Source organism: Bacteroides fragilis NCTC 9343 (assembly GCF_000025985.1).
In the GTDB taxonomy this organism is placed as follows: domain Bacteria; phylum Bacteroidota; class Bacteroidia; order Bacteroidales; family Bacteroidaceae; genus Bacteroides; species Bacteroides fragilis.
This window is the reverse complement of record NC_003228.3, coordinates 1,038,086-1,095,756: the sequence shown is the minus strand read 5'-3', so window position 1 is coordinate 1,095,756 and position 57,671 is coordinate 1,038,086. Positions and strand designations below refer to the sequence as shown.

The window sequence follows — 57,671 nt, the reverse complement described above, 5'->3', positions numbered from 1 at the left end:
ACTTATTGGGTGACATGAATACTACCTTGATACAAACAGTGAAGGGCAAAAGTATCATGATTCAGTATAACGTAGTAACTCCACGTCCTTACAGCCGCCTGCATACAGTTTGTGGAACAAAAGGATTCGCGCAGAAATATCCCGTTCCCAGCATTGCTCTCGAACCCGACGCCGGCTCTCCTCTTGAGGGGAAAGCACTCGAGGAAATAATGGAGCGTTACAAACATCCTTTCACAGCCACTTTCGGTACAGAGGCTCATCGCAGAAATCTGCCCAATGAAATGAACTATGTAATGGACTGCCGGCTAATTTATTGTTTGCGCAACGGATTACCATTGGATATGGATGTATATGACGCTGCCGAATGGTCGTGCATCACAGAACTGAGCGAACAATCGGTATTAAACGGCAGTATACCGGTAGAGATTCCGGACTTTACGAGAGGAGCATGGAAGAAATGCCATATAAGCAGAACATCAGATCTCTACTAACCCCAATCTCTTCTTATTGAATTATCAATAACCACTTTATCATATAAGGCGGACTATTAATTTATCACTGGTCCGCCTTTATATTCACCTTACAAATTATTCAAATTGGGGATAGTTATTCACAATTACCACTTTTTTAGTTCCGGCAGTACCAAGTATTTTTACATCTGTAGCAGGATCATGCACATATTGGACCTTATAATTCCGGGATATAGAGATATTGTGTACTTTGCCCTTATAGTTATAAGCTATATTAACTGTAACCACAGCTACTTCATCACCCTTTATATTAGTTCCCCAATCAAAAAAATACATATTTTGATTTCCTCCATCCCCTATATTATAATCTGAAACAGATATCGATTGATTACAAATCTCACCTCCCGATCCAGAAAAAGCAGACTTACGAATTGCCAAATCTTTATCTTCATATATGGGGTCTTCCGACATAAAATCTGAAATGGCATAACCATTGAAATATTTCTCGCCATTTAACTTCGCGCAAGACACCACATCTACCATAGTTTGCATAGAAGTAACGTATTGACTCAAATAAGGATTCAAAATAACAGAAGCCTTTTTATTTACATTCGAATCTAAGTAAGGTAACAATACAGAGGCAACAGTAAATACTCCACCAGATATATTATAATTCAATACACGTCCATAACGGGTCATTCGGATGACAGGAGACTCTTTCAAAGTCCAAACTCCTGCATAGCGTTCTCCTCCCGACCGTGTAGTAACATCTACAGGCAATACAAGAGAATTAAAAGAAGGAGACTTTTTTAATGCAGCTAAATTACCATTCATCAAATCATACAAATTAATTGAAAATAGTGGTTCCACATTATCATGCGAACCAGATTGCGAAGTTCCCCCCATCGTTACAACCCCTGTCGTAGTCAAACTCACTTTAGATACTTCAGGTCGGGTAGTAGTAGATCCAAAAATAAACTTCAGCCCTTTCGCTATTGCTGAAAAATAGTTTCCAGAAGTTAATGCATCAACGATCTTCTTACCCAACTTCACATCACCTGCTATATTAGAGGGTTGCCCATTCGCTTTTTTCTTCAACTCATCCATATACTTCTTTGCTCCCGAACTGGCCAAAGTAGCAGCCGTTTTTGTCGTACCTCCTCCGTTAGCTACATTTTTTGTAATAGTACCTTCTGTTTTCAGCTCGGTTGTACCTGAAAAATTGAAATCAGTTATCACCTGATTATAACTGTTTATTGATAAACTGATATTGCGGTAATCCGTAGTATAAGGAACTTCAAACTCAAATCCATTCCATCCCGGTGTCAATCCATTAATTGGTGTTTGTGCAAAAGTAGACAGATTCATACAATTGGGTTTGTCAGAACTGTTATCCAAAGGAGAAATATAACTGTTCAAAGCCAATAAACTACTCCCTACCCCATTGGCAGTGCTGATTCTCCACTGAAATCCGTTATTTCCCTGAGCATTTTTTATATAATAAAACACCTTAATAACTCCTGTCAATTCATTATAGAAGCAGAGATAATTGCTGTTGGGAGACTCATTTAATGCCTTAAAAGTATGAAAAAGCATAGTCCATCCATCTTCTTTTTTGATATCCGATACAGTTTCTTCTGACATAGAGTGAGATGCACCGGGCGTCCATGGAGTATTAATCCGTTCACCAGTAGAAAGGGTAAGCAAAGATTGATGTTCCCAATCACTAATCAGATCCGGATTTGAAGTAGAAACTCCTTCCGGAGATACAATTGTACGTGTCTGTACAGATAAATCAGACGAATCGGCAATATGGTCTGAACATGACCAACCGCACATAGCCCCAATAAGGCAAACTACGTAAATTAAAGCTCTCATAATAAAAGATTTTAGTATTAAACAATGAGTAAATATAAACTTTAAAAACGACATTAATCCCAAAATATTCTACAAATAAACAGATGCATGCTATTAAACATAGATTCTACAATATAAACTAAGATTATCAAAAATCCAACTAAGTATTTTCTACACAAAAGCTTATACTTTCCCTGGAATTGGCCTCCTGCCACCCAAAGCTTTCCTTTTTAAACATACAATTTAAGCTTTACTATCAGGCTCAACTGAATATTGTTCTATTTATGCTCAGAGAAAGATACCTGAAAATCATTCCATACAACGACTATATAATAGTATTAATAATCTGTATATAAATACTTTAATCGCTATTTATAAAAGATGATAGCTTTTCATTATAAACCATGTACGCTTCCGAAAGTCGTACCTTATATCTACACGAAAGATTTATACTCTTGTGACACTTTAGTAGATATAGGCTAATATAGAATATACTGATAGCAGCAAGATTAAATCGACAAGAAATAGAAATAAAAAGAACAGACGTATAAAAAGACACACATTCAAGCAAATAGATTGATAGAGATAATGATAAAAGAAAGATTTACAGAAAAGGGGGTGTCGGTCTGATAACCGACACCCCCTTTTTCAACCTTTAATTAAGAGATATCTGTGTTAAATTAATATCCCGGATTCTGATCGCCAGCCAATAACGGATTTAAGTCAATAGCTGTTTGCGGAATTGGTTTCAGACGCATACGAGAGCTCCATTTCATTGTAAGTTCCGTATCACCGTCAGGAGTCATGATAGGTACATTGTTCATGTGCTCTTTCCAGTAATCATCGCTATAACGAGTCATATCGTCACCACGGAAACCTTCACCGGCCAATTCAATACGACGTTCGTTCTGAATCAGTTTCAGACCTTCTTCTTTACTCAAGCCAGAAGGCACATCCGGCATACCGCAACGATCACGTAACTGATTCAAAGCAGCTTCAGTTGCAGCATCATAACCAGTAGTCTGTGTATGAGCTTCAGCATAAATCAATAAAATTTCTGCATAACGGATACAAGGATAATCACCGGTCGCCTGTCCATCGCCATTAGCATCATTTTCCAATGAAAGCATCTTACGGAAGTTAAATCCGGTCTTTGATTCGTTATTACCATTCTTTATCCATTCATACACAAACTTATCACCATAATTAGATTCATACCAACTCTTGAATGGCATCAAGATAGAAACATACATACGGCTATCACGGTTACGGAACTCTTGAATATATTTATAATCTTTCAATGTTCCATTCTTTATCTTTTCCTGGCAGAAAGCAATAAACTTAGCTTCTCCTTCAGGCTTTTGATAAGCATCCAAGTCAGCCTTAATCTGGTTATACGCTTTAGCACGTTCTTCCGGAGTAGGCAATTGCGGTACACTGTGGCCATCAACTCCCCAATAAGCATCTACCAGATTCTGTGTCGGAGTTACAGAAGACCAGCCACCCAACTGATTCGGGCGCATACTTGTATAACGAGTCATATCTTGATAATTCCAACTGGAAGCAGCATATTGACGAGTCATAATGTATTCGGGATTATCCGGATTAGCATTTTCTGTATGCCACAAAGCTTCATAATTAAACATACCCTTAACGAATTCGTCTTTATCGATTCCTTTTTCTGCAAAATCAATATACAAACTCATTTCTTCTGCCTCTTTCTTCTGTGCATCCGACAAAGAAGATATTTTAAACAAAGAGAAGCCTCCCTTATCCATCACTTCCTTCGCAGTAGATTCTGCTAAAGCATAGTCCCCAAAATACAGGGCCGCTCTTGCTTTCAATGACAAACAAGCATATTTTGTGATACGTCCCTTTTCATTTGGATAACCACCAGCGTATTTCTCAGGCAATATTGCAGCAGCCTCAGTAAGTTCTTTCATAATAAAATCACGAATTACACTTACCTCGTCACGCGGAATATTAGGAGAGTTATAATCCAGAACTTCAGTAATCAAAGGCACTTTACCGAACGTCATAGTCATGCCCAAATAAGTCCAGGCACGCATTGCACGAACTTCTGCCTTGAACCTTTCTCTTAAAGATTCATCCATCTCACAATTTCCAACTTTCTGCAAAAACAAGTTTTCCTTACGAATTGTCTCAAAGTTCCAACCTTCATCATAAAGAGGGCTGAAACCATCTTGCTGGAATATTTTTGCCTTAGATTCATGTGCATATTGGCAATATACATCATCCGAATAAGCATCTCCGTAAATTCCAATACCCGGAATCGCATCAGAATAAATTGAATTCAGATTATACCAGGCATCTTTTTCAGATGTCCAATATGTTTCGGCCGCAATATTAGCAGGCGGCTCCACTTCCAAGTCGCAACTACTAACACTTACACTAACTAAAGTGCAAAAGAATATACCCTTGAATAATTTATTTATAGTTTTCATCTTTTATAATCAATAATGTTAGAATGTTAGATTTACACCAAAAGCAATCGAAGACGTACCACGAGTATTAACGCCGCGTCCTGAAGCCGTTTCAGGGTCGAAATCTTCCATACGGTGATCAGCACGAATAGTAAACGGATTTTCAGCCGCAACATAGAGTTTCAATGCCTCCAGACTCAACTTCTGTAATACCGGCTTTTGGAAAGAATATCCAAAAGTTATATTCTTGATGCGGAAATAATCGGCATTAAACAACCAGTAATCAGAGAAATATTGGTTATAAGTTGAATGTTTACTTGTACGAGGATAAATGCGAGGATAAGCTGCATTCGGGTTAGGATTATCTACCGTCCATCTCTTCAAGTGATATTTACGCGGACTTGCATAATCCGAGAATGCCCAGGCATTTTCCATACTGAAGTTTACCTTTGTACCGGTAACTCCCTGACCGAACATACTTAATTCAAATCCTTTATAACGAAGATTCAGGTTCACACCATAAGTAATGTCAGGAACATCACAACCTATATAAGTTCTATCTTTATCGGTAAGTTTACCATCACCATCTAAATCTACATATTTGATATCACCCGCTTGAGGCACCAAACCATCGGTGATGTAATTACCGGTATCAATATCCTCCTGAGTCAACAGACCATCAGAGCGATATCCATAGAAAGTACCGATTGCATAACCAACCTTTTTAATCCATGGGCTTTCAATAATCGGGTCATTCGCTCCCAGGTTGGTTACTTTATTCCAGTTCTTACTCATGTTAAACCCAACTGTATATGCAAAGTCACCCAGAGTTTTATTATGTGTAATACTCAGTTCTAAACCCTTATTACTTACTGTACCAATATTTTGTGAAACCTTGAAATCAGAGCCAATACCGATTTCTTTCGGACTCGGATATGCCAACAGGATATCATCTGTCTTTTTGTTATAATAATCGGCTGTAAAATTCAACAGTCCATTGAAAATGTCAAAATCCACACCGATATCAGTGATAGTAACAGTTTCCCATCCTAAAGTCGGATTGGCAGGTTTAGATTCTACGATACCGGAAACAATAGCATCTTCAAAGTTGTAGTTACCTCCTTGTTGATATGAAGAGAAATAATCATATTGGCCTACGTTATTGATATTACCCAACTGTCCCCAAGATGCACGCAACTTCAGGTTATTAATCCAGTTGATATCTTGCATAAATTCCTCCTGACTAATACGCCAGCCTGCAGAGAATGACGGGAAAACACCCCAACGATTATCCTTATGAAAGCGAGAAGAAGCATCAGCACGGATATTGGCCTCTAATAAATAACGATCCATAAAGGAGTAATTTACACGACCAAAGTAAGACATCAGCTTGTCTTCGTTACTTCCACCTTCAGCATAAGTATCATCTGGCGCACTTGAGCCACCATTCATGTCCGTCATACCATTAGTCGGGAATTTCAGACGATATGATTTTTGTTTCTGATACTTATAATGTTCATAAGATACACCAGCCAATACATTCACATTATGTTTTTCATTACTCCAAACGTAATTAGCCAGTGCATTATAAGTAAGGCGACTGTTTTCTTCCCAACTGTACTCCATCTTAGAATTAGTTACATCTGTACCATTCAACTCAGCACCGGTCTGGAAATCCTTAATCTTACTTTTATTTGCAGTATAAGTCTTAGATTTATAATCCCAAGCTTTATAAATCATTTCGCCAGTCAATACCAGTCCTTTTACAGGCTTAATATCTAAAGCCAGATTTATCAAAGTATTCTGAGTCTTACTGTTCGACCAACCTCCTTCTTCCAAACGGCGTAAAGGGTTACGCTCCATATTTACTGTTGCAGCCGGCTTTCCACCTTCATAGCTACCCCATTCACCGTTACTTTGACGAGCAACATAAGTTGACGGGATTGTCAACAAGTGTGTATAAACAACTCCTCCTTTATCATTATCGGAAGTGCTTTGAATATAATTGATATTAGAACGCATTGTCAACCAAGACTTAATATCTGAAGAAATATTGGTAGTCAAATTATAACGTTCACTCTTTACACCAGGAGTAAAATCATCATCATACATATATCCTAATGAAGTGAAGTATTTCACTTTATTACCACCGCTAAAGCTTACAGAGTGCTTTGTCATAACAGCTTCATCCTTCAAGACTAAATCATACCAATTTGTATTTGGATACATATCCGGATTAGAGCCATCGCGGAACATTTGTATTTCTTTATCTGTATAAGGAAGCGTACTGGTATTCGGGTTTTCATTCAAAGCAGCCTCATTACTCAAACGTGCATACCATTCAGAGCCCAATACATCAGGTGTATAAGTCGCCATTTTCACTGCGACCGAACCATCATAACTGATCTTCAAATCACCTTCTTTACCACCTTTGGTTTTTACCAATACAACACCATAAGCTGCACGAGAGCCGTAAATAGCAGAAGATGCCGCATCTTTCAAGAATGAAATGCTCTCTATCGAATTCGGATCAAGACTTGAAAAGAAAGAAGCATCAGCAATTGCACCGTCAATAACAAACAAAGGAGAAGATGTTCCCAAGTTACCGCGACCACGCATATTAATTGATGGAGTAGATCCCGGACGTGATATAATAGTTACTCCCGGGACCTGCCCTTGAACAGAAGCCAAAACATTTGTATTCACACGTTCTTTCAATTCGTCCGCTCCAACAGAAGACACAGCACCTGTCAAATTTACCTTCTTCTGAGTACCATAACCTACTACCACCACTTCGTCCAGAGTTTTAGTATCCTCTTTCATGGTAACTGTATAACTATTAACTCCCGGTTTAAGAACAATCGCTTGAGGTATATAACCAATATAAGTCACCTGAAGTTCCTTACCGGCAGTGTTAAGAGTAAACTCACCATCAATATTAGTGATAGTACCGTTAGTCGGATTTCCTTTTTCTATAACCGATGCTCCGATGATGGCTTCTCCCATTGCATCTTTCACAACTCCCGAAATTTTTCTTTGTTTCTGTTGCTGGGTAGCCTGTACCTCTTTCGCTGCTGCAGCAGCTGTAGACACTACGATCTGATTGTCTACAATCTTGTAGGTATATCCCGAGTTTTTGAAAACTTCGTTCAATACGGTTTCGATCGGAGCGTCGGATACGTTGATGGATACTTTCTTGTTCAGTTTTACCTGATTGTCATTGTAGAAGAAAGTGTAATCGCTTTGTTTTTCAAGTTCACGAAGTACATTTTCAATGGATACATTGGTCTTTGTCATTGAAATCTTTAGTACTTGAGCGAAGGCACTTACAGGTACCATAGCCACCAGGCTAACTGCTAAAGCAAAAGCCAGATGCTTTTTCATTCTTTGCGGACTAAACCACCGCATGTTGCATTTTCTCATAAATACGATTAATTATTAGATTGTAATTTAGATTGATAAAGTAAGCACAGGATACTTCTGAAGTATCACTGTACCAGGTTAACGTCATTTACGGTTTCTCTCTCATTCTTTTCTTTCTTATTTAGGTTTAAAATTGATGTTTGGTATAAGTTCTAAACGAACTTGGTATAAATTTTATTTCTTGTCTGTTTTCCTAAGTTCCGTATGAACTTAGCTTTCTATTTTATTCATTACTTTCAAAAATATCGTGTTCTACTTAAGTTCTTCGAGAACATAGTAGTCATTACTTATTAATTTATAATTTAATGGCGCACTATGCGACATTATATTTAATATCAGATCCAAAGGCTCATTCCGCAGCGTAAATGTAAAGCGATAATGATCAGCAGTTTTCTGCGGGCAATCGATCTTTTGTCCGTACCATTTCTCTAACCGAGGCAAGATCATGGCTAATGTTTCATTTTTAAAGCTCAACCGTCCTCCAATACGCCAAGCAGAATAAGAATTGGCATCTACGCGATCTATACGTATATCACCATTTACCTGGCACGTTAGTTTTTCGTTCGGCTGAAGGATATATTCTCCTTTTATTTGCTCTTTGTGATCCTTAGGTTCTACCTTAACCTTTCCGTTAAGCAATACCGTTTCTACACTTTCATCACCATCGAAACTAAAGACTTCAAATGCTGTTCCTAAAGCTGTAACATCCATATTCTTTGTTTTCACAACAAAAGGATGTACCTTATCCGGATGAACACTAAAAAAAGCTTGTCCGGAAAGAGTTACTTCCCGCTTGTTTCCGGAAAACTCTTTAGGATATGTCAAGCGACTCCCTGCGTTCAGCATCACAAGCGTACCATCTGCTAATCTTACCGAATCCATTGACTGGCGTCCGGAGTTCAGTACATACCAAACCTCCGGCTCTGCTTTTCTGGATAATAACATTAAAGATAGTGTTCCGCAAATCAGCAATAAAGCTATAGATGCCACCCAGCCATACCGATGTAAGCTTTGCCTAAAACGTCCGGTTTTTCCTTTCTTTATTTGGTGCATGACGTTTGTCAGCATTCGTTCTTCCTTATCGACATCGGTATACATATCAGAAGCTTGTTCCCATTGACTATAAATTGCTTGATTCACAAATTTATAGTTGTTTAGTTTCTCTCGCTCTTCTGGCGATAGGCTATCGGTCAGTAGCTTCTTTATTATATCCTTATTTCCTGTTGTCGCTTGTTTCATCTTTATTACCTTCTTATTACCTATCTATTTATAAATACACGCAACTCCATAACATCCCCCAAAGAAAATTTAAATTCTTTAAAATAAAAGGGAAGTTATTAAATAATCTCCTCTATACCTTATTATTATAGAGAAAGAAATATAAAAAATAAATAGATGTTCTTACGTAAAAATTTTAAGGCTTCATTAATATGACGCTCTACTGTTTTTTCACTGATAGATAATCGAATAGCTATTTCTTTATAACTGAGATGTTCCTCACGACTTAAATGAAATACTTCTTGTTGTCGTGGTGTCAGTTCTGAAATTAATTTTTTGATATAGCCTTGAAGATCGGCTGCATCCATCTCGTTTTCAATGTCATATTCTACCTCTGCACTACTAAGTACAGTCGTTTTATAGGCATTTTCATTAAAACTTTTACGGAATTGATTAAAAATGATATTTCGGGTTATAATAAACAAGAATCCTTTGAAACTTTCATTCTCTTTCAGAAAGATACGTGCCTCCCACAATTTTACGAAAACTTCCTGTACCACTTCTTCTACTTCGGCTATAGAAGATAGGTATAAACGGGAAAAGTTGTGAACTTTAGGCCAATACATTCTGTATAGAGCAGTAAATGCAGCTTCGTCCCCCTGTTTTAATGATACAATAAGCTCTTTCTCGGTCATAAATCTATCGGTGTGATGTGCAAACATACAATTTTTCAGGGAGAAACAATACAAATTTTAAAAGAAAAATAGAGAATTTATAGTAAACGAAAACATTTGAATATAAAAATGTGTGTTTAAATAATAATGATTGCAGAAATACAAAAAAGATAGTTAATTGCGTTTTGCGTTGACATAAAGGAGAATATATCGACATTTAACTTACTCATACTTTTTAAGAAAAAGTGCTATAATCATTTGTTTTCGAATATAAATAGCATTTTAATACAAATTCAACATGTTTTTTGAGAAAAAATACATGTTATTGACACATCATCTTTGTTTCTTGGACAGAGATAATTAACTTTCTATCTGCATGAAGTTAACTTCCTGTTTTCAAGATACTAATTCTCTATTTGTACAAAGTTAACATCGTGCGAAAATGAAATTTAAAAGTCCGCCTCTTAAAAGCTATTTACTACCTCTTATTGATTACAATTCAACTATCATAAATATAATAAACTCATATTATAAGCATCATATAGCGTCCCGTTTTAGGATTTATGTAGCAAACAAATCGTATACAACACGGTTTGTCTGTCATAAGTTATTCTACTAATAATAAAATAGCCGTATTTTTTCTTTGTTCCATAGTTGGGTGTTAAAAGCAGGCAATACAGATGGGATAGAAAATACAAAATGATAAAAAGTATAATATAATCAAAATGTAAGTAGAATCCAGAAACAGAAATAATAAAAGGGAAAAAACGCCATAGTTCTCGAAGAACTTAAGTAGAACATGATTTTACATCCTAAAAAGATTCAAATAATAAAAATGGAAAAAACAGTGAAACATGTTAATCAAGCACGGGATTCTTAAAGGATGACGTCTATTATTTGTTAAATTTAAATTATAATCTAATAATTATGGTATTTATGAAAAAATGCAATCAAAAGTGGTTTAATCCTCAAAAAGTAAAAAAGCAAATAGCAATTGCTGTTGCTATTAGTTTAGTTTGTGCAATACCTATCAGCACATTTGCACAAGTACTCAAGTTTTCAATAAAAAAGAGTAACACTTCTATCCAATCAGTATTACAAGAGTTAGAAAAAGAAAGTGGATATACTTTTTTTTATAATGACAATCAAGTGAAGCTAGATAAAAAAATCTCTATAAATATAGAAGATGCTTCGATAGAAGTTGTTCTAAATCAAATATTTGAAAATTCAGGATATTCCTATCGAATAGTAGAGAATCAAATTGTTATATATACAACGCCCACCACAACTGTGCAACAAACGGTTCAACAGAAAAAACAACAAAAAGTGACCGGTGTAGTAAAAGATATTGCAGGAGATCCTATAATAGGAGCATCTATAATAGAAAAAGGATCTTCTTCAAACGGGACTATCACTAACGTGAATGGCGACTTTTCTCTTATAGTAACAGGTAATGAACTCCAGGTTAGTTACATTGGATATATTCCTCAAACCATTAATCTCAAACCGGGGGTAAGCTCTTATAATGTAATAATGAAGGAAGATACCAAAACATTAGATGAAGTAGTGGTAGTTGGGTATAGTACACAAAAAAAAGAGAGCTTGACTGGTGCGCTACAAACAGTTAAGAGTGATAAACTAAAAGATATTACCACCCCTTCAGTAGAAAACATGTTAAACGGAAAGGTTCCGGGAGTATATGTAGCTCCAGGGTCGGGACAACCCGGGTCAGGAGGAGCTGTCGTGATTCGTGGGCAAGCAACTTTAAGTGGGACCACTGCTCCATTATGGGTTATTGATGGAGTGATTGTTGGTTCAAATGCCGGTGCTTTGAATCCAAGTGATATAGAAACAATGACTATCCTAAAAGATGCTGCTTCTACTGCTATCTATGGTTCACAAGGAGCTAACGGCGTTATTCTTGTAACAACCAAAAATGGTAAAGCAGAAAAGATGACAGTAAATGTCTCTGCAAAAGTTGGTATCAGTAAGTTAGGGAGAGGAAATATGGAAATGATGGATGGAGCGGAGCTATATGATTACTATAAATCATTTTCAAATCAGGAGGCGATTACTTTTTCACGTTACAATGATAAACTGCGAAATTGTAATTTCGATTGGTTTGATTTGGCTGCCCAAACAGGAGTTACCCAAGATTACAATGTTTCTTTATCTGGAGGCAATGAGAAAATCAGATCTTTCCTTTCCATCGGTGTCTATGATGAAGAAGGAGCAGTGAAAGGTTACGATTACACACGATATAACTTCCGATTAAAAACAACCTATAAACCCTTTGAATGGCTAAGTATAAAACCTGCACTGGCAGGATCGCGACGGGATATTGAAGATAAACAGTATGATGTAACTTCCATGTTCCAAAGATTGCCATGGGATAGTCCTTTTGATGAAGAAGGGAATTTGGTTCCCAATAGATATACGGGATGGGTGAACAGTTCTAATAGTAATTATCTATACGATCTGCAGTGGAATAAATCGAACTCTACCAATTATGAGTTTATGGGTAATTTAGATTTTGATATTAGAATTACTGACTGGCTGAGTTTTTCATCCGTCAATAACTATAAATATATAGGTTATAATTACAGTGAATATACAGATCCACGCTCAAGTAGTGGAGAGGGGGTAGATGGGCGTATGCGTGAATATCAAACTACCACTGTACGTCGTTATTCTAATCATATCATACGTTTTAACAAGATGTTTGGTAAACATTCAATAAATGCGTTGGCTGCTTATGAATTCAACGATTATTGGGCCAAAGCAACAGATATGTATGGAATAGGATTTATTCCCGGTTTCGAAGTATTGGACGTGGTAGCTAAACCGGAGAAAGTTGGTGGTAGTATTAGTGAGTGGGCAGTACAGTCTCTTTTATTTAATGCAAACTATGCTTTTGATAATAAATATCTGGCACAACTATCTTTCCGTCGCGATGGAGCCTCTAATTTCGGAGATAATGCAAAATATGGAAATTTCTTTTCTATTAGTGCCGGATGGAACATTAATCGTGAAAAATGGTTTCATGCCTCTTGGGTTGATATATTGAAATTACGTATATCTTATGGTTCAGTAGGTAACAGACCAAGTTCACTTTATCCCCAATACGATCTCTATTCAGTATCTTCTAAATATAACGAAGAATCCGGAGCCTTGATATCACAATTGGGCAATAAAGATCTTACTTGGGAAAAGACTTATACTACAGGCACCGGAATTGACGTAGCTTTTTTTGATAATCGGTTGAGAGCAAGTTTTGACTGGTATAATAAGTACACAAGTAACATTCTATATGCAGTACCCATTTCCGGATTAGTAGGAGTGACAAGTATGTGGAAGAATATTGGTGAAATGCAAAATCAAGGATTTGAATTGTCCATTGGCGGTGATATTATCCGTACGAAAGACTGGGATTGGAATATAGAAATTAACTTGGGACATAATAAGAACAAATTAAAGAAACTCTATAAGACAAAGAACGCTGAGGGACAATTTGTAGAAAAGCCAATTATTATTTCAGATGGAACATCGATTGCAGGTACAGCCAAAAGAGTATTACAGCCAGGTTATCCATGTGATACTTATTATCTGAAAGAATGGGCAGGTGTAAACCCGGAAAATGGGGCACCTCAGTGGTATAAAACCGTAGAAAATGAAGATGGAACTTTATCACGTCAGAAAACAAGTAATTATTCTGAGGCTGATCAAGTGAAATGTGGAAGTTCATCTCCAGACATCTTTGGAGGATTTAGTACTGTACTCCGCTGGAAAGATATTGATCTGAATGCAGTATTTGGCTACTCTGTAGGAGGGCAAATCTATAATTATTCTCGCCAGGAATATGATTCAGACGGAGCATATAACGATCGAAATCAAATGAAACTTCAAAAGGGATGGAATCGTTGGGAAAAACCGGGAGATATAGCTACACATCCGGTGGCATCTTATAGTAATACGAGTAAGTCGAACAGTTCTTCCTCGCGCTATCTTGAAAAGAATGACTATCTTAAATTGAGATCATTATCAATCGGTTATAACTTAAAATTACCTCAATATTATATTAATAATATGAGAATTTTCTTCACTGGAGAGAACCTGTTCTGTGTTACAAATTACTCAGGCGTAGATCCGGAAATTCCGGCTAGTGATGGTTCTGTAATAGGTACTGCATTACCTTCGGTTTATCCAACTGTACGTAAATTTATGTTTGGGCTTAATTTAACATTTTAAAAGTAACGATTATATGAAAAAGATAATAACTCTACTATGTGCGGTTGCTACTTTAACTGCTTGTGACATAGACAGACTTCCTTATGGTTCAATGTCAGCCGAACAAATAACTCAGGATCCTACCTCTTCATTAGAGTCACTTGTAAATGGATGCTATGCACAATTAAAAAGTTGGTCGGATCCTATGCATCGTTTAGGGGAATATGCGGGTGATAATATGGCGAAAGATAAATCATCAACGGATGCTTTTTTTGATTTTATTTCTTATTCCCGTGATGCTGATAATTATCGTCTACAAAGCTTTTGGGACTCTGGATACAAAGCTATTGCACAAGCTTCGAATATTATTAAAATGATTGATGAAGGAAAAAGCAAAACCATTGATTATCAACTGGGTGAATGCTACTACATCCGTGGTATGATGTATTTTTATCTTGGACGTGCTTTCGGACGTCCTTATTGGGACAAGCCGGAAGGACATATGGGAGTCCCTATTGTAAATGGTACGCCAGACGATGTAAATAATCTTAATCTTCCTGATCGTTCGACTGTTCAAGATACCTATGAACAAGCTATTGATGACCTGAAAGTAGCGGCTCGATTGATGGAAAATGGAGAAACTAAACGGGAAGGTCCTGCATATGCATCTAAAGAAGCGGCATGGGCCATGTTGTCTCGTATTTATTTATTTATGAGTGGAACTTATGAAGCACCCAATAGTGAAAATGCTCAGTTGGCCATTGATTATGCAACTAGAGTTATTGAAAGTACCACTAGTGAAGGTGGGCTAAAATATGAGTTACTCTCCCGTGAAAATTTTATGCGATATAATACATTCATGCCGGAAAATAATAAAGAATCTATTTTTGTAGTAAAAATCATGGCATCAGAAAAACCGGATTATTGGAATTCTATCGGTGGAATGTATTCTTATGCTGGTCAGCAAGGTTGGGGAGAAATGTATGCAAGTGCCAAATACATGGATTTATTAAATGAACAGGGACGTAACGATTGGCGTCCTGACAAGAAAAAAATTGTAGATGCACGAGCAAATTTCATTTCACCAAGCTACATCACGGATAGTGATGGTAAATATGTTGAAGTATTCCGTTTCATAAAGAATGTATACAACAAAAACAACATACATACGGGGTACACATATGTACAATTGCCCATTTCTAAGAGAGGTAACACTGTGACTTGTAAAGAGGGGGAAACTAATTACACATTGTCATTAATAAACAGTAGTGAAGAAAAATATTCAATCAACTATTCAGATGGTCAAACCTATTCCGGTGTTATTGATTATGAAATAGAACTCTCAAGTGGGCAACCCAAATTCTATATTCTCAAATGTTCGAATGAAGGAACTGCAAGCGGAGAAGCTGAATCTCAATTACATTCTCCTGTTATCTCTCGTTTAGGCGAGGTTTACTTAAATCGTGCAGAAGCATATGCCAAAAAAGGTGATTATTCTCATGCTCAAGCAGATCTGAATATCATTCGTGAACGCTCTTTACCCGGAAGAGGCTATAATGACTTAAATGCTTCTAATGCTAAGGTGCGAATAGAAAAAGAGAGACAATTAGAGTTGGCCTATCAAGCAGAACGTAGTTATGATGTATTTCGCAATTGTGAAACATTAACTCGCAAATATCCCGGAGTACATGATGCCATGCTTGAAATTCCGGCTACAGACTATCGGGTTATTTATTTTATTCCACAAAGTGCTATTAACTCTTATCCTGGAACCTTAACACAGAATCCAACCAGTAATTAGAAGCGTTTGACGATATTCAATAGATTTTTATAAAAAATGTGAGGCTTATCTATTAGTTATAGATAGGCCTCTTTCTATATGTAATATGATTATTATTAGTTATCTCTTTGAAACTTACCGTATACCAAGTTCATACGGAACTTAGGAATTAAATCATTTTAAACCTAAATAAAAAGAAAGAAATGCACAAAGAAAATTGAAAGCTTAGTTAACCCTGGTACATTGATGCAAAAAAGAATCATGTACCCTCTTTATCAATCAAAATTACAATCTAATAATTAATCGTATTTATGAAAAAATGCAATCTGCGGTGGTTTAGTCCGCAAAAAATCAAAAGACAACTAGCGTTTGTTTTAGCCATTTGTCTGGTTTGTATAGTGCCCGTCACTACCTATGCTCAAATTCTTAAAATATCCATGAAGAGGACAAATGTCTCTATCCAGAATGTTATTCGGGAATTAGAACAAAAAAGTGGATATACTTTCTTTTACAATGACAATCAGGTGAAACTTACTAAAAAGGTTTCTGTAGATGTTACAGACGCACCTATTGAAAATGTATTGGATCAGATTTTCAACAATTCCGGTTACACTTATAAAATAATAGATAACCAGATTGTTGTCTCAGCCATAAAAGCAGAAATCCCGAAAACCTCTTCTCTTCAGCAACAGAAAAGTGTGCGTATCACCGGACAAGTAAAAGATACCACCGGAGAACCTATCATTGGTGCTTCTGTGGTGGAAAAAGGGTCAGCAAGTAATGGTACAATTACTGACGTAGGAGGAAACTTTAAATTAACGGTATCCGGTAATGAAATACAAATTACATATATCGGTTATATTCCACAAACTGTAAAAATCCATCCGGGAGTAACCGATTATAGTATTACAATGAAAGAGGATACTAAAACTCTGGACGAAGTCGTAGTTGTAGGTTACGGTACACAAAAGAAGGTAAACTTAACAGGGTCAGTAGCTTCGGTTAGTACCGATGAAATCAAAGATCGTGTACAAACAAATGTATTGTCAGCAGTGCAAGGTACAGTGCCGGGAGTTACGGTTATCTCACGCCCCGGACAAACACCGAGTATAAACTTCCGTGGACGCGGTAACTTAGGAACCTCATCTCCTCTCTATGTAATTGACGGTGCAATTGCGGACGCCACATTCTTTTCTAACCTTGATCCGAATAGCATTGAGTCCATCTCTTTCTTGAAAGATGCAGCTTCATCAGCTATTTATGGTTCACGTGCCGCTTACGGTGTAGTGTTAGTTACGACCAAACAGGGAAAGAGCGATAAAATGAACGTTTCATATAGTGGTTACGTAGGTTTGAGCAATCCGACTTACAAACCGGAATATGTCAACTCTACCCAATATGCAGAGTTGTACAATGAAGCTCTTTACAATTACAATCCTAAAGGCGGGAAATACCAAGGCTACACTGAAGAAGAAATTGGTTATTTCAGAGATGGCTCCAAACCCGATTTATATCCAAACACAGACTGGAATGATCTGGTACTGGATAAGAACGTATTGACCACTCAACATTCACTGGACTTCAGTGGAGGAACAGATAAAATACGCTATTTTATTGGATTGGGATATGTGTATAAAGACAATATGATTCCCGGACAAGACAGCCAGCGTTACAATTTGAATACCAATTTGAGTTCCGATATCACTAAATGGCTGACGGTAAAAGCCGGAGTGAAATATATACGTAATGATTCCGACCGCGATTGTGGTGCGCCTTCATTAGCCAGTTTCTCAATGGTACCGGTTACATTCGTTGCCAAACAGTCAAATGGTGATTGGGGTACTGTAAATGGAGGTCAGACGGCTACAAGTAATTTTATTACAGGCAATCCGCTTCGTGCACTGAGCAAGAAAGATTGGAGTAAGTCCAAGAGTGAAAATACAATGTACGATCTCGGATTTGACATTAAACCCGTGAAAGGACTTATAATCAGTGGACAAGGCGTATTCAAGGGTTATGAATATAAGAGCAAAAGCTACACGGCTTTACAACCCAATGCTATAAACTACTTTTCCGGAGAGGAAATAGCAGGAACCGGAGTTACCAAAAATAAAATGAGCATGGACTGGCAAAGTACAAATACAATGCTTTATACAGCAACAGCCCGATATGATTGGTCGAACGATAAACATGCTGTCGGAGCTTTGGTCGGTACATCTTATGAACATTATAAATACGAAAGATTGGCCGGATCACGTGAAGAATTTCCATCCGACGCATTGACGGATATGGAAGCAGGTTCTACCTCCGGAGCAGGGTATACCAATGGCGCAGGTTCATCAGAATATAAAATGTTGTCTTATTTTGCTCGTGTCAATTATACCTTGATGGATCGGTACCTATTCGAGGTAAATATGCGTGCAGACGCATCCTCACGTTTCCATAAAGATCATCGCTGGGGATATTTCCCTTCATTCTCGGCCGGATGGAGAATGAGTGAAGAAAGCTTCATGAAAGATATTGAGTGGATCAATAATTTGAAAATCAGAGCCTCCTATGGTACACTTGGTAATATAAACAATGTGGGTAATTATGATTACTTCCAAAATTATAGTAGTGGAAATCATTATAACTTCAGTGATTCACCAGTGATTGGTATCGGTGAATCCAAACCGGCTAATGAAACTCTCGGTTGGGAAAAAGTTGCTTTGACGGATATTGGTTTGGATTTCGACATTTTCAATGGACTTCTGGGGGTAACTGCCGATTATTATATTAAAAATACAAGCGATATCTTATTAGGATACAATGTACCTACGGAAACCGGTATTACAGCAGCTCCATCGCAAAATATTGGAAAAGTGAAAAATACAGGTTTCGAATTGGCTTTGAATCACCGGAACAAAATTGGAGCTGTGAATTATAGCATCGGTGCCAACATTGCTACCAATAAAAACAAAATTACCAATTTAGGTGGTTCAGACAACATTATCCAAACCAGTAGTTATATCGTGAAGTACATTCTGAAAAAGGGAGAATCAATCGGTTCATTCTATGGATTTAAAACGGACGGACTTTATACTCAGGCAGACATCGATGCCGGACATTACTACACCTTGAGTGGAGTGGTACCCAATGCGGGTGACATTAAATTCGTTCCTCAGCGTGATATCGAATATAAGCAAGAAATCACAGATGAAGATCGTACAATTCTTGGTAAAGATGTACCCGATTTTACATATGGCGTAAATTTGAGTCTGCAATATAAAGGTTTTGAGTTCAGTATGTTCGGACAAGGAATCAGTGGAACGAAAGTAGCATTTGATGTTTATGGCGTTCATCCATTCTACCATGGACAGGACAGCCCGAGAAAATATCATTTGAAAAGATGGACGGAAGAGAATCCGAATCCACATGCGGCATATCCTCGCATCTATTCAGCAAGTAGCGTACATACAACTTACAACCGTAATTTTAGTGATTATCATTTGTTCGATTCCGATTATTTCCGTTTCAAAACTCTGTCACTGGGATATACAGTACCATCTGCAACAGTGAAGAACTGGGGATTACAGTCATTGAAAGTATATGTAACAGGCGAGAATCTTTTCACGGTTCGTGCTGATAAAAAGATGGAAGACTTTGATCCGGAAACAGCCGGCGGTGTGATTTATACGCTGGGGACTAAATCGGTAGCATTTGGTGTAAACATATCATTCTAAAACCATTCATTAAAAAATAGAATTCACAATGAAAAACAATATAAGAAAAATTGCATTGGGATTATGTCTCACAGGAGCATTGACAGCCTGCGATTTAGATGTGGTTCCACCTGCTGACATTGCAGCAGAAAACTTTTGGCAGACTGAAAAAGATGCATGGTATGCTTTGAACACTTGTTATGCCACATTAGATGGTGTAGACATCTGGGATGAATTGTGTACCGACAATGCGCATAGCCATAAACCTTGGGAAGGAAACTTCGAAATGGTCCAGCAAAATGGTATTAGTACAGCCAACGGATATGGGAGCTACTATTTTGGTACCGTTCGTATAGTAAACAACTTTATCGCGAATATAGATAAATGTGCAGTCAGTGAAGAACTGAAAACACGTATGAAAGCAGAAGCACGTTTTTTCCGCGCTTTAAGCTATCTGGATTTGACCACAAAATTCGGAAAAGTTCCTGTAATTACAGAGGTTTTGGCTTATGACGCTCCCAATGTAAAACGTGATGAAGTAGAAACTGTTCGTAAATTTATTTTAGATGAATTGGCTGAAATAGCTGAAATTCTTCCAGACAGTTATAACGGTAGTTATCTGTATGAAACCGGACGTATTACTCGTGCCGGTGCTTTGGCCCTCCGTGCCCGTGCAGCTTTATATTTCGGCAACTATGCTGAAGCCGAGGCTTCAGCCGGAAAAATCATATCTGAAGGACATCATTCTTTATTCCGTGTATCATCGCTTACCACCGCACAGCAAAAAGAAGCTGACGAAATGGATGCATATATTGACTATGCAGCCAAAGGTATCGATAAAGATAAATTCGTAAAAGGTATGTTCAGTTATGAATCACTGTGGCACAAAGGTAATGCATCTCCCGCTAATCCGGAGTATATTGTAACACGTGAGTATATGGCTGATGCAAACAATTACGACTGGACCAGATACACCTATTTTATACCTAAATCGTTCTCTCAATATGACGGATATTGTTCTTACGAACCCATGCAGGACTTGATTGACGCCTATTGGGATGTGGATGGTAAAACGATGCGTAATGACATCACTATGGAACAACGTAAAGAACGTTATGCGGAAATATGGAAAGATTTCAAAGATATGAGCCAATCTCAATTCATAGAAAAAGTGCCACAAACAGATATTATGAAATATGACTATATGAAAGAGTTCCGTAACCGCGACAGCCGCTTGTATGTGTCTATGATGTTCCCTTTCAAAGGATGGCATGAAACCATTAAAGGTACATTCTACTTCCGTTGGGATCCGGATCTGATAAATAAAGACGGTAATGAATCATGGACCGGATATTTTTATCGTAAAATGGTCACTCTTGATCCATACGATACCTGGACTGCAGAAGAAGACTATCCGGTGATTCGTTATGCTGAAGTATTGTTAACTTATGCAGAGGCACGTATTCAGAATTCGGGATGGGATACAGAAGTACAAAAAGCATTGAATGATTTGCGTGATCGTTGTGGTATGCCGGATGTGCCAACTACCATGCCTTCAAAAGAAGAAGCTCTGGCCTTTGTACGTAATGAACGGCGTATTGAATTGGCAGCAGAAGGCCATCGCTTTGATGATATACGGCGTTATGGTAATGATTACTGTAGTAAGGCTATGAATGGTCCTTCTTATGCTCCAAACGGATATGTCGTAATTAATAAAGTTTGGGATAACCGTTTGATGCTGATGCCTATACCTCAAGGTGCCATTGACCTGAATCCATTGTTGAAAGACGATCAGAATCCGGGATATTAATTTAACACATTATTTATTGAGGGTTAAAGCCCGTTCATGGTAACACATGGACGGGCTTTTTTATGCCTTATTCTCAAATTCTGTATCTCCAATTCTCTCACCAATAATTCTCTCTCGCTACTTTCTAATCCGCATCCTTCTCACCCAAGTTCGTTTAGAACTTATACCAAACATCAATTTTAAACCTAAATAAGAAAGAAAAGAATGAGAGAAAAACAGTAAGCTAAGTTAACCTGGTACAGTGATACTTCAGAAGTATCCTGTGCTTACTTTATCAATCTAAATTACAATCTAATAATTAATCGTATTTATGAGAAAATGCAACATGCGGTGGTTTAGTCCGCAAAGAATGAAAAAGCATCTGGCTTTTGCTTTAGCAGTTAGCCTGGTGGCTATGGTACCTGTGAGTGCCTTCGCTCAAGTACTAAAAATTTCAATGACAAAGACCAATGTATCCATTGAAAATGTACTTCGTGAACTTGAAAAACAAAGCGATTACACTTTCTTCTACAATGACAATCAGGTAAAACTGAACAAGAAAGTATCCATCAACGTATCCGACGCTCCGATCGAAACCGTATTGAACGAAGTTTTCAAAAACTCGGGATATACCTACAAGATTGTAGACAATCAGATCGTAGTATCTACAGCTGCTGTTACAACTAATAATGTACAGGTAACACAACAGCAAAAGCAGAGAAAAGTTTCCGGAATCATCAAAGATACTACCGGCGAACCGGTTATTGGTGCATCGGTAGTAGAAAAAGGTAATCCAACCAATGGTACGATTACTGATATCGATGGAAAATTCAGTTTAACTGTAGGAGGTAACGAATTGCAAGTTACCTATATCGGCTATGTGCCTGAAATCGTTTCTTTGAAAGCGGGAGTAAGTTCTTACAACATAACCATGAAAGAAGACACCAAAACTTTGGATGAAGTAGTGGTGGTAGGTTATGGTGTACAGAAAAAGGCTAACTTAACAGGTTCTGTATCATCTATTAATGCAGAAGCGTTGGAATCTCGTTCCGTATCGAGTGTTTCTGCTGCAATGGCCGGAACAATGCCCGGTGTAACGGCTATCCAATCTTCCGGTGCTCCCGGATTACAGACCGGTACGATCACCGTACGTGGTAAGAACTCGGTGAACGCTGCTAATCCATTGGTTATTGTTGATGGAGTTCCGGGTAGTATGAATACAATTGACCCTCAAGACATTGAAAGCCTGACAGTATTGAAGGATGCTGCTTCTGCCGCTATCTATGGTGTACAAGCCGCTAATGGTGTAATCCTTATCACAACGAAAAAAGGTAAAAAAGGACAGGATGCCAAGGTTTCATATTCAGGTAGCGTAGCATGGGCAACTCCAACCGCTAAACTCAACTTCCTTGGTGCTGCAGATTATGCTATGTTATACAACGAAGCTGTGAAAAATGAAAATCCCAATGCCAGTCTGCCTTATAGTGATGAAGATATTGAACTCTTCCGGAATGGAAGTGACCCAATAGGACACCCCAATACGGATTGGTATAAGGAAACATTCAAAAATTTTGCTTTTGAACAGCAACATAATTTCTCAATCAATGGTGGATCTGAAAAGACAAACTACAGTGCATCTGTCGGTTACCTCTATCAGGGTGGTTTGACAAACGAAAATGACTACAATCGTTTTACAGGTCGTATCAATGTTGAATCAGAAATTAGCAAATGGTTCTCGGCAGGACTGAATGTATCCGGATATAGAGGAACACGTGAAGACGGTGCCGTAGGCTTCGGAACACTTATGAGTGAGGTAACCCGTAATAGCCCGACGTTGCCGGTATACAATGAAGACGGTACATTTAACTACAGTGGAAAAGCCAACCCTGTAGCCGAATTGGGAAGAACCGGTTTCTACCGTCAAATGGACCAGCAGTTAAATGCTATCCTGCATGCTACTGTACATATCTTACCGGAATTGAGTGTTAAAGGCTTGTTCTCGGTACGTAACGATATTCGTAATATCGATTATTTCAAGAAACATTATTCTTATGGCTCAGGATCCAACATTGCGGATTCCGGTCTGAGAGAAGGATATGATAAATATTATATCTGGAATGAATACACTTCACAATTATTGGTAAACTACAACAAATCTTTCCAAAAGCACACGATCGGTGCATTGTTTGGTTTTGAACAATGGGAGCAGATTTATAAATACACAGAAGCAACACGTAAAGGTGGTGGTAGTGATGAACTGACCGAATCATTGAATACACTGGACAAATCATCTCAAACCAACTCTGATGGTGGCACAGAACTAGCCCGCCGTTCATATTTCGGTCGTATCCAATATGATTATGCCGACAGATATTTGTTTGAAGCAAACTTACGTGCAGATGCATCTTCACGTTTCCCGAAAGATAATCGTTGGGGTGTATTCCCTGCTTTTTCTGCCGGATGGAGAATCTCAGAAGAGAACTTCATTAAAGATAATCTGGATTGGATGAGTAATCTGAAGTTACGTTTGGGTTGGGGACGTACCGGTAACGAAGAGTTGAGCGATATCTATCCCGCTGTAGCAACTTATGCTTATGGATCTTATATGTTCGGTAACACACTGAATACGACTGCTTATGAAGCCAGATACGTAAACAGTGCACTCCAATGGGCCACTGTAACCAACTATGAAATTGGATTAGATGCAGGATTCTTAAATAACAAACTCGGATTTGAGCTTTCTGTTTACAAGAAAAAAACGGATGATATGCTATTGAAGCTCCCGGTACAAGGTATTCTTGGTATGTCGGCACCGGTTCAGAATGCAGGTAGTGTAGAAAATACAGGTTTCGACTTGAATATTTTCCACAATAATCGAATCAATAAAGATTTTAGCTATGCAGTTAATTTAAACCTCGCTTATGTAAAGAACCGCATTACAAACCTTGAAGGAACTGAAGGAGAAGATCCTGACAATAACAAATTGTGGCGTCTGGAAGGTTATCCTATCGGTTCATTCTATGGTTACAAAGCAATTGGTTACTTTAATACGGAAGAAGAATTGGCTAATGAACCCAAACGTACCGGTACAGAAAAATTAGGTGATATCAAATACGCCGATTTGAATGGTGACGGTAAAATCGATGCTGCCAATGACCGTACAGTAATCGGACAAAACTTCCCAAGTTGGACAGGTGGTTTGAGCATTAATTTATTCTGGAAAGACTTTGATTTCTCCGCTTTGTTCCAAGGTGCATTTGATGTTGATAAATACTGTGAAGCCGAATCTTCATACGCATTCTATAATGGCGGTAAAGTGCTGAAAAAACACTTGGATCGTTGGACACCGGAAAACCACAACGCAAGCTATCCGCGTATTACAAAAGATTCACAGACCAACTTCGTAACTTCTTCTTTCTGGTTGGAAGATGGCTCATACGTTCGTTTGAAAAACGTTTCATTAGGCTATAACCTACCTAAGAGTTGGTTGAACAGAATCGGTGTCAGCAGAATCAAAGTATACATAGCCGGTGAGAATTTATTGACATTCTGTGGTCTTGAAGATATTGACCCGGAAGAATCGAGCACACGTGGATGGTCATATACCAACGTGAAAAAAGTTTCATTAGGCTTAAAAGTTTCATTCTAAATCCTCAATACTATCAAAAATATGAAAAAGAATTACTTATATATATTTGCAACAGCCCTTGTAGTAGGGTTCAGCTCTTGTAGCGACTTTCTGGATCGCTATCCGCAGGAAGAACTTTCTGACGGTAGCTTCTGGAAAACGCCGGATGACGCAAACAAAGTAGTCTCAGATCTCTATGGTTATCTGTCTACTTGGGATCAAGACAACGACATTAACTCCGATAACGCCACAATGGGTATCAAATGGGCGGCAGGCAATGTTTCAAAAGGTATTTATGACCCTGCAGATCAAGGTTGGAGCGGTGATTATGCCAATGTTCGTCAGTGCAACCTGATCCTTTCTAAAATCGATGAAATTCCTGATTATCCAGAAGCCGACAAGACAAAGGCATTGGGACAGGTATATTTCTTCAGAGCATATATCTATTTTAATCTGATACGCTCGTTTGGTGACGTTCCTTACATTGACAAGCCGTTAGATTTGAAAGATATGGAAGGTATAACACGCATGCCGAGAGCAGAAGTCTATGAAAAAATAATGGCTGATTTTGACAAAGCTATCGCTGCTTTGCCAACAGAATGGGGAGCTTCTGATTACGGACGCGTCACTAAAGGTGCAGCTATGGCTATGAAGGCAAGAGCAGCTCTTTATTATGGAAACTGGGACACTGCGGCTACAGAAGCTAAAAATGTAATGGATCTGGGACTGTACGAATTGTACGATAAAGATAATACAGGTAAATATGCAGAGTTGTTTTGGGAAAAAGCTGACGGATGTGATGAGTTCATCCTTGTTACTCAGTTCAACTATCCGGATAAGACCCATTATCTGATGGGTTGGGAATGTTTCCCGACAAAAGGTTGGGGTGGTATGAACCCGACTCAGAGTCTGGTAGACGCATTCGAAGACAGTGAAGGAGCTCCTATCAGCAAATCTAAAATATATGATCCGACAGATCCGTTCAAGAACCGTGACCCACGTTTGGAAGTAGACATTCTGCATGACGGTGAAGAAATGTATGGTGTAACAATAAAAGTTGCTCCTTTAGCATCAAGCGGTAGTACCGGTATCAATCAACATAATGATGCTACAGAGACCGGATATTACGGACAAAAATGGTTAGATCCGAGTTTGGATCCTCTGTCAGATGGCTGGAACATGGGTAAAGATTGGGTTCACATCCGCTATGCAGAAGTACTTCTGACTTATGCTGAAGCTAAAAACGAGCTGCAGGGATTAGATCCGGAGGCTTTTGACGCAGTAAACCAGGTTAGACGTCGTGTAGGTATGCCCGAACTCCAAAATACAGATCCTTCTAAACCGACCTATTGCGCAACACAAGATGACCTCCGTCAGCGTATCCGTAACGAATGGCGTGTTGAATTCTGCCTGGAAGGAGGAAAACGTATGTGGGATATTCGTCGTTGGGGTATCGCAAAGGATGTACTGAATGCTCCATTTGAGGGATTGAAATATAAGATTGTAGACAATCCGAATGATCCCGACAAGAAAGTAGATGGCGGAAAGATGTGTATCCTTTACCAGGGCGATCCTATTATTTTATCAGGAAGCAGATACTCGGACAACAACTATTTGTTCCCTGTACCTCAGAGTGAAATAGACTTGAATCCTGCCCTCACACAGAATCCGGGTTATTAATAATAGTGTTTTAGATAATGGGGGCATTCTATTTGGAATGCCCTCATTTCACTTATTATCTTCCACCTATACTTATGAAACGGTTACCGTATCTACTTTTCGCCCTCCTTTTTATCATCTATTTCCTTTGTTACCAAGGGGTGCTGTCACATGTGATATACTATCACGAACAGCATCATTTATTTCTATTCTCTAAAGAATATTTTCTTAAGCAGATTCATACGGAAGGACTGCTTGGTTATCTGACTGATTTCATTATTCAATTCTTTTACATACCCGCATTAGGAAGTGCTATATTAGCCGGTATATTGGCGGGAATCTATCTGTTGACACATTACAACATAAAAAAAATAACCGGACAACCGGACATACTGCAATTATCATTGATCCCATCAGTATCTCTTTTCATCTATACGCTGCCTGTGGATCATTCACTGACTCTGATTATCGGAGTATTCTTAGGGCTTCTGATACTTGGATGCGTAGCATTTTTCATATCGGGAATATGGAAAAACATTACACTGCGTAGAATAAATGTTCCCGGAAAGAAAAAAAAATTAATTATTTCTACGGCCCTCATAACCATATATGCCATTGGAGCTTGCTATATATTCATACATTCATATAATATGCCCGAACGCATTATGATAATGGCGGAAAAGAGTGTAAAAGAAAAGAATTGGGAAAATGTACTGACACAAACCGAAAAATATATCAACTCGGGAAGAACCAACCAGTTGATCTCCTACTTTCACAACCTGGCTCTGTACCATACGGGAAAATTGCCTTATCAACTATTCGATTACCCACAAAAACTGGGAGTCAAGGCGCTATACTTCCCATGGAACAGCGATAGCCGTGAGAGTGAGTACGGACATTTTATATATGAAGACTTAGGGTACATCAACGAAGCACAGCGGTGGGAATTCGAAGCAATGGTGGTATGGGGAGAAACGGCACCCCATTTGCTTAACCTGGCACGATACAACATAGTAAACAAAAGACCTGAAGTGGCACGACGGTTCATCAATCTCCTGAAGCAGTCCCTCTTCTATCGGAAAGATGCCGAAGAATTGGAAAAACAACTTTATGCAGGCAGTGTACCGGGACTGCGCATGGCACTTGAAAACAATAAGGAACATCCCGCACGATTTGCAAACGTCATCAATATAGGACCGGAATTACAATATCTGTGTGAGCAGGACACGACAAACAGAATGGCTTTTGAATACCTGATGAGTGACCTACTGCTGAGCAATAACGTAGTACGCTTTGTGGATAACCTGAAGTTCATCAGGCACTTTAAATATCCGGAAATGCCACCCGCATACCAAGAAGCACTCTATATATACAAATTGGGAGTGGACGGGGAAACGTTTTCCAAATCAGGATTCAACGTCAGCGAAAACACCGAAAAGAGATTCCAAAGGTATTACAGCCTGTATAAAAACAGGCAAATGCAGAGGCTGAAAACGGAGTTTGGAAACACCTACTGGTATTACCTGAACTTCATCAGTCCGTATGGAGACAAAATCATAAGGAACTAATATGTAAAGACATGAAAACAATCTATATCCTTCTTATCACGGTTCTCAGCTGGAGCCTGCAGGCATGCACCGCCCAATGCGGCAAACCGGATGCCTGCACGGACAGTATTCCCCGTATATATCCCGATTATGCGGGAGTCACATTCCCGCTGAATATTGCACCTCCCAATTTCAGGATCGGGGAGAACGCGGATGCCTTCCAAACGGAAATTGGCACAGGGGAGACGGCGGACATCCTCTGCACAAGCAAGAGTCCCGAAGTGATTATACCGACAAAGAAATGGAAGAAACTTCTCCAAAAAGCCGCGGGAAAAGAAATATTCATCCGCATCACCCTGCTGAGGGGAGGGAAATGGACACGCTATGCGGATATCAAGGATACCATATCGAACGAACCGATAGATGAGTACCTGGTCTACCGGTTGCTGTACCCGGGATATGAACTATGGAACGAAATGGGGATTTACCAGAGAGACCTGACAGGTTATGAAGAGACTCCGATAGCGGAGAACCGAAATTTCGGCAAACAGTGCATCAACTGCCATACGTTCAATCAAAACTCTCCGGAAACCATGATGGTGCATGTGCGGGGAAAGTCGGGAGGGACACTGATATGCAAAAACGGGAAAGTGGAAAAGGTAAACACCAAACCGGAGGGATTCAAGAACGGGGGAACCTATGCGGCCTGGCATCCTTCAGGAAGATACATTGCATTCTCAATGAATGAGATACAGCAGTTCTTCCATTCATCGGGACAGAAACCCATAGAGGTATCCGACCTGGCTGCCGACCTGATAGTTTATGATACTGAAAAGAAAACATTCCTCACTGACTCCCTGATATGCGGGGAGCGGTATATGGAAACATTCCCCAACTGGACACCGGACGGGAAAACACTGTATTTCTGCCGGGGAAATGCTTATAAAGAGAAGATGCCGCTGGACAGTATCCGTTATGACCTGTGCAGGATAGGATTCGATCCGGAATCCGGTAAATTCGGTACGCCGGAGTGTGTGTACAGAGCCTCCGAACAGGGAAAAAGTGTCTCTTTCCCAAGGGTTTCTCCCAATGGTAAATACCTGATGTTCACCCTGTCGGATTATGGAAACTTCTCCATCTGGCATCCGGAAAGCGAACTTTGTCTGTTGACAATGGATACAGGAGAAATACGGCTTTTAAATGAAGTGAACAGCAACGACGTGGAGAGTTTCCATACATGGTCATCATCCGGACGCTGGTTTGTTTTCAGCAGCAAACGGTTGGACGGGCTTTGGGCTCGCCCTTTCTTTGCCAGTTTCGATCCGGAAACCGGAAAAGCGGGGAAACCCTTCCTGATGCCCCAAAAAGATCCGGACTTTTATGACACGTTCACTAAAACTTATAATCTGCCGGAACTGATTAAACAACCCGTAAGAAACGGAAATGAAATGATAGAAGCTATACATTAATTTAACACACTTTATTCTAAAAGAGAGGGCTTTCTATTTTGCAATAAGCCCTCTTTTTTAGAACTTTGCAACATCACTCAATAAACATTTAATTCAGAAAAAACACATGAAAAACATTTTCCTTACCATGAGCCTGGGTATAGGACTGCTTTTTCCTTGCAAGCTACATGCCCAAAGCCAGTACCCATTTCAGAACACGACATTATCCACTGAAGAAAGAGTAGACGATCTTATCAAACGAATGACTCTGGAAGAAAAAATCGACCTGCTTTCCGGATACAATGATTTCTATCTGCACCCCTGCGAACGATTAGGAATACCGGCATTCAAACTGGCCGACGGTCCGCTGGGCGTTGCATCCTGGGGATTATTCGGACGCGCCACCGCATTTCCATCAGCACTTTCGCTGGCTGCCTCTTGGAATAAAAATCTGGCAGAGAAAACAGGAGCAATGTATGCTCAGGAATGGCGTGCAAGAGGTATTCATTTTCTCTTAGCTCCCGGAGTTAACAACTATCGGGCTTCAAAAGGAGCCCGTAATTTTGAATATTTTGGTGAAGATCCTTATCTGGCATCCGAGATGGTAGTCCCCTTTATAAAAGCAGTGCAAGACGGAGGAGTCATTGCTACCATCAAACATTTCGCAGCCAACGATCAAGAATTTGACCGATACACCGTCAGTACCGAAGTATCCGAACGTGCCTTACAGGAAATCTATCTGCCTCCCTTCAAAGCTGCTGTGCAAAAAGCAGGTGTCAAGGCTGTCATGACGGGTTATAACCTAGTGAACGGAGTATATTGCACTGAAAACAAACATCTGATCGATATTTTAAAGAAAGACTGGGGCTTCAAAGGCATGTTAATGTCTGACTGGGCATGTACCTATTCCGCCGAAAATGCCGCAAACTACGGTTTGGATCTTGAGATGGGCAGCAATGACTGGTTCACCCGCAAAGAACTTCTCCCACTTGTCAAAGAAGGAAAGGTTACAGAAGAAGTAATCAATGATAAAGTGCGCCGCATCTATGGTGCCTGTATTTCAATGGGATTTTTCGACAGGCCTCAGCAAGACACCGATATTCCGACTTTTAATCCTCAAGCCAATCAGATGGCTCTGAATACCGCTTGTGAAGGAATCATCCTGTTAAAGAATGAACAGAATACCTTACCGATCCACCGCCCCAAAGTGATAGCTGTGATCGGACCGACTGCCAATCCGGCTATCGTTTCGGATAGAATATACAATGTAAACAGCATCGTTTACGGTGGTGGGGGAAGTTCAAAAGTTCATCCCTGGTATGTAGTTTCAGCGTTAGAAGGTATCCGTCAGGAGTTTCCGGAAGCAACCGTACTTTACACGGAAGGAATATCCAACCAATTCAAACCCCGCTTATTCCGTAACAGTAAATTCCGTACGAAAGAAGGTAAACCCGGACTGGAAGCGAACTATTATGCACTATCTTCCGACACTTCTGCCACACTCTCGGATAAAATGATCCAACAGCAAGCAGTAGCGGCAGGAAGAACTGTAAGTGTTAATCAATCGGCCGACCGAACTATAGAAACCGATAAAGAAGAAAGCGGATTGATTCTCCGCCGCACCGACCGCACGGTAAATTATGAATGGTGGGGATATCCTTTCAACGAAAGTAAATTGGGAAATGATTATCGGGTGTGCTGGGAAGGATATGTAGATGTCGAGAAAACAGACAGTATCCGATTCTTTGTCGACGCACAAGGTGCCTATCGTTTATGGATAGACGGAACATTAGCATTGGATGCCTCTCAATCTCAATCATTCGATGTTCGCAATACCGCAATTTCCGCAAAAAAAGGGGATGCCAAACATATTCGGCTGGAGTTCTGCAACCAACGCAGTACACCGGCAGAGATCCGGATGGGATATGCTTATCAAAGTGATATTGACTTTTCTGAAGCGAAACGACTGGCTGCCAAAGCCGATCTGGTGGTTTTCTGTGCCGGACTGGATGGCAGTATCGAACTGGAAGGGCGCGACCGTCCTTTCGACCTGCCTTACGGACAAGATATGTTAATTCAGGAACTGGTAAAAGTAAATCCTAAGTTGATAGTTGCCATCCATGCAGGAGGCGGAATAAACATGACCCGATGGATCGATCAGGTGCCTGCGGTAGTACACGCCCTCTATCCGGGGCAGGAAGGCGGACATGCTTTAGCTCATATTCTTTCGGGTAAAGTGAATCCGTCAGCCAAGCTGCCATTCACTATCGAGAAAAGATGGGAAGACTCACCTGCCTGCGGTCATTACGATGAAACTCGCAAGGAAAAGAAAGTGTATTATACAGAAGGAATATTCACCGGTTACCGTGGATACGATCAAAAAGGTATCGAACCCCTTTTCCCTTTTGGATTCGGTCTTTCGTATACCACCTTTGACTATTCGGGCCTCAACATCCGTATGACGGATAAAAAACAGAAGCAACTCGTCGTTTCATTCACTGTAACCAATACCGGACAGCGAGACGGATATGAAGTCGCTCAACTTTATGTACGCGACATGCAATCTAAAGAGCCACGTCCTTTGAAAGAATTAAAAGGTTTCGACAAGGTATATCTGAAAGCAGGAGAAAGCAAACAGATAGAAATCGGTTTGAGTGAAGACGCATTCCAGTATTTCAACGCCAAACAAAACCGATGGGTATTTGAAAAAGGTGAATTTGAAATTCTAGTAGGCGCCTCCTCTAAAGACATCAGACTGGCAGAGAAAATAAAAATGTAGTATTTATCAGAAGGAAGGCGTGTCGGAACTCACTACAGAGGACACAGAGTAGCACAGAGTGAATTTCCCGTCATTGGTTATCAACACTCTTAATCTGTGATAATCCGTGGTGAATACGAGTTTCGACACACCTTTCTTCTTTGCTGTCTTCCTTTTATCCTTTCTTTACCTTTTTATATTCCCTGGGAGACATTCCCATTATCTGGCTGAACAGCCGTGAAAAATAATAAGCATCTTCAATACCCACTCTATAACAGACCTGATTCACTTTCATATCGGTAAAATCGAGAAACTGACAGGCTTTCTGAATCTTAATCTGATTAAAATAACTCAATGGGGCATATCCTGTACGCTTCAAAAACAGATTAGAGAAATATGAGGATGAATACCCCGTGTAATCAGCCAGCTCGGCTAAAGTCAGCTTCTTGCCCAGATTCTCCTTCATATAATGAATAGCTGCATTTACAGGATCTTCTTCTCCTGCCGGACGATGCTCTGAAAAAGCCTCCCGATACTCTCTGAGATAGCGCAATGATCCCAAATAATGATGGAATACAGAGCTGGCATATGAAAGATTCTCCAAGCTATACCCCATCTTCAGTACCCGAAAGATCTCCTCAAACAGTTCTGTCCGGTAACTAATACGCGAATGCATTCCCGGTTTTATATCCGTGAGCCTACAGGTACGATGCGTACAATAAAGCGGAGCAAGTGTTCCTCCGAAGTGAATCCAGTAAATTGTCCATGGTTCCTTTTCATCAGCGCCATACGCATGAGGAAGTCCTGCAGGAAGTATAAAGTATTGGTTAGGCACTACCGGGTGTTTCTGCCCATCGAGACTGAACCATCCCCTACCCTCCGTACAATAGATAAACACATACTGGTCAATCGGAGTTTCCCGCTCCCGAAAGTGATTATAAGCCTTTGGATAATAGCCTATATCGGTTATATAGAGTATAGAAGTTGCAGGATCAGTCTTCATACGTTGCACAATGGCAGGAGGCAACACCAATGCCTGTTCGCCCAGAAAGCCGTCTTTTTGTTTTGCCATACTAATAAGATTCATCGGTTCACGTCACAAATATAGAGATAAAAAAGAAATATAGTCCATCTTTTTAATCGGTTTCTCTATTTATTTCTATTCTCAAACCCGCTTACTTTGCAATATCAATTAAACCATTTAATAACATGAAACAGACACGAGGCTATTTACTACTTATCTGCATCGTCTCAGCCATGGGCGGATTACTGTTCGGCTATGATTGGGTTGTTATCGGAGGAGCTAAAATCTTCTACGAACCCTACTTTGGTATTGAAAACTCTGCGGCTCTACGTGGCTGGGCTATGAGCAGCGCACTGATAGGCTGCCTGGCAGGAGCCTTGCTCTCAGGAATCTGGAGCGACAAATACGGACGCAAAAAGATGCTTGTCATAGCCTCATTCCTGTTTGCACTTTCGGCTTGGGGTACGGGAGCAGTCGATCATTTTTCCTACTTCATCTTCTATCGCATTGTAGGAGGATTGGGCATCGGCATCGCATCCAACATTTCTCCCGTATATATTGCAGAGGTATCTCCTGCCCATGTACGCGGCAAATTCGTATCGCTCAACCAGCTCACCATCGTATTAGGTATCTTATTGGCACAATTGGCCAACTGGCAAATCGGGGAATACTACACACAAGGTTCCGATATACTCAGCGAAACAAGTGTGCAATGGGCCTGGCGATGGATGTTCTGGGCAGAACTGATCCCGGCAGGAATTTTCTTCCTGTTATCGTTCATCATCCCCGAAAGTCCCCGTTGGCTGGCTACCGTCCATCAACAGGAGAAAGCACAAAAGACACTGACACGCATCGGAGGGGAAACGTATGCCCGCCAAACCCTGGAAGAACTGAACCAACTCACTCAATCTCAAGGCAACCGGCAAAACAATGAATGGAAATCGGTCTTCCGCCCGGAAATGCGCAAAGTACTGATCATTGGAATCGTTCTGGCCATATTCCAGCAATGGTGCGGCATTAATGTTATCTTCAATTATGCCCACGAGATCTTTTCATCAGCCGGATATGCCGTTTCCGATGTACTGATGAACATCGTAGTGACCGGGATTACTAATGTGATATTTACGTTCGTCGCCATCTATACGGTAGACAAATGGGGACGTCGTACACTGATGCTGATCGGTTCGGCAGGATTAGCGCTGATTTACCTTATATTGGGAACCTGCTACTTCCTGGATGTAAACGGTTTACCCATGCTTCTACTGGTGGTACTTGCCATCGCTTGCTATGCTATGTCACTTGCCCCGGTAGTCTGGGTGGTGTTATCCGAAATCTTCCCCGTGAAAATACGAGGTATGGCTATAGCCATCTCTACCTTCTTCCTTTGGGTGGCTTGTTTCATACTGACCTATACCTTTCCGGTATTGAATGAAAGTATAGGTGCCGAAGGAACTTTCTGGCTATACGGTGGTATCTGCCTGGCCGGATTCCTGTTCATACGCCAAAACCTGCCCGAAACAAAAGGGAAAACACTGGAAGAAATAGAAAAAGAATTAATCAAATAATACATAGAACAAAATGAAAGAAAGTGTTAATGTATGGGAGGAAGACATCCTGCTCCCTACCTATGGCATCGGACGCCCTGAGAAAAACCCGATGTTCCTGGAGAAACGTGTCTACCAGGGAAGCAGCGGAGTCGTATATCCGTATCCGGTCATCGAGAAAATTGAAGATACCTGCGAAGAGAAAAGTTATCATGCCGTATGGCTGGAGAACGAATACATCAAAGTCATGATCCTGCCCGAACTGGGAGGACGTATTCAAATGGCATTCGACAAGGTAAAGCAACGGCATTTTATCTATTACAATCACGTAATAAAGCCGGCACTGGTAGGACTCACCGGTCCCTGGATCTCCGGAGGCATTGAGTTCAACTGGCCTCAACATCACCGTCCCAGCACCTTCTTGCCGGTGGACTACAGCATCGAACGATGTAAAGACGGAAGTGTCGTTGTATGGGTAAGCGAACGGGAACGGATGTTCGGTCAAAAAGGAACAGCCGGATTTACGCTCCGCCCGGGACGTGCCGTACTCGAGATACAAGGAAAAGTTTCCAACCCGACTCCGCTTCCACAAACTTTCCTTTGGTGGGCCAATCCGGCCGTAGCGGTCAATGACTGCTATCAGTCAGTATTCCCGTCGGATGTCAACGCTGTATTCGATCATGGAAAACGGGACGTGTCTCGTTATCCTATTGCTACCGGAACCTACTATAAAATGGATTATTCTGCCGGCGTAGATATTTCCAGATATAAAAATATTCCCGTACCGACCTCCTACATGGCAATCCGGTCTAACTATAATTTTGTAGGCGGGTACGAAAATGATACACAGGCAGGTGTCCTGCATGTGGCCAATCATCACATATCTCCCGGAAAAAAACAATGGACCTGGGGAAACGGGGATTTCGGACAGGCATGGGACCGCAACCTGACTGATGCTGACGGTCCGTACATAGAACTGATGACCGGAGTCTATACGGACAATCAACCGGACTTCAGTTGGTTGCAACCTTATGAAGAGAAGACTTTTACCCAATACTTCATGCCCTATCGGGAATTGGGAGTTGTGAAAAACGCCTCCTCCGAACTCTTAATGAATCTGGAAACCGAAGGAGAAGAATGTCGTTTGAAGCTGTTTGCCACCTCGGCTCAGCAAGGATTACGCATCGTAGTCCGTCAAGCGGGTGTGATACGCTTTGAGGAAATCCGTAGCCTCTCGCCTGAACAAATATTCGACCGGCTGATCCCCATAAATGATCTTCACGAAGCGGAAGTCATTATCTACGATACCAACGGACGAAAAAAGCTAAGTTGGAAGGCCGAACCGGAAACAATCAAAGCAGTTCCGGAAGCAGCCAAACCCGCCCTTGCACCGGAAGAGATCAAAACCAACGAAGAACTCTATCTGACCGGACTGCATCTGGAACAATATCGTCATGCCACTTATTGCCCGACCGACTATTATCGGGAAGCACTCCGCCGGGACAATGGAGATGCACGTTGCAACAACGCCATGGGACTATGGCTGATACGCAAAGGAGAGTTTGCGCAGGCTGAACCATATCTTCGGAATGCCATTGCCCGACTCACCGAAAAGAATCCTAACCCCTATGATGGAGAAGCTTTCTATAACCTCGGACTTGCTCTAAAATTTCAGGGAAAAGATGATGAGGCCTACGATTCGTTCTATAAATCGTGTTGGAACGCGGCATGGCAAGACGCAGGCTACTATTCGCTGGCCCAGATTTCCGTGTCCCGCAGCAATTGGGAAGAAGCTCTCGAAGAGATTGAAAAATCCCTTCTCCACAACTGGCACAATCTGCGCGGACGCCATCTGAAAGCAATCATACTCCGCCATCTCGAACAAAAAGAGGAGGCTCTTGCCTGGATAGAAGACTCCTTGAAGACAGATACATTCAACTTCGGTTGCCTGTTCGAAAAATACCTGATCACCCGGAATGAAACAGTATTGCTCCAACTTCGGAACCTAATGAAGCGTGGAGCACCCGATTACGAAGCACTGGTGCTCGACTATACTTCTGCCGGACGATTTGAAGAAGCACTGGCTGTAGCCGAACTTGCCATTGCCCAACCTGTCGGTGAACAGACACTCTTACATTATTACAAGAGTTGGTGCCTGATCCGTCTAGGAAAAACAGCCGAAGCACAAATAGCCATTGCCACTGCCGAAAAAGAACCGGCCGATTATTGTTTCCCCAATGCCCTGGAAGCGATAGAAGCCCTTCAGTGTGTAGTCGACTTTGCAGGAAAAGCCCCCAAAGCACTTTATTACCTGGGAAATCTATGGTATGATAAACGCCGGTATCCCACTGCCATCGCAGCCTGGGAGCGCTCTTCGCGCGAAGACGAGACATTCCCCACCGTATGGCGTAATCTGTCACTGGCTTACTTCAACAAAATGAACCGTCCGGACGAAGCTGTCGCCTTACTGGAAAAAGCATTCCGCCTGGATCACACGGATGCCCGTGTACTGATGGAACTGGATCAATTGTACAAACGGCTGAACCGTCCGCACATAGAAAGACTGTGCTTTCTGGAACAGCACATAGATATCGTAATGACCCGTGACGACCTGTATTTGGAATACGTCACTTTACTGAACCAAACCGGGCAATATCGGGAAGCAATCCGACGGATAGACCAAAGAAAATTCCATCCGTGGGAAGGAGGAGAAGGTAAAGTACCCGCACAATATCAGCTGGCACGCCTGGAACTAGCAAAGGAGTTGATAAACCGGAAAAAATATGATGACGCACTCGCCTTAATAGATGAATGCTACATATACCCTACCCATCTGGGTGAAGGGAAACTACCGGGAGCACAGGAAAATGACTTCAATTATTACAAAGCATATATCCTGCAACAACAAGGGAGACCGGAAGAGGCTCACAGCCTGTTCGTCAAAGCCTGTTCGGGAAACAGCCAGCCAGCCGCTGCCATGTATTACAACGACCAGAAACCGGATAAAATATTCTACCAAGGACTGGCATACCGGAAATTAGGAGAGGAAGAAAAGGCACGCAGCCGGTTCAACCAATTAATTACTTATGGAGAAGAACATCTCTTCGACCGATTCAAGATGGATTATTTTGCCGTATCTTTACCCGATCTTTTGATTTGGGAAGACGATATGGATAAAAAGAACCGCATCCACTGCAACTACCTGATGGCACTGGGACATCTGGGACTGGGAAATAGAACAAAAGCCGAACACTTCTTTGATATAGCCGCCTCAATGGATAACAATCATCAAGGAGTACAAATTCACCGGAAATTAATGAATACCATTCTATCATGAAACAATCTTTTCAAAACACCCGGTACCGGGCGATTCTGCTCCTGACCGGATTGATGCTTGCCATGACCGCTATGGCGCAAACCCTAACGAATGATGCTCTTGACTTGTCGGGCATGTGGCGCTTCCAACTGGATCCGATGGGATTCGGTAAAACTCCCGGTTCGGAACTCTATCTGGACAAGCTCTCTGAAACCATTATGCTCCCCGGATCGACAGACCAGGGAGGTAAAGGTATTAAAAATACGGCACGCTACGTAGACCGTTTAAGCCGTAAATTCGAATATCAGGGAGCCGCCTGGTACCAACGTGAAGTAGTGATTCCGGAAGATTGGGCAGATCGGGAGATTTACCTGAAGCTGGAACGTTGCCATTGGGAAACCACCGTCTACGTGGATGACAAAGAGGCAGGAATGAAAGAGCACCTGAGCACACCGAACACGTTCGTATTGACTCCGCTACTTGCTCCGGGAATCCACACACTGACCATTTGCGTAAACAATACACTTAAATATCCGATGGATCAATGGAACCATGGAACAACCGAATATACGCAGACTAACTGGAACGGAATAGCCGGAGACATCTCACTATATGCCAAGGAGAAAGCGCATATCCGCCAGATCAATGTATACCCCGATGTCAGCTCGAAAGCAGTGGAAGTATCTGTACAACCCGCTCCCCTAAAGACCGGACAGACAGGAAAACTGGAGCTATGCATCCGCGAGCAAGGAGGTAAAATAATAGTCCGCCAAACACTGAATGCAGACAGTCTTCAGGTACATACAGGCATACGCCAAACGCTCCCGATGGGAAATAGGGTGAAACTCTGGGATGAATTCACACCTTATTTATACGAGATAGAAGCCAGTTGGAACGTAGACGGAAAGACAGATACTCAAACCCGAACTTTCGGCATGCGGAACGTAGAGCAGGGTAAACATCATATCCGCCTGAACGGAAGAGACATTCACTTACGTGGAGTACTGGATTGTGCAGTCTTTCCCCTGACCGGTTATCCGTCGACAAATGTGGATGACTGGAAACGCATCTTCACCACCATTAAAGAATATGGAATGAATCACGTACGCTTTCACTCCTGGTGTCCGCCGGAAGCCGCTTTCGAAGCCGGTGACGAAGTAGGTATGTACCTCCAGGCCGAACTTCCCATGTGGATCAAAGATGTGGGTAAATATCCTTACCGGCGTGATTTCTTTGAAAAAGAGATGTATGCCATTCTCGATGCCTATGGCAATCACCCCTCTTTCATCCTGATGTGTAACGGCAACGAAAACGAGGGTGACTTCGCCGTATTGGAAGATCTGGTAAAAAAGGCACAGAAGTATGATAACCGACGGCTCTATAGCGCCTCGACCGCACGTACTCATACTCCTTCGGATCAGTACTATGTGTCGCATGTCACCTCGAAAGGATGGATTACCGTATACGAAGGAAAGCCATCGACTGACTGGGACCGTTGCAAAGAATCGGATATCGATGTACCGGTGATTGCTCACGAAACCGGACAACGCTGTATGTATCCCAACTTTGAGGAAATGAAGAAATATACCGGCGTTGTAGAAGCACGCAATTTCGAGGTATTCCGCGAACGGCTTGCCAAAAACGGCATGTTGCACCAAGCCAACGATTTCTTCCGGGCAACCGGAGCACATACGGTGCTGCAATATAAAGAGGTAAACGAATCGCTGCTCCGTACTCGCAACTCCGGTGGTTTTCAGTTGTTGGGACTGGCCGATTTCCCCGGACAGGGCAGTGCCTTTGTAGGCATCCTCGACGCTTTCTGGGAAAGCAAAGGACTGGTAACACCCGAAAAGTTCAGAGAATCGTGTGCTCCGACCGTACTCCTGGCACGTTTACCCAAACGCACTTTCAGAAACGGGGAAAAACTAAAGGCAAAAATGGAAATTTACCATTTCGGTAAAGATGCCCTGAACAGCCGGAAACTGAACTGGACACTGACCGGTGAAGACGGAACCGTATACCACAAAGGAAGCCTGAAGACAAAAAGCATACAACCTGCTACGGTAGATTCACTCGGAATCATCGAACTCCCCTTGAACGGGATGGACAGTGCCCGCAAACTGACCTTGAAGGCTGAGCTGGGCGGTATACACAATGAATGGGATGTGTGGGTATATCCGGAACAACCGAAAACGGAACAGCACAACTTTGTCTACACCCGTACCTGGAATGACGAAACCAAACAGTGGCTCAACGAAGGCAAGAATGTACTGTTAATTCCTGAAAAGTGTAAAGGACGCAAAGCGCACTTCGCCAGCCATTTCTGGAACCCGATTATGTTCAACTGGAATCCAATGATCGTAGGTACACTGATCGATAACGAGCATCCCGCCTTTCGCGACTTCCCCACCCGGAACTATGCCGACTGGCAATGGTGGGACATCCTGAACTATTCGACAGCCCTGGAACTCGACGAACTGAAAGAAATCACCCCATTGATACAGAGCATTGACTCATACGAGACCAACCAAAAACTGGGTATCTCGTTCGAAGCTAAGGTAGGAAAAGGAAAACTATTCGTGCTCTGTGCCGATCCGGAAAAGAAAATCGATGAAAGACCTGCGATGCAGCAGTTACTAACGTCTGTCCGTAATTATGTGTCATCCGGGCATTTCAACCCGACAAAGAGTTTACCCGTTTACCTGTTGGATGCACTTTTCGCCCCGGCATCCGAAGAGAAATCCGGAGGCAAGGGTAGCAAGGCGATCGAATTGCTATTGAATAAATAGTCAGACGAATCTTAAAATACATTAAAAGAATAGCGGTCGCTCTATGGTGACTGCTATTCTCATTGTATTTATAATAGCACAAGTCTGAAAGTAGAACATTATAAACTGATCTTTTTTAATATTATGAAAATCAAACTACTATTACTACTCTGTTGTGGTCTGTGGAGCAGTTGCAACTCGTATGACTATTGTCCGGTCACTCCTTCAGAGAGTGATCTTGTATTCACCGGACTTGCCCGGTCGTGGGACGAAGCAATGCCCTTGGGAAATGCTACCGTCGGTGCCTTGGTATGGCAACGTGACTCCACCCTACGCCTGTCACTGGACAGAACCGATTTATGGGATTTACGTCCGGTAGACAGTCTGTCGGGAGATAACTTCCGCTTCTCCTGGGTAAAAGAACATATTCGTCAAAAGAACTATCTGCCCGTACAGAAAAAGCTGGACTGGCCTTATGACATGAATCCCGCGCCGTCCAAGATTCCCGGAGCTGCCATCGAATTTCCATTAGAGCAGATCGGCACTCCGACTCAGGTAAGACTTTACCTGAACAATGCCTTATGTGAAGCAGACTGGGCAGACGGAACACAAATGCAGACTTTCGTTCATGCTACCGAACCGATCGGATGGTTTGTATTCCGTAACCTGAAAACCCCGATAGAACCCTCCATCATCACTCCTGTATACAATAAAACGAAGCCGGATGGCAGCCTCGATCCGGTTTCGGGACAAGATCTGCACCGATTAGGCTATCAACAAGGAAAAGTGGTTCGTGAAGGAAACCAAATAACCTACCATCAAAAGGGATACGGAGACTTTTCGTATGACGTAACAGTCTGTTGGAAGCAAGAAGGCGAAACCTTGTACGGTACCTGGAGCGTCACCTCTTCCTTATCCGGCGAGCAAGCTTCCGAAAAGGCAGAAGCCGCCCTGCAACGCGGTCTAAAGCATGATTATCAGGCACACCTGGAATATTGGGACAAGTACTGGGCACAATCATCGATCACTCTACCCGATTCTGTACTGCAAAAACAGTATCAGAACGAAATGTATAAATTCGGTTCCACTACCCGCGAACACTCATACCCCATCTCCCTGCAGGCTGTATGGACAGCCGATAACGGCAAACTTCCGCCCTGGAAGGGAGACTATCATCACGATTTAAATACCCAGCTAAGTTACTGGCCGGCCTATACAGGCAATCACCTGACCGAAGGAATGGGCTATCTGAACACGTTGTGGAACCAACGGGATGCATACAAACGCTACACCCGCCGCTATTTCGGTACCGAAGGGATGAATATACCGGGGGTTTGTACCCTGACAGGAGAACCCATGGGAGGATGGATACAATACTCCATGTCGCAAACCGTAGCTGCATGGCTGGCACAACACTTCTATCTGCAATGGAAATATTCGGCAGACCGCACTTTCCTCAAAGAGCGTGCTTATCCATTCATCAAGGATGTGGCAATCTATCTGGAGCAAATTTCAGAAGTTACCCCCGAAGGAGTACGTAAACTGGAATTCAGTTCAAGTCCCGAAATATTCGACAACTCCCTGCAAGCGTGGTTCAGCGACATGACCAATTATGACCTGGCAATGATGCACTTCCTCTTTAAGGCTACTTCCGAACTGGCACACGAACTGAACCTGGCCGACGAAGCCGGACACTGGGCATCCCTGGAAGCCCAACTACCGGATTACGACATAGACGAAGAAGGTTGCCTCACTTTCGCCAAAGGATATCCCTACAAAGAATCACACCGTCATTTTTCACATGCCATGGCTATCCATCCGCTGGGACTGATAGACTGGAGCGACGGAGAAAAGTCACAACACATCATCCGCGCCACCTTGAAGAGACTCGATAAAGTAGGGCCGGACTACTGGACAGGATATTCATACAGTTGGCTCGCCAATATGAAAGCCCGTGCATTCGATGGTGAAGGTGCCGCACAAGCCCTGAAAACCTTTGCGGAATGCTTCTGCCTGAAGAACACCTTCCATGCCAACGGTGACCAGACCCAAAGCGGCAAATCCCGCTTCACTTACCGCCCCTTCACGCTCGAAGGTAACTTCGCTTTTGCAGCAGGCATACAAGAAATGTTGCTGCAAAGTCACACAGGCGTAATACGCATCTTCCCGGCAATACCGAAAGAATGGAAAGATGTATCCTTCGAAAACTTACGCGCCATGGGTGCATTCCTGGTATCGGCCCGGATGGAAGGTGGAGAAATCAATCGGGTACGCATCTATTCGGAGAAAGGCGGCATGTTGAAAATGGCCCGTCCCGGTACATTGAAGCCGAATAAGAACTATACTTTATCCGGCACGGATATCTTGAACATAGATACTCAAGCCGGTGAATGGATCGAGTTGAACCCTTAATGCACTCCGACAAAAAGTCAAGAGTGTATATATAATGTCATTTTGTATTTTCTACCCGGTATAGCTTCTGCTATATCCGGGTAGTTTTCTTTGCGGTGATCAAAAACGCCTTTTCCGGCAATCAGGCTTTTGCAGAATATCACCTTTCCCGTCTGTTCAGATACACATCCCTACCCTTTCCGGCAAAAGCGCCACATTCATCTTCATCAAAAGGTGTAAACGGCTACATTCTGACACTTTTCCGACATTAACCGACACACGGCTAAAAAGTGAAAAAGAGGCGGAATAAGAGCAATGAATTTTATCTTCTGACCTAATGTAACTTTAGTTCTAATGAAATAGAGCGTTGGTTCTAAACGAATGCCGCCTCCCTTTTAAAGAAAGAAAACTTTCGTTTAATAGATTTCATGCATAGATATTGGAAAAATTTCACCTTTTACGTATTTTTTTGCAGTTTACATCCGTTTTTTATGCAGTCCTCTTCTCTGCCAGAGCTATTTTACCCCAATTGCGAGTCAGCAAAAAACAGGATATACTATCAGAATCACACCGATTGAGTCATTCTTCTTTCAGAAATCAAAAGTAGTTTTAAAGCCGGTCATTTATTAAAATAATATAAATTAAAACTATTATACCGAGGGTAGCCCCCCAATGGTGTGTATTTATAACGTATATCAAAAAGTAAATAATAAGCTCGAGCAACCTAACAAAGGAAAAGAATCTCATAAAAGGAACAGAAGAATGAAAGACAGAGTTGCAACCCACAACACACTACACGCAGCATTATATACCCCGGACAAACATTGCACTACCGGGTTCAAACAACTTGTAAAAGATGACATTATCAGGCTTTTGCAGAAAGAAAAGCCAGCCTGCTGCAGAGATGGCAACTTCCGTTAAAGAACAGAAGCAGCCATCTCTGTAGACCGACAGGAATTGTCCTGTTATAATAATAACCGGAATATCTATGAATTAAAGATGTAACAGAGAACGTTTTAATCGCATAAAAGATAAGAGTTGTGAAAAGTATTCTTATCTTTGCACGATAGAAATGAAACACTATTATTAACAACAATTTTATTAACTAATCAAATCTTATTCAAACATGTTTAAACATCTAAATGCCCTGTTTATCGGACTTGCTCTGTTTGCATGCACCTCTGGTGCCGTAGCACAAACCATCAAGCCTATCGAGACTCCAGTGCCTGTACGTCCCGCCGGACAAAAAGATGTAGTCGGACTGACTACTCCTAAACTCGACGTGGTACGTGTCGGATTCATTGGTTTGGGTATGCGTGGTCCGGGTGCAGTAGAACGCTTCACTCACATCCCCGGAACACAGATCGTAGCCCTTTGTGACCTTATCCCTGAACGCGTAGCCGGCGCACAGAAAATCCTGACAAAAGCAAACTTACCGGAAGCAGCTTCTTACTCCGGAAGTGAAGACGCTTGGAAAAAACTTTGCGAACGTAAAGATATCGACCTCGTTTATATCGCAACAGACTGGAAACATCACGCACAGATGGCTATCTACGCTATGGAACATGGCAAACACGTTGCCATTGAAGTTCCTTCGGCAATGACGCTGGATGAAATCTGGGCTTTGATCAACACTTCAGAGAAAACTCGCAAACACTGTATGCAGCTTGAAAACTGTGTATACGACTTCTTTGAACTGACTACCCTGAACATGGCTCAACAGGGTGTATTCGGTGAAGTGCTGCACACAGAAGGTGCTTACATCCACAACCTTGAAGACTTCTGGCCGTACTACTGGAACAACTGGCGTATGGATTACAACCAGAACCACCGTGGCGATGTATACGCTACTCACGGCATGGGCCCGGCTTGCCAGCTGCTCGACATTCACCGTGGTGACAAAATGAACTACCTCGTATCTATGGATACCAAAGCTGTAAACGGTCCGGCATACATCAAAAAGACAACCGGCAAAGAAGTGAAAGACTTCCAGAACGGTGACCAGACTTCTACATTGATCCGTACAGAAAAAGGTAAGACTATCCTGATTCAGCACAACGTGATGACTCCGCGTCCTTACAGCCGTATGTATCAGGTAGTAGGTGCTGACGGCTATGCAAGCAAATATCCTATCGAAGAATATTGCATGCGTCCGACTCAGATTGCTTCAAACGATGTACCTAACCACGAAAAGCTAAATGCACACGGTTCTGTACCGGCTGACGTTAAAAAAGCGTTGATGGACAAATACAAACATCCGATCCACAAAGAACTGGAAGAAACTGCCAAGAAAGTAGGCGGACACGGCGGTATGGACTACATCATGGACTATCGTCTGGTTTACTGTCTGCGCAACGGTCTTCCTTTGGATATGGACGTTTATGACCTTGCAGAATGGTGCTGTATGGCCGACCTGACCAAGCTTTCTATCGAAAACAGCTCTGCCCCGGTAGCTATCCCCGACTTTACTCGTGGAGCATGGAACAAGGTGAAAGGTTACAGACACGCTTTCGCAAAATAATAAAACTTCTTTTTGACACGGGTTTCACGAGTCATCCGGCAGTTAGTTCGCTACACAAAGCCGGCCGGTTCGTGAAATCCGTGTCCGATTATAAGACTACACAACCCATCCATGAAGATGAAAATATCAAAGCCCTCTAAACAGGGAGTAATCAGAGAAACGAAAGACTACTTAATGATTGCCTTGGGAATGATCCTTTACGGCATCGGATGGACTCTCTTCCTGCTTCCTAACGACATCACCACCGGTGGAGTACCGGGCATTGCCTCTATTGTTTATTTCGCTACCGGATTCCCGGTTCAATACACTTACTTTGCCATCAATGCTGTCTTGCTGATGGTATCCCTCAAAGTGCTGGGATTTCGATTCAGTCTTAAAACCATATTCGGTGTATTCACTTTAACCTTCTTCCTGTCCGTTATCCAAAAGTTAACCGCGAACGTAACCTTGCTACACGATCAGCCGTTCATGGCTTGCGTGTTGGGTGCTTCTTTCTGTGGCAGCGGCATCGGTATTGCTTTCTCAGCCAACGGAAGTACGGGAGGAACCGATATTATCGCGGCTGTCATCAACAAATACCGCGACATCACTTTGGGAAGAGTCATGCTGATATGTGACCTGATCATTATCTCTTCCAGCTATTTCGTACTGAAAGACTGGGAAAAGGTAGTATATGGATATGTGACCCTTTATGTTTGCAGCTTCGTACTGGACCAGGTAGTGAACAGTGCGCGCCAATCGGTACAATTCTTTATCATCTCCAACAAGTATGAAGAAATAGGCAAACGCATCAACGAATATCCGCACCGGGGAGTAACCATTATCAATGCAACCGGATTCTATACCGGCAAAGAGCAGAAGATGATGTTCGTCCTGGCAAAAAAACGGGAGTCAACCATTATCTTCCGGTTGATAAAAGACTGTGACCCGACTGCTTTTGTCTCGCAAAGCGCAGTAATCGGCGTATACGGAGAAGGCTTTGATCATATAAAAGTTAAATAAATTATCATTCTAATACCCTCAAAACATGAAGTTAAGACTATCTGACACCTTAAATAGCCTTATGTTGGGTGGCCTCCTGATGGCATCCACCTTTGCTTCGGCCGACAACAAACCGACGAAACCTTACTGGCAGGACGTACAGGTGGTAGCCGTAAATAAAGAATACCCCCGTTCTTCATTTATGACCTACGAAAACCGCGCAAACGCCCTGACCGGAAAGTTTGAAAAAAGCAAGTACTACCAACTCCTGAACGGCACCTGGAAGTTCTATTTTGTAGATTCATACAAAAACCTGCCGGCCAACATCACCGACCCTGCAATCAGTACAGCCGATTGGGCAGACATCAAAGTACCGGGCAACTGGGAGGTACAAGGCCACGGAGTAGCTATTTATACCAACCACGGATATGAATTCCAGCCCCGTAACCCTCAACCTCCTACTTTGCCGGAAGCCAATCCGGTAGGTGTTTACCGCAGGGACATCGATATTCCCGCCGACTGGGACGGACGCGATATTTACCTCCACCTGGCCGGTGCCAAATCGGGTGTATACGTATATATCAACGGACAGGAAGTAGGTTACAGCGAGGACTCTAAAAACAGTGCGGAGTTCCTGATCAATAAATTCGTGAAGCCCGGCAAAAATGTCCTTACTTTAAAGATTTACCGCTGGAGTACCGGATCCTATCTGGAATGCCAGGACTTCTGGCGTATCAGCGGTATCGAACGCGATGTATTCCTTTACTCACAACCCAAAGCCGCGCTCAAAGATTTCCGTGTAACATCGACTCTGGACGATACATACAAAGACGGTATCTTCAAACTGGGCGTAGACCTGAGAAACAACGGTTCGACAGCCGGCAATATGACGTTGGTATACGAACTGCTCGATGCCAATGGCAAAGTAGTGGCAACCGGAGAGAAAGCAACTAATGTAGCGGCCGGAGAGACCCGTACGGTGTCTTTCGACCAGACACTTCCGGATGTAAAGACCTGGACTTCGGAAGCCCCCAACCTCTACAAGTTGGTGATGACAGTAAAAGAAAACGGTAAAGTGAACGAAATCATTCCGTTCAACGTAGGTTTCCGCCGCATCGAAATTAAACCGACCGAGCAACTGGCACGCAACGGAAAGCCCTATGTATGCCTCTTCATCAACGGACAGCCGCTGAAGCTGAAGGGAGTGAACATTCACGAACATAACCCTGCTACCGGTCACTATATGACTGAAGAGTTGATGCGCAAAGATTTCGAATTGATGAAACAACACAACCTGAATACGGTTCGCCTGTGCCATTATCCGCAAGATCGCCGTTTCTACGAATTGTGCGACGAATACGGACTTTATGTATACGATGAAGCAAACATCGAGAGCCATGGCATGTACTATGATCTTGCTAAAGGCGGTACGCTGGGAAACAATCCGGAATGGTTGAAAGCGCACATGGACCGCACAATCAACATGTTCGAACGTAATAAGAACTATCCGAGTCTGACTTTCTGGTCGCTGGGTAACGAAGCCGGCAACGGTTATAACTTCTACCAGACTTACCTTTGGGTCAAGAATGCCGATAAAGACATCATGAACCGTCCGGTCAACTACGAACGTGCCCAATGGGAATGGAACTCCGATATGTATGTTCCGCAATATCCGGGTGCCGACTGGCTGGAGGCAATGGGCAAACGCGGCAGTGACCGCCCGATTGTTCCTTCTGAATATTCGCATGCCATGGGTAACTCAAACGGTAACCTTTGGGATCAATGGAAAGCAATCTATAAATATCCGAACCTGCAGGGTGGATACATTTGGGACTGGGTAGACCAAGGCATTGACGCAGTAGACGAAAACGGACGTCACTTCTGGACATACGGTGGTGACTATGGGGTAAACACTCCGAACGACGGTAACTTTAACTGTAACGGTATTGTAAGTCCGGACCGTACTCCGCATCCGGCTATGGCCGAAGTGAAGTATGTTCACCAGAACGTGGCTTTCGAAGCGGTGGATCCGGCTAATGGAAAATTCCTGGTCAAGAATCGTTTCTACTTCACGAACCTGCAGAAGTATATGATCTCATATACCATTAAGGCCAATGGCAAAACAGTGAAAGGCGGCAAAATGTCTGTCAATGTGGAACCGCAGGGAAGCAAAGAAATCACGATCGCGACAAGCGGACTGAAATCAAAACCCGGAACTGAGTATTTTATATACTTCAACGTAACGACTACCGAACCGGAACCGTTAATCCCCGTTGGACATGAAATAGCATACGAACAGTTCCGTCTGCCTATCGAACCGGGCGAACGTACTTTCGCTACCGGTGGTCCGGCTCTGAAAGTATCGGCAGAAGGCAATGAACTGACAGCGTCTTCTTCAAAAGTAAACTTCGTATTCGATAAGAAGACCGGTCTGGTTTCTTCCTATAAGGTAGGTGGAACCGAATACTTTAAAGATGGCTTCGGACTTCAGCCGAACTTCTGGCGTGCACCGAACGACAACGACTATGGCAATGGTAACCCCAAACGCCTGCAAGTATGGAAACAGTCGAGCAAAAACTTCAATGTAGTGGACGCCAACATCGTTATGGACGGCAAAGATGCCGTATTGACAGCTAACTATCTGCTGGCTACCGGCAACCTTTACATTGTTACATACCGCATCTCTCCTTCGGGCGTAGTAAAAGCCGATTTCACTTTCACTTCTACCGATATGGAAGCTGCCAAAACCGAAGCCTCGGAAGCAACCCTGATGGCTACTTTCACTCCCGGCAGCGATGCAGCGCGCAAGGCTGCCTCCAAACTGGAAGTACCCCGTATCGGTGTACGTTTCCGTCTGCCTGCAGAAATGAACCAAGTGGAATATTTCGGACGCGGACCGGAAGAGAATTATATAGACCGCAATGCGGGTACATTGATCGACCTGTATAAAACGACTGCCGACCAAATGTACTTCCCATACGTACGTCCGCAGGAAAACGGACACCATACCGATACCCGTTGGTTGACCCTGAATAAAAAAGGCGGTAAAGGACTGACTATTTATGCAGACAAGACGATCGGTTTCAATGCACTGCGCAATTCGGTAGAAGACTTTGACGGAGAAGAAACCGTATCCCGCCCCTATCAATGGCTGAACCGTGATGCCGGCGAATTGGTTCACGACGAAAGCAAAGCCAAAGATCAACTGCCGAGAAAGACGCATATCAATGATATCACACCAAGGAACTTCGTAGAAGTATGTGTGGACATGAAGCAACAGGGCGTAGCCGGTTACAACAGTTGGGGTGCACGTCCGGAACCGGGTTACAATATTCCGGCAAACCAGGAATACAAATGGGGATTCACAATCGTACCAAGATAAACTAACTTAAAAATAAAAACCATGAAAGATTTACTTAGTATCGTATCTAAATTCAAAGTACAAGGCACAGTAGGCGAAATCAAACCACTTGGCGCCGGCCTGATTAACGACACTTACAAAGTTAACACTACCGAAGCAGACGCTCCCGATTATGTGTTGCAACGCATCAACCATGCAATTTTCCAGAATGTGGAAATGCTTCAGGATAACATTGCTGCCGTGACGGGACACATCCGCAAGAAACTGACGGAAGCTGGAGAGACAGACGTTGATCGCAAAGTCTTGACTTTCCTCCCGACGGAAGAAGGCAAAACATATTGGTTTGACGGTGACAGCTATTGGCGTGTAATGGTATTCATCCCACGTGCCAAAACTTATGAGACTGTGAATCCCGAGTATTCATATTATGCCGGAGCAGCTTTCGGTAACTTCCAGGCAATGTTGGCTGACATTCCGGCAACATTGGGCGAAACTATTCCTGACTTCCACAATATGGAGTTCCGCCTGAAACAACTTCGTGAGGCCGTAGCTGCCAATGCAGCCGGACGAGTAGCCGAAGTACAGTATTATCTGGATGAAATAGAAAAACGTGCAGATGAAATGTGTAAGGCCGAACGTCTGTATCGCGAAGGCAAACTGCCTAAACGCGTATGCCACTGTGATACGAAAGTGAACAACATGATGTTCGACGAAGATGGTAAAGTGCTCTGCGTAATCGATCTCGATACAGTAATGCCAAGCTTTATCTTCTCCGACTATGGAGACTTCCTGCGCACAGGAGCCAATACCGGAGATGAAGACGATAAGAATCTGGACAATGTCAATTTCAATATGGAGATATTCAAAGCATTTACTAAGGGATATCTGGAAGGAGCCGGTTCATTCCTTACTCCGATCGAAATAGAGAACCTGCCTTATGCAGCCGCTCTCTTCCCTTACATGCAATGTGTACGCTTCCTGGCAGACTATATCAACGGCGATACTTACTATAAGATCAAGTATCCCGAACACAACCTGGTACGTACCAAAGCACAGTTCAAACTATTACAAAGCGTAGAAGAACATACCCCCGAAATGGAGGCATACATCAAAGAGTGTCTGGGATAAACTTCCCATCCTTCCAGGTGTAAACTATTGAACGGCGGAGAAACGGTTTCAGTTTTTCCGCCGTTTCTTTTTCCATATATTCCGGAGTTGTCAAAGTAAAAGTCAATGTCCCATTCTCTTTGGACAGTTCTGCTTGCATCAAAGTCATATCCGCTTGCAGGCGGGCATCGATAAAGTCATAGTCGGTAGAATCGGAAGAGGTGAAGAAATCATTCATCTGAGGAACCGACGGCAAAAAGTCGGTGGCGGGAAGCTCTTTCCAGTCCGTGGTATAGAACCGGATATGACTGTCGCATGCCGGAGCGCAAACTGTAGAAACGGCGCAAACCACTTTCGTTGTGTCATTCAACGGCAATAACTTCATCTGCCAATTGCTTGCGTCAGACATTTGCAGAGACACATAATCGGGACTTAACTCCGTCATCTCCGACTTGCCCCCGAAACGGTTGGTCACCTGAGCTTTCATTTTACTTTCGATAAAATCAATACAATCTGCCCGGTTCACTGATGACAGCAACGGACAAAGCGAGTCAGGTATATTCACAAACACCGTTTTAGCTTCCTGTGCTCCGACAGAAAAGGAAGAAGAAATACCCAGAATAAATAACAGGAGGGTAAGAGTAGACTTTTTCATATCTGATAATCTTGTTTCTTTACGTTCTTATTTAGTTCCCAAATATAGGAATATCATTCCTATTAACACCAGAATAAGGTCAATCGCTTTGCTTTTTAAATTCTTTTCACGGAACACCATAGCACCGAAAAGGAAAGATACAATCACACTTCCCCGTCGAACCATCGAGACAATCGAAATCATGGAATCTTCATAGCTCAATGCATAGAAGTAAACAAAATCGGCAGCACAGAGAAAGATGGAAATAAAAATGATAGCCCAATCCCAACGGAACGGAGTAGATGACTTACGTTTCGGCCACCAAAGAAGCGCAAGAATGGGACACATAATAAACATTTGGTACACATTATACCACGACTGTACGACCATGGGAGGCAGCTGCTTCATCAGGTATTTATCATACAAGCCACTTACCGCACCCGCTACGGCTGCCAGAATAATGAAAAGTATCCACTTGTTATGTTTAAAGTCAATACCTTCCTTCTTCCCCGAACGACTCAGCATAAAAAAAGAAATAATGGCCAACATCACACCGATCCACTGATAGAGATTCAAGCGCTCGCCAAATACCAGCATGGCTCCCACAAGCACCATTACGGGACGGGTGGCATTAATCGGTCCTACAATAGTAATAGGCAGATGTTTCATCCCGAAATATCCGAGTATCCACGAGGAAAGAACAATAAATGATTTAATAATAATAAATTTATGTACTTCCCATCCCACCACCGGTACATCGAGCATAGTGCCCCCCAGCACTCCGGGCGCAAATGCCGACAACAAAATAAAAGGAAGAAATATAAGACTGGAAAAAAGTGTATTGAAAAACAACACCGGTAAAACCGCATTGTCTTTCAACGCTTTCTTTTTAAACACGTCATAAAAGCCCAGCAATGTCGCTGAGAGAAAAGCAAGAAGTAACCACATAATAGAATTCTTTAAATTAGAAGCTATAGGCTTATTCGAATATCTCCTGAGGATATTCTACATTAACCAGGAAGAGGGCATTTCCGGGAGCTGAAGTACCGGCTTTACAGCGATTCTGCTGCTCTATTATTTTACGGAAGTCATCGACTGACAGTTTGCCACGCCCCACTTCCAGAAGCGTACCGACAATGGCACGTACCATATTACGCAAAAAGCGGTCTGCCTGGATGGTAAACACCCAGGTATATTCATCCTCCTGAGTCCATTCGGCATGCATAATCTTACAAATATTGGTTTTTACATCTGTATGCAACTTACTAAAACTCGTAAAGTCCGAATAATGAAATAATGTCAGGGCTGCCTCATTCATCTTTTGAAAGTCGAGCGGATTATGTATCCGATAACGATATTGACGATTGAACGGGAATTTTACAGTAGTGATGTAATACTTGTAAGTACGTGCTGTTGCATCGAACCTTGCATGAGCATCCGGCTTTACCCGACAGACCTTATAGACCGAAATATCCTGCGGCAAAAGACGATTCAGCTTCTCAGCTACTTTATCCACATCCAAAGGTTCACCTTCGTAGTCGAAGTGGGCAACCATCAGAGACGCATGTACCCCGGCATCGGTCCGTCCCGCCCCAATCACTTCCGTATCTTTCCTCAGAAAGGTGGCAAGTGCCTTCATCAGACATTCTTGTATACTGATTCCGTTAGGCTGAATCTGCCATCCATGATAATGGGTGCCATCATAGGCTAAATAAATAAAATATCTTTGCACGCTCATTCCGTTCACTTGGTTTTTGCGTGCAAAGATACTGCTTTAATTGATAATTCAGAATGGATACTTATCAATAATTAATTGCTTTATTTGACCCACACATTCATTATCTCACCGATATACATCGTATGCAAAGATTTATCCTTCCATGCTTCTTTCAACTCCGGAGTATCAAAGGCTCCGGGAGTGATCGGCTGGGATAACATCTTCTTACATTCTATGATCATCCATGCTTCAGAGAAAGCTTTACTGCCCGAAGGAGTAGTAAGAGGAGTCAATCCGGCGCCTTTCACTTTATCAACATCTTCGCCACTATGACTACCGCAATATTTCAAAGCATCCCGATAAGTCTCTGTATAAAAGCTGATAGTATATGTATCATTCTTTTCCATCAATTGATAAGTATAGCGTGTAGGATAAATAAAACAGAATGAAACCGGCTTATTATAGAGATACCCCAGTCCGCCCCAGCTGGCTGTCATCATGTTGTATTTATCTTCCGTACCGGCTGTAATCAACATCCAATCTTCAGAGAGCATTTTAATGATATTACCCGGAATCTTATCAGCAGGAATATGTTTATACCCTGCCATAGCTCCCTGCTCCACAGCCTTTGGAAGTTCCCGATCGAACACTTCTGGAGTAACTTTAGGTTCTTTTGCCAATAGAGGAACCTCTGATTTTGCTCCTCCCAGCGTTTTCGTAACCTGCTCCGTCAAGTCATCAAACAGATCGATTGTTTTGATACGGAGTTTTCCATATTTGGCAACCACTTTCGTTTTGGCTTTATTCAATCCGGTCTCATCCGTGATCCAATCTTCCGCCTCCATCTCTGTATCATCACCATGAAAATAAGAAATGTTGTACATCTCCATCTTACAGGAACCGTCCAGGCAGTTAATCACCAGCCGGTATTTAATAGTAGCACGATCCAAGAAGAAGCTATTCGTTGCCGAAAGTTGCAAATACTCTTCACCCAAACATGCAATCTGCCCTTTTTTCTCATCAAAATAGGCGACTCTCCCCTTCTGTCCTTTTGAAGGTGTAAAACGCTTCTCTGCCCATTTTAACAAAGCATCATAGATCTGCCGTTTCGACATATCGGAAGCTTGAATTACTTCTGTAAAAATGACTTTTCCGTTGACTACGGGCACTGCACCGGCCAGATACTTACTGTTATCTTCCTGTGCACAAAGAAGCATAGGACAACAGGCCAAAAGGAACAATAAAATTCTCTTCATACATTTATAAGTGTTTTTACAGAGGCGGATTTCACTCTGAAATCTTCACGTTTGTCACTCGTTCCAACAAGAATCGATCTTTATTCCAGTGGAAGGGCTTAAACTCTGTATTGGTTTTGATCACATTGTTACGGAATATCAACCCATCTACAGATTTTGCATAAAGAATCGGTGCATCAAACGTATCGAATTCATTATCCTCAATCACGATACCTCCATCTTTACCACCATGGAAGTACTTTTGCTGATCTTTCAGATTAGGTATTTCCGGATAGATAGAGATTACTGCATTGGTAAACTGGAACATATTAGTAAGCGCATTGATAAAACGATTGCGACGAATGGTGACATCACGGCAAGCACCTGTCTCAAACCAGCCATTGCAATCGCCACACAGCAATATAGCCGTACCGGAAGTATGGTCAAACAAATTGTCCTCCACCACCGTCTTTTTAGGAGTACTGAATAGTGTACCGCGAGCACGGTTATTACGAATCGTATTACCGGCAAATAACACTTCAGGGGTCCACGTCAGGTTTTCAATACCAAAGCCACTTTTTTCGTTAATAGCAGGATCGATTGCCTCTTTAAAAGTAATGCTGAACTCACGGGCACCTCGTATCTCACCCTTATCATACGGACGAATGGCAGTAATCTGATTCTGCTTGCCAATCAACTCCATTGTTTCCGAACGTACAAACTGAACATCGTCACCCGGACGTCCCCATTCAAAGCCCCAGGATTGATCGTGCATATAACGTCCTATCAGCGTATGATCATCCACACGCTTGATGACTTTCAAATACGTACCATGTACATTAATGGCATCATCCATCATTCCTTCATACAAACCATTCTTTGAGACAATCTTTCCCTTACATCCGGAAAAGTGTGTAGCATCTGCCTGCGTTGTAAAATAGCGCGGATCATTATCGCCTTTCAGGCAGACTCCAAAACCATCAAGCGTAATATCTTCGCAAAGCTGTGCCAGCAATCCCATACCTTCGGCATAATGTACTTTGACATCCAGCAAGGAAGTATTCACATCATGCGACATGAAAATGCCCGGAGTCGGACGTCCCCATCCACGCATAGCCACCACTGTGCCGGGCACCAGACGTGCATCTTTCCACTTTGGAGAGCAAATCCGGCGGGGAGCCACTTCAAAAGCTCCCTTGGTAGGACAACCGATATCACTGGTATTATATACCACATGTTTCGTTTTGCCATCGAAAGCAATGCCCCATGAATATCTCATCACCCAGCCTTCACCCAGCCCTTCGAATACCGAATCCTTACTGATGCGGTAATCGACCCATGGTGCAGGTTCGAACGTGATTCCTTTTTCCGGATCATTCTCTACCACTTGTACTTGAGCAATATGGGGTTGTTCAAAATCAATGCTAAAGTTTTTCAATACACAATTCTCCGAACGAAGCAAAGAAACCGGAATCATTCTTCCATAAAACACAAATTCGGAACCCTGCCCGTCAATAGTCAGGTTTTTCATATCCTCCAAGGCAATCCCCACTTTTTTAGGATTGTCCTGGTCGTGATTGGAAATATAATATTCACGCACGGTAGAACCCGCTTCATGAAAATTGTAACGTCCGGCAGGAAAACGAAGTATCACTTTTTCCCCATCACGGCATTCAGCTTTAATCTTCGCTATGGCCTTACGAACCACAGGAGACGCATTTTTCTTACTATTAGCTTTCAAGCCAAACTGGGAAATGTCATAAACACGCTCTTGTGCACAAACATCCGACACGGATAAAGAGAGCAACAGACTCAGAGCAAAGAGTAGGATTGTCTTCATAGTTTTTTCTATTTCTGTTTAATAATTTAGGGTACAAATATACATTCATTTTCCGATTCTTCCATTTTTTTATTAGTTTACCTTTGCATATAAAAATCAAAGGTGTATATTTGGGAACTATATCTATAAAATAAATCATTAAACACCTATTGCCATGAGTAGTAATATTTTCCTCACCATTGCTATTGTCACAACAGGCATCTTCGCAGTACAATTTATCTTATCTATATTTTTTGGTGATATCGATGCAGATGCTGACATCGACACAGATATCAGCAGTGTGGTTTCTTTTAAGGGATTAACTCACTTTGGGATAGGATTCGGTTGGTATATGTATCTGCAGCATAACACCGAGATACAGACCTACCTGACGGGTGTCGCCATCGGACTCATATTTGTATTTGCCGTTTGGTTCTTATATAAAAAGGCTTACCAACTACAGCAGACCACGCATTCGGAAAGAACAGAACAATTGGTAGGAAGAGAATGCACTATTTATTTCAAACAGAACGAAAAGAAGTACACTGTGCAGATCAGTCGTGACGGAGCCATGAGAGAAATCGATGTTGTCACGGAATCGGGTAAATCATACCAGACGGGAGATAAAGC

30 protein-coding genes (2 of these 30 running past the window's edge) are annotated in these 57,671 nt (G+C 42.1%); 19 read left to right on the top strand and 11 right to left on the bottom strand.

What is annotated here, in order from left to right:
* Positions 1-491, top strand: the 3' end of a protein-coding gene (locus tag BF9343_RS04110; RefSeq protein ID WP_005813119.1) for a Gfo/Idh/MocA family protein. 787 nt of this gene lie to the left of the window's left edge; the window shows 491 of its 1,278 coding nt (coding positions 788-1,278); its start codon lies off the left edge, out of view; it ends in the stop codon at positions 489-491.
* A 96-nt stretch (positions 492-587) separates the two neighbouring features.
* On the opposite strand, the gene BF9343_RS04105 is transcribed toward BF9343_RS04110, so the two are convergent.
* From BF9343_RS04105 to BF9343_RS04085, 5 genes are all read right to left on the bottom strand, one after another.
* Complete coding sequence (locus BF9343_RS04105; protein WP_010992231.1) at positions 588-2,348, bottom strand: hypothetical protein; 1,761 nt, start codon at positions 2,346-2,348, stop codon at positions 588-590.
* A 659-nt stretch (positions 2,349-3,007) separates the two neighbouring features.
* Positions 3,008-4,792 (bottom strand): RagB/SusD family nutrient uptake outer membrane protein, encoded by a 1,785-nt coding sequence (locus BF9343_RS04100; RefSeq protein ID WP_005801261.1) that lies wholly within the window; start codon positions 4,790-4,792, stop codon positions 3,008-3,010.
* Positions 4,793-4,810: 18 nt separating this feature from the next.
* Positions 4,811-8,194, bottom strand: a complete 3,384-nt coding sequence (locus BF9343_RS04095) for a TonB-dependent receptor (protein WP_009291663.1) — start codon at positions 8,192-8,194, stop codon at positions 4,811-4,813.
* Between the two features lie 252 nt (positions 8,195-8,446).
* The gene (locus tag BF9343_RS04090; protein WP_005801265.1) at positions 8,447-9,433 is read right to left on the bottom strand and encodes a FecR family protein; all 987 of its coding nucleotides are present in this window, start codon (positions 9,431-9,433) and stop codon (positions 8,447-8,449) included.
* Between the two features lie 125 nt (positions 9,434-9,558).
* Positions 9,559-10,134 carry an RNA polymerase sigma-70 factor gene (locus tag BF9343_RS04085; RefSeq protein ID WP_005785218.1) on the bottom strand — a complete coding sequence of 192 codons (576 nt, stop codon included), beginning with the start codon at positions 10,132-10,134 and terminating at the stop codon, positions 9,559-9,561.
* A gap of 888 nt (positions 10,135-11,022) precedes the next feature.
* Here BF9343_RS04085 and BF9343_RS04080 point away from each other — a divergent pair.
* From BF9343_RS04080 to BF9343_RS04040, 9 genes are all read left to right on the top strand, one after another.
* On the top strand, positions 11,023-14,334 hold the full coding sequence (locus BF9343_RS04080; RefSeq protein ID WP_009291659.1) for a TonB-dependent receptor: 3,312 nt from the start codon (positions 11,023-11,025) through the stop codon (positions 14,332-14,334).
* A gap of 13 nt (positions 14,335-14,347) precedes the next feature.
* Positions 14,348-16,114, top strand: coding sequence for a RagB/SusD family nutrient uptake outer membrane protein (locus BF9343_RS04075; protein ID WP_005795999.1), 1,767 nt, complete (start codon positions 14,348-14,350; stop codon positions 16,112-16,114).
* Positions 16,115-16,404: 290 nt separating this feature from the next.
* On the top strand, positions 16,405-19,815 hold the full coding sequence (locus tag BF9343_RS04070) for a TonB-dependent receptor (protein WP_005785209.1): 3,411 nt from the start codon (positions 16,405-16,407) through the stop codon (positions 19,813-19,815).
* Between the two features lie 28 nt (positions 19,816-19,843).
* Positions 19,844-21,604 carry a RagB/SusD family nutrient uptake outer membrane protein gene (locus tag BF9343_RS04065; protein ID WP_005785207.1) on the top strand — a complete coding sequence of 587 codons (1,761 nt, stop codon included), beginning with the start codon at positions 19,844-19,846 and terminating at the stop codon, positions 21,602-21,604.
* 310 nt (positions 21,605-21,914) lie between these two features.
* Entirely contained in the window at positions 21,915-25,232 is a 3,318-nt protein-coding gene (locus BF9343_RS04060) for a TonB-dependent receptor (RefSeq protein ID WP_032569928.1), read from the top strand.
* 21 nt (positions 25,233-25,253) lie between these two features.
* Complete coding sequence (locus tag BF9343_RS04055; RefSeq protein WP_010992227.1) at positions 25,254-26,891, top strand: RagB/SusD family nutrient uptake outer membrane protein; 1,638 nt, start codon at positions 25,254-25,256, stop codon at positions 26,889-26,891.
* A gap of 17 nt (positions 26,892-26,908) precedes the next feature.
* Entirely contained in the window at positions 26,909-28,438 is a 1,530-nt protein-coding gene (locus BF9343_RS04050) for a DUF6057 family protein (RefSeq protein WP_010992226.1), read from the top strand.
* 11 nt (positions 28,439-28,449) lie between these two features.
* Positions 28,450-29,886 carry a TolB family protein gene (locus BF9343_RS04045; RefSeq protein ID WP_010992225.1) on the top strand — a complete coding sequence of 479 codons (1,437 nt, stop codon included), beginning with the start codon at positions 28,450-28,452 and terminating at the stop codon, positions 29,884-29,886.
* 106 nt (positions 29,887-29,992) lie between these two features.
* The gene (locus BF9343_RS04040) at positions 29,993-32,644 is read left to right on the top strand and encodes a beta-glucosidase (protein ID WP_010992224.1); all 2,652 of its coding nucleotides are present in this window, start codon (positions 29,993-29,995) and stop codon (positions 32,642-32,644) included.
* Between the two features lie 154 nt (positions 32,645-32,798).
* Here the strand turns inward: BF9343_RS04040 and BF9343_RS04035 are convergent, their stop codons facing one another.
* On the bottom strand, positions 32,799-33,695 hold the full coding sequence (locus BF9343_RS04035; protein ID WP_010992223.1) for an AraC family transcriptional regulator: 897 nt from the start codon (positions 33,693-33,695) through the stop codon (positions 32,799-32,801).
* A gap of 137 nt (positions 33,696-33,832) precedes the next feature.
* Between BF9343_RS04035 and BF9343_RS04030 the strand changes: the two genes are divergently transcribed.
* The 8 genes from BF9343_RS04030 (at position 33,833) to BF9343_RS03990 (ending at position 51,657) form a co-directional block, all read left to right on the top strand.
* A complete protein-coding gene (locus BF9343_RS04030) occupies positions 33,833-35,212 on the top strand; it encodes a sugar porter family MFS transporter (RefSeq protein ID WP_010992222.1) in 1,380 nt (459 codons plus the stop codon).
* A gap of 13 nt (positions 35,213-35,225) precedes the next feature.
* Positions 35,226-38,528, top strand: coding sequence for a DUF5107 domain-containing protein (locus BF9343_RS04025; RefSeq protein WP_010992221.1), 3,303 nt, complete (start codon positions 35,226-35,228; stop codon positions 38,526-38,528).
* Positions 38,525-41,296 (top strand): glycoside hydrolase family 2 protein, encoded by a 2,772-nt coding sequence (locus BF9343_RS04020; protein WP_010992220.1) that lies wholly within the window; start codon positions 38,525-38,527, stop codon positions 41,294-41,296. The genes BF9343_RS04025 and BF9343_RS04020 overlap by 4 nt, the downstream gene beginning before the upstream one ends.
* 123 nt (positions 41,297-41,419) lie before the next feature.
* The gene (locus tag BF9343_RS04015) at positions 41,420-43,687 is read left to right on the top strand and encodes a glycosyl hydrolase family 95 catalytic domain-containing protein (RefSeq protein WP_010992219.1); all 2,268 of its coding nucleotides are present in this window, start codon (positions 41,420-41,422) and stop codon (positions 43,685-43,687) included.
* 1,105 nt (positions 43,688-44,792) lie between these two features.
* Complete coding sequence (locus BF9343_RS04005; protein ID WP_005785179.1) at positions 44,793-46,187, top strand: Gfo/Idh/MocA family protein; 1,395 nt, start codon at positions 44,793-44,795, stop codon at positions 46,185-46,187.
* A 111-nt stretch (positions 46,188-46,298) separates the two neighbouring features.
* Positions 46,299-47,189 (top strand): YitT family protein, encoded by an 891-nt coding sequence (locus BF9343_RS04000; RefSeq protein ID WP_008769516.1) that lies wholly within the window; start codon positions 46,299-46,301, stop codon positions 47,187-47,189.
* Between the two features lie 25 nt (positions 47,190-47,214).
* Positions 47,215-50,550: a glycoside hydrolase family 2 TIM barrel-domain containing protein gene (locus BF9343_RS03995; RefSeq protein ID WP_041926173.1), complete on the top strand. Its 3,336-nt coding sequence runs from the start codon at positions 47,215-47,217 to the stop codon at positions 50,548-50,550.
* Between the two features lie 21 nt (positions 50,551-50,571).
* A complete protein-coding gene (locus tag BF9343_RS03990) occupies positions 50,572-51,657 on the top strand; it encodes a phosphotransferase enzyme family protein (protein WP_005785173.1) in 1,086 nt (361 codons plus the stop codon).
* Here BF9343_RS03990 and BF9343_RS03985 read toward each other — a convergent pair.
* The 5 genes from BF9343_RS03985 to glaB all read right to left on the bottom strand — a co-directional run bounded on the left by BF9343_RS03985 (position 51,638) and on the right by glaB (position 57,062).
* Complete coding sequence (locus tag BF9343_RS03985) at positions 51,638-52,291, bottom strand: DUF3256 family protein (protein WP_005796026.1); 654 nt, start codon at positions 52,289-52,291, stop codon at positions 51,638-51,640. The two genes, BF9343_RS03990 and BF9343_RS03985, sit on opposite strands and share 20 nt — an antisense overlap.
* A gap of 27 nt (positions 52,292-52,318) precedes the next feature.
* Positions 52,319-53,218, bottom strand: coding sequence for a DMT family transporter (locus BF9343_RS03980; protein WP_005785169.1), 900 nt, complete (start codon positions 53,216-53,218; stop codon positions 52,319-52,321).
* Between the two features lie 31 nt (positions 53,219-53,249).
* Positions 53,250-54,008, bottom strand: coding sequence for a tRNA pseudouridine(38-40) synthase TruA (gene truA, locus BF9343_RS03975; RefSeq protein WP_005801285.1), 759 nt, complete (start codon positions 54,006-54,008; stop codon positions 53,250-53,252).
* Positions 54,009-54,088: 80 nt separating this feature from the next.
* Entirely contained in the window at positions 54,089-55,243 is a 1,155-nt protein-coding gene (locus BF9343_RS03970) for a DUF4468 domain-containing protein (RefSeq protein WP_005801286.1), read from the bottom strand.
* A gap of 31 nt (positions 55,244-55,274) precedes the next feature.
* Entirely contained in the window at positions 55,275-57,062 is a 1,788-nt protein-coding gene (glaB, locus tag BF9343_RS03965) for an alpha-1,3-galactosidase (RefSeq protein WP_010992217.1), read from the bottom strand.
* Positions 57,063-57,216: 154 nt separating this feature from the next.
* On the opposite strand from glaB, the gene BF9343_RS03960 reads away from it, so the two are divergent.
* Positions 57,217-57,671: the 5' portion of a hypothetical protein gene (locus BF9343_RS03960; protein ID WP_005785162.1), read on the top strand. It continues 43 nt past the right edge of the window; 455 of the gene's 498 nt are visible here — the first part of the coding sequence; it begins with the start codon at positions 57,217-57,219; the stop codon falls past the right edge of the window.

Excerpts from the sequence above, each read along its gene's own strand:
- truA (WP_005801285.1), bottom strand. The coding sequence starts at position 54,008 with ATGAGCGTGCAAAGATATTTTATTTATTTAGCCTATGATGGCACCCAT.
- BF9343_RS04105 (WP_010992231.1), bottom strand. The coding sequence starts at position 2,348 with ATGAGAGCTTTAATTTACGTAGTTTGCCTTATTGGGGCTATGTGCGGT.
- BF9343_RS04035 (WP_010992223.1), bottom strand. The coding sequence starts at position 33,695 with ATGGCAAAACAAAAAGACGGCTTTCTGGGCGAACAGGCATTGGTGTTG.
- BF9343_RS04060 (WP_032569928.1), top strand. The coding sequence starts at position 21,915 with ATGAGAAAATGCAACATGCGGTGGTTTAGTCCGCAAAGAATGAAAAAG.
- BF9343_RS04055 (WP_010992227.1), top strand. The coding sequence starts at position 25,254 with ATGAAAAAGAATTACTTATATATATTTGCAACAGCCCTTGTAGTAGGG.
- glaB (WP_010992217.1), bottom strand. The coding sequence starts at position 57,062 with ATGAAGACAATCCTACTCTTTGCTCTGAGTCTGTTGCTCTCTTTATCC.
- BF9343_RS04095 (WP_009291663.1), bottom strand. The coding sequence starts at position 8,194 with ATGAGAAAATGCAACATGCGGTGGTTTAGTCCGCAAAGAATGAAAAAG.
- BF9343_RS04065 (WP_005785207.1), top strand. The coding sequence starts at position 19,844 with ATGAAAAACAATATAAGAAAAATTGCATTGGGATTATGTCTCACAGGA.
- BF9343_RS03995 (WP_041926173.1), top strand. The coding sequence starts at position 47,215 with ATGAAGTTAAGACTATCTGACACCTTAAATAGCCTTATGTTGGGTGGC.
- BF9343_RS04015 (WP_010992219.1), top strand. The coding sequence starts at position 41,420 with ATGAAAATCAAACTACTATTACTACTCTGTTGTGGTCTGTGGAGCAGT.
- BF9343_RS04075 (WP_005795999.1), top strand. The coding sequence starts at position 14,348 with ATGAAAAAGATAATAACTCTACTATGTGCGGTTGCTACTTTAACTGCT.
- BF9343_RS04020 (WP_010992220.1), top strand. The coding sequence starts at position 38,525 with ATGAAACAATCTTTTCAAAACACCCGGTACCGGGCGATTCTGCTCCTG.
- BF9343_RS03970 (WP_005801286.1), bottom strand. The coding sequence starts at position 55,243 with ATGAAGAGAATTTTATTGTTCCTTTTGGCCTGTTGTCCTATGCTTCTT.
- BF9343_RS03980 (WP_005785169.1), bottom strand. The coding sequence starts at position 53,218 with ATGTGGTTACTTCTTGCTTTTCTCTCAGCGACATTGCTGGGCTTTTAT.
- BF9343_RS04000 (WP_008769516.1), top strand. The coding sequence starts at position 46,299 with ATGAAGATGAAAATATCAAAGCCCTCTAAACAGGGAGTAATCAGAGAA.
- BF9343_RS03990 (WP_005785173.1), top strand. The coding sequence starts at position 50,572 with ATGAAAGATTTACTTAGTATCGTATCTAAATTCAAAGTACAAGGCACA.
- BF9343_RS04040 (WP_010992224.1), top strand. The coding sequence starts at position 29,993 with ATGAAAAACATTTTCCTTACCATGAGCCTGGGTATAGGACTGCTTTTT.
- BF9343_RS04100 (WP_005801261.1), bottom strand. The coding sequence starts at position 4,792 with ATGAAAACTATAAATAAATTATTCAAGGGTATATTCTTTTGCACTTTA.
- BF9343_RS04070 (WP_005785209.1), top strand. The coding sequence starts at position 16,405 with ATGAAAAAATGCAATCTGCGGTGGTTTAGTCCGCAAAAAATCAAAAGA.
- BF9343_RS04090 (WP_005801265.1), bottom strand. The coding sequence starts at position 9,433 with ATGAAACAAGCGACAACAGGAAATAAGGATATAATAAAGAAGCTACTG.
- BF9343_RS04030 (WP_010992222.1), top strand. The coding sequence starts at position 33,833 with ATGAAACAGACACGAGGCTATTTACTACTTATCTGCATCGTCTCAGCC.
- BF9343_RS04085 (WP_005785218.1), bottom strand. The coding sequence starts at position 10,134 with ATGTTTGCACATCACACCGATAGATTTATGACCGAGAAAGAGCTTATT.
- BF9343_RS04080 (WP_009291659.1), top strand. The coding sequence starts at position 11,023 with ATGAAAAAATGCAATCAAAAGTGGTTTAATCCTCAAAAAGTAAAAAAG.
- BF9343_RS03985 (WP_005796026.1), bottom strand. The coding sequence starts at position 52,291 with ATGAAAAAGTCTACTCTTACCCTCCTGTTATTTATTCTGGGTATTTCT.
- BF9343_RS04025 (WP_010992221.1), top strand. The coding sequence starts at position 35,226 with ATGAAAGAAAGTGTTAATGTATGGGAGGAAGACATCCTGCTCCCTACC.
- BF9343_RS04005 (WP_005785179.1), top strand. The coding sequence starts at position 44,793 with ATGTTTAAACATCTAAATGCCCTGTTTATCGGACTTGCTCTGTTTGCA.
- BF9343_RS04045 (WP_010992225.1), top strand. The coding sequence starts at position 28,450 with ATGAAAACAATCTATATCCTTCTTATCACGGTTCTCAGCTGGAGCCTG.
- BF9343_RS04050 (WP_010992226.1), top strand. The coding sequence starts at position 26,909 with ATGGGGGCATTCTATTTGGAATGCCCTCATTTCACTTATTATCTTCCA.